This window comes from Solirubrobacter deserti, from assembly GCF_027587175.1.
GTDB lineage: Bacteria > Actinomycetota > Thermoleophilia > Solirubrobacterales > Solirubrobacteraceae > Solirubrobacter > Solirubrobacter deserti.
The window spans coordinates 108,923-157,759 of the sequence record NZ_JAPCID010000012.1; the positions used below are offsets into that span (position 1 = coordinate 108,923).

50 protein-coding genes and 1 pseudogene (1 of these 51 running past the window's edge) are annotated in these 48,837 nt (G+C 72.2%); 28 read left to right on the plus strand and 23 right to left on the minus strand.

Annotated features, from left to right (window positions below; translation table 11 throughout):
- The 4 genes in view from OJ962_RS10615 to OJ962_RS10630 are tightly spaced (at most 46 nt apart) and all read right to left on the minus strand, a layout consistent with a single transcriptional unit that may run on beyond the window.
- A protein-coding gene (locus tag OJ962_RS10615) for a xanthine dehydrogenase family protein molybdopterin-binding subunit (RefSeq protein ID WP_202952855.1) crosses the window boundary here: on the minus strand, positions 1–1,363 show its 5' portion. 977 nt of this gene lie to the left of the window's left edge; 1,363 of the gene's 2,340 nt are visible here — the first part of the coding sequence; its start codon is at positions 1,361–1,363; its stop codon lies beyond the left edge, outside the window.
- Entirely contained in the window at positions 1,360–1,830 is a 471-nt protein-coding gene (locus OJ962_RS10620; protein ID WP_202952856.1) for a (2Fe-2S)-binding protein, read from the minus strand. The genes OJ962_RS10615 and OJ962_RS10620 overlap by 4 nt, the downstream gene beginning before the upstream one ends.
- Positions 1,831–1,873: 43 nt before the next feature.
- On the minus strand, positions 1,874–2,476 hold the full coding sequence (locus OJ962_RS10625) for a PilZ domain-containing protein (RefSeq protein ID WP_202952857.1): 603 nt from the start codon (positions 2,474–2,476) through the stop codon (positions 1,874–1,876).
- A 46-nt stretch (positions 2,477–2,522) separates the two neighbouring features.
- On the minus strand, positions 2,523–3,542 hold the full coding sequence (locus OJ962_RS10630; RefSeq protein ID WP_202952858.1) for a DNA glycosylase AlkZ-like family protein: 1,020 nt from the start codon (positions 3,540–3,542) through the stop codon (positions 2,523–2,525).
- Between the two features lie 24 nt (positions 3,543–3,566).
- On the opposite strand from OJ962_RS10630, the pseudogene OJ962_RS34380 reads away from it, so the two are divergent.
- The 4 genes and pseudogenes from OJ962_RS34380 to OJ962_RS10645 all read left to right on the plus strand — a co-directional run.
- Positions 3,567–3,758, plus strand: a pseudogene (locus tag OJ962_RS34380) (redoxin domain-containing protein); the annotation flags it as partial.
- A 134-nt stretch (positions 3,759–3,892) separates the two neighbouring features.
- The gene (locus OJ962_RS10635; protein WP_270006323.1) at positions 3,893–4,066 is read left to right on the plus strand and encodes a thioredoxin domain-containing protein; all 174 of its coding nucleotides are present in this window, start codon (positions 3,893–3,895) and stop codon (positions 4,064–4,066) included.
- A gap of 47 nt (positions 4,067–4,113) precedes the next feature.
- On the plus strand, positions 4,114–4,356 hold the full coding sequence (locus tag OJ962_RS10640; protein ID WP_270006324.1) for a hypothetical protein: 243 nt from the start codon (positions 4,114–4,116) through the stop codon (positions 4,354–4,356).
- Between the two features lie 66 nt (positions 4,357–4,422).
- Positions 4,423–4,932: a hypothetical protein gene (locus OJ962_RS10645; protein ID WP_202952860.1), complete on the plus strand. Its 510-nt coding sequence runs from the start codon at positions 4,423–4,425 to the stop codon at positions 4,930–4,932.
- 1 nt (position 4,933) lies between these two features.
- Here OJ962_RS10645 and OJ962_RS10650 read toward each other — a convergent pair whose 3' ends face one another.
- The 3 genes from OJ962_RS10650 to OJ962_RS10660 all read right to left on the minus strand — a co-directional run bounded on the left by OJ962_RS10650 (position 4,934) and on the right by OJ962_RS10660 (position 6,930).
- On the minus strand, positions 4,934–5,176 hold the full coding sequence (locus OJ962_RS10650) for a hypothetical protein (protein ID WP_270006325.1): 243 nt from the start codon (positions 5,174–5,176) through the stop codon (positions 4,934–4,936).
- Between the two features lie 299 nt (positions 5,177–5,475).
- Positions 5,476–6,786, minus strand: coding sequence for a hypothetical protein (locus tag OJ962_RS10655; RefSeq protein WP_270006326.1), 1,311 nt, complete (start codon positions 6,784–6,786; stop codon positions 5,476–5,478).
- Between the two features lie 15 nt (positions 6,787–6,801).
- Complete coding sequence (locus OJ962_RS10660) at positions 6,802–6,930, minus strand: hypothetical protein (RefSeq protein WP_255525657.1); 129 nt, start codon at positions 6,928–6,930, stop codon at positions 6,802–6,804.
- A gap of 83 nt (positions 6,931–7,013) precedes the next feature.
- Between OJ962_RS10660 and OJ962_RS10665 the strand changes: the two genes are divergently transcribed.
- Genes OJ962_RS10665 through OJ962_RS10675 form a run of 3 tightly spaced genes read left to right on the plus strand, consistent with a single transcriptional unit; the run spans position 7,014 to position 10,472 of the window.
- Positions 7,014–7,763: an MBL fold metallo-hydrolase gene (locus OJ962_RS10665; RefSeq protein WP_202952863.1), complete on the plus strand. Its 750-nt coding sequence runs from the start codon at positions 7,014–7,016 to the stop codon at positions 7,761–7,763.
- Between the two features lie 45 nt (positions 7,764–7,808).
- A complete protein-coding gene (locus tag OJ962_RS10670) occupies positions 7,809–8,825 on the plus strand; it encodes a lysylphosphatidylglycerol synthase transmembrane domain-containing protein (protein WP_202952864.1) in 1,017 nt (338 codons plus the stop codon).
- 9 nt (positions 8,826–8,834) lie between these two features.
- Positions 8,835–10,472 (plus strand): flippase activity-associated protein Agl23, encoded by a 1,638-nt coding sequence (locus OJ962_RS10675; RefSeq protein ID WP_202952865.1) that lies wholly within the window; start codon positions 8,835–8,837, stop codon positions 10,470–10,472.
- Here the strand turns inward: OJ962_RS10675 and OJ962_RS10680 are convergent.
- Complete coding sequence (locus OJ962_RS10680) at positions 10,462–12,660, minus strand: DUF2298 domain-containing protein (RefSeq protein ID WP_238931216.1); 2,199 nt, start codon at positions 12,658–12,660, stop codon at positions 10,462–10,464. The two genes, OJ962_RS10675 and OJ962_RS10680, sit on opposite strands and share 11 nt — an antisense overlap.
- A 105-nt stretch (positions 12,661–12,765) precedes the next feature.
- Here OJ962_RS10680 and OJ962_RS10685 point away from each other — a divergent pair, with 105 nt between their 5' ends.
- The 4 genes from OJ962_RS10685 to OJ962_RS10700 all read left to right on the plus strand — a co-directional run bounded on the left by OJ962_RS10685 (position 12,766) and on the right by OJ962_RS10700 (position 15,515).
- Positions 12,766–13,827 carry an enolase-like domain-containing protein gene (locus OJ962_RS10685; protein ID WP_270006327.1) on the plus strand — a complete coding sequence of 354 codons (1,062 nt, stop codon included), beginning with the start codon at positions 12,766–12,768 and terminating at the stop codon, positions 13,825–13,827.
- A gap of 61 nt (positions 13,828–13,888) precedes the next feature.
- Positions 13,889–14,470, plus strand: coding sequence for a hypothetical protein (locus OJ962_RS10690; protein WP_270006328.1), 582 nt, complete (start codon positions 13,889–13,891; stop codon positions 14,468–14,470).
- A 35-nt stretch (positions 14,471–14,505) separates the two neighbouring features.
- A complete protein-coding gene (locus OJ962_RS10695) occupies positions 14,506–14,952 on the plus strand; it encodes an RNA polymerase sigma factor (RefSeq protein ID WP_202952869.1) in 447 nt (148 codons plus the stop codon).
- Complete coding sequence (locus tag OJ962_RS10700) at positions 14,949–15,515, plus strand: methylated-DNA--[protein]-cysteine S-methyltransferase (RefSeq protein WP_202952870.1); 567 nt, start codon at positions 14,949–14,951, stop codon at positions 15,513–15,515. The genes OJ962_RS10695 and OJ962_RS10700 overlap by 4 nt, the downstream gene beginning before the upstream one ends.
- On the opposite strand, the gene OJ962_RS10705 is transcribed toward OJ962_RS10700, so the two are convergent.
- Positions 15,502–16,218 carry a peptidylprolyl isomerase gene (locus tag OJ962_RS10705; protein ID WP_202952871.1) on the minus strand — a complete coding sequence of 239 codons (717 nt, stop codon included), beginning with the start codon at positions 16,216–16,218 and terminating at the stop codon, positions 15,502–15,504. The genes OJ962_RS10700 and OJ962_RS10705 overlap by 14 nt on opposite strands.
- Before the next feature lie 23 nt (positions 16,219–16,241).
- Between OJ962_RS10705 and OJ962_RS10710 the strand changes: the two genes are divergently transcribed.
- The gene (locus tag OJ962_RS10710) at positions 16,242–17,039 is read left to right on the plus strand and encodes an HAD-IIA family hydrolase (protein WP_202952872.1); all 798 of its coding nucleotides are present in this window, start codon (positions 16,242–16,244) and stop codon (positions 17,037–17,039) included.
- A 48-nt stretch (positions 17,040–17,087) separates the two neighbouring features.
- Here OJ962_RS10710 and OJ962_RS10715 read toward each other — a convergent pair whose 3' ends face one another.
- Positions 17,088–18,047: an aldo/keto reductase gene (locus OJ962_RS10715; RefSeq protein ID WP_238930974.1), complete on the minus strand. Its 960-nt coding sequence runs from the start codon at positions 18,045–18,047 to the stop codon at positions 17,088–17,090.
- A gap of 70 nt (positions 18,048–18,117) precedes the next feature.
- Here OJ962_RS10715 and OJ962_RS10720 point away from each other — a divergent pair, with 70 nt between their 5' ends.
- The 9 genes from OJ962_RS10720 to OJ962_RS10760 are packed head-to-tail and all read left to right on the plus strand — an operon-like array spanning position 18,118 to position 26,157.
- On the plus strand, positions 18,118–18,987 hold the full coding sequence (locus OJ962_RS10720; RefSeq protein WP_202952873.1) for a LysR family transcriptional regulator: 870 nt from the start codon (positions 18,118–18,120) through the stop codon (positions 18,985–18,987).
- 13 nt (positions 18,988–19,000) lie between these two features.
- On the plus strand, positions 19,001–19,879 hold the full coding sequence (locus tag OJ962_RS10725; protein WP_270006329.1) for a diacylglycerol/lipid kinase family protein: 879 nt from the start codon (positions 19,001–19,003) through the stop codon (positions 19,877–19,879).
- Complete coding sequence (locus OJ962_RS10730; RefSeq protein ID WP_202952874.1) at positions 19,876–21,228, plus strand: MurT ligase domain-containing protein; 1,353 nt, start codon at positions 19,876–19,878, stop codon at positions 21,226–21,228. The genes OJ962_RS10725 and OJ962_RS10730 overlap by 4 nt, the downstream gene beginning before the upstream one ends.
- Positions 21,225–21,941, plus strand: a complete 717-nt coding sequence (locus OJ962_RS10735; protein WP_202952875.1) for a class I SAM-dependent methyltransferase — start codon at positions 21,225–21,227, stop codon at positions 21,939–21,941. The genes OJ962_RS10730 and OJ962_RS10735 overlap by 4 nt, the downstream gene beginning before the upstream one ends.
- A complete protein-coding gene (locus OJ962_RS10740; protein ID WP_202952876.1) occupies positions 21,934–22,674 on the plus strand; it encodes a type 1 glutamine amidotransferase in 741 nt (246 codons plus the stop codon). Before OJ962_RS10735 ends, OJ962_RS10740 begins: the two co-directional genes overlap by 8 nt.
- 42 nt (positions 22,675–22,716) lie before the next feature.
- Positions 22,717–23,709 (plus strand): ABC transporter ATP-binding protein, encoded by a 993-nt coding sequence (locus tag OJ962_RS10745; RefSeq protein WP_202952877.1) that lies wholly within the window; start codon positions 22,717–22,719, stop codon positions 23,707–23,709.
- The gene (locus OJ962_RS10750; protein ID WP_202952878.1) at positions 23,706–24,407 is read left to right on the plus strand and encodes an ABC transporter permease; all 702 of its coding nucleotides are present in this window, start codon (positions 23,706–23,708) and stop codon (positions 24,405–24,407) included. The genes OJ962_RS10745 and OJ962_RS10750 overlap by 4 nt, the downstream gene beginning before the upstream one ends.
- Entirely contained in the window at positions 24,404–25,174 is a 771-nt protein-coding gene (locus tag OJ962_RS10755; protein WP_270006330.1) for an ABC transporter permease, read from the plus strand. The genes OJ962_RS10750 and OJ962_RS10755 overlap by 4 nt, the downstream gene beginning before the upstream one ends.
- Positions 25,171–26,157: an ABC transporter substrate-binding protein gene (locus tag OJ962_RS10760; RefSeq protein ID WP_202952880.1), complete on the plus strand. Its 987-nt coding sequence runs from the start codon at positions 25,171–25,173 to the stop codon at positions 26,155–26,157. Before OJ962_RS10755 ends, OJ962_RS10760 begins: the two co-directional genes overlap by 4 nt.
- On the opposite strand, the gene OJ962_RS10765 is transcribed toward OJ962_RS10760, so the two are convergent.
- The gene (locus OJ962_RS10765) at positions 26,150–28,105 is read right to left on the minus strand and encodes a putative bifunctional diguanylate cyclase/phosphodiesterase (RefSeq protein WP_202952881.1); all 1,956 of its coding nucleotides are present in this window, start codon (positions 28,103–28,105) and stop codon (positions 26,150–26,152) included. The genes OJ962_RS10760 and OJ962_RS10765 overlap by 8 nt on opposite strands.
- A 146-nt stretch (positions 28,106–28,251) precedes the next feature.
- On the opposite strand from OJ962_RS10765, the gene trhA reads away from it, so the two are divergent.
- The 3 genes from trhA to OJ962_RS10780 are packed head-to-tail and all read left to right on the plus strand — an operon-like array spanning position 28,252 to position 30,103.
- The gene (gene trhA, locus OJ962_RS10770; protein WP_202952882.1) at positions 28,252–28,905 is read left to right on the plus strand and encodes a PAQR family membrane homeostasis protein TrhA; all 654 of its coding nucleotides are present in this window, start codon (positions 28,252–28,254) and stop codon (positions 28,903–28,905) included.
- Positions 28,906–28,914: 9 nt separating this feature from the next.
- Positions 28,915–29,337, plus strand: a complete 423-nt coding sequence (dut, locus tag OJ962_RS10775; protein ID WP_202953370.1) for a dUTP diphosphatase — start codon at positions 28,915–28,917, stop codon at positions 29,335–29,337.
- Positions 29,338–29,350: 13 nt separating this feature from the next.
- Positions 29,351–30,103, plus strand: coding sequence for a hypothetical protein (locus OJ962_RS10780; RefSeq protein WP_202952883.1), 753 nt, complete (start codon positions 29,351–29,353; stop codon positions 30,101–30,103).
- On the opposite strand, the gene hflX is transcribed toward OJ962_RS10780, so the two are convergent.
- Complete coding sequence (hflX, locus tag OJ962_RS10785; protein ID WP_238930976.1) at positions 30,075–31,403, minus strand: GTPase HflX; 1,329 nt, start codon at positions 31,401–31,403, stop codon at positions 30,075–30,077. The genes OJ962_RS10780 and hflX overlap by 29 nt on opposite strands.
- Positions 31,404–31,431: 28 nt before the next feature.
- On the opposite strand from hflX, the gene dapE reads away from it, so the two are divergent.
- Positions 31,432–32,490 (plus strand): succinyl-diaminopimelate desuccinylase, encoded by a 1,059-nt coding sequence (gene dapE / locus OJ962_RS10790; RefSeq protein WP_202952885.1) that lies wholly within the window; start codon positions 31,432–31,434, stop codon positions 32,488–32,490.
- A complete protein-coding gene (locus OJ962_RS10795; RefSeq protein WP_202952886.1) occupies positions 32,487–33,599 on the plus strand; it encodes a pyridoxal phosphate-dependent aminotransferase in 1,113 nt (370 codons plus the stop codon). The genes dapE and OJ962_RS10795 overlap by 4 nt, the downstream gene beginning before the upstream one ends.
- Here OJ962_RS10795 and OJ962_RS10800 read toward each other — a convergent pair.
- From OJ962_RS10800 to miaA, 5 genes are all read right to left on the minus strand, one after another.
- Positions 33,583–35,379, minus strand: coding sequence for a methyl-accepting chemotaxis protein (locus OJ962_RS10800; protein WP_202952887.1), 1,797 nt, complete (start codon positions 35,377–35,379; stop codon positions 33,583–33,585). The genes OJ962_RS10795 and OJ962_RS10800 overlap by 17 nt on opposite strands.
- 76 nt (positions 35,380–35,455) lie before the next feature.
- Complete coding sequence (gene dapD, locus OJ962_RS10805) at positions 35,456–36,412, minus strand: 2,3,4,5-tetrahydropyridine-2,6-dicarboxylate N-succinyltransferase (RefSeq protein WP_202952888.1); 957 nt, start codon at positions 36,410–36,412, stop codon at positions 35,456–35,458.
- Positions 36,409–37,269, minus strand: coding sequence for an SDR family oxidoreductase (locus tag OJ962_RS10810; RefSeq protein WP_202952889.1), 861 nt, complete (start codon positions 37,267–37,269; stop codon positions 36,409–36,411). Before OJ962_RS10810 ends, dapD begins: the two co-directional genes overlap by 4 nt.
- Positions 37,270–38,124 carry a diaminopimelate epimerase gene (gene dapF / locus OJ962_RS10815; RefSeq protein WP_202952890.1) on the minus strand — a complete coding sequence of 285 codons (855 nt, stop codon included), beginning with the start codon at positions 38,122–38,124 and terminating at the stop codon, positions 37,270–37,272. It lies immediately after the preceding gene.
- Between the two features lie 4 nt (positions 38,125–38,128).
- Entirely contained in the window at positions 38,129–38,989 is an 861-nt protein-coding gene (miaA, locus tag OJ962_RS10820) for a tRNA (adenosine(37)-N6)-dimethylallyltransferase MiaA (protein ID WP_202952891.1), read from the minus strand.
- 25 nt (positions 38,990–39,014) lie between these two features.
- Between miaA and OJ962_RS10825 the strand changes: the two genes are divergently transcribed.
- Positions 39,015–40,178: an FIST signal transduction protein gene (locus OJ962_RS10825; RefSeq protein WP_202952892.1), complete on the plus strand. Its 1,164-nt coding sequence runs from the start codon at positions 39,015–39,017 to the stop codon at positions 40,176–40,178.
- Positions 40,175–40,966, plus strand: coding sequence for an SDR family NAD(P)-dependent oxidoreductase (locus OJ962_RS10830; RefSeq protein WP_202952893.1), 792 nt, complete (start codon positions 40,175–40,177; stop codon positions 40,964–40,966). Before OJ962_RS10825 ends, OJ962_RS10830 begins: the two co-directional genes overlap by 4 nt.
- A 71-nt stretch (positions 40,967–41,037) precedes the next feature.
- On the opposite strand, the gene OJ962_RS10835 is transcribed toward OJ962_RS10830, so the two are convergent.
- The 6 genes from OJ962_RS10835 to OJ962_RS10860 all read right to left on the minus strand — a co-directional run.
- Positions 41,038–41,568, minus strand: a complete 531-nt coding sequence (locus OJ962_RS10835) for a mechanosensitive ion channel domain-containing protein (RefSeq protein ID WP_407697506.1) — start codon at positions 41,566–41,568, stop codon at positions 41,038–41,040.
- A 539-nt stretch (positions 41,569–42,107) separates the two neighbouring features.
- Positions 42,108–44,195, minus strand: coding sequence for a hypothetical protein (locus OJ962_RS10840; RefSeq protein ID WP_270006332.1), 2,088 nt, complete (start codon positions 44,193–44,195; stop codon positions 42,108–42,110).
- Between the two features lie 30 nt (positions 44,196–44,225).
- Positions 44,226–44,759: a GNAT family N-acetyltransferase gene (locus OJ962_RS10845; protein ID WP_202952896.1), complete on the minus strand. Its 534-nt coding sequence runs from the start codon at positions 44,757–44,759 to the stop codon at positions 44,226–44,228.
- A gap of 2 nt (positions 44,760–44,761) precedes the next feature.
- A complete protein-coding gene (gene miaB, locus OJ962_RS10850) occupies positions 44,762–46,081 on the minus strand; it encodes a tRNA (N6-isopentenyl adenosine(37)-C2)-methylthiotransferase MiaB (RefSeq protein ID WP_202952897.1) in 1,320 nt (439 codons plus the stop codon).
- Between the two features lie 130 nt (positions 46,082–46,211).
- A complete protein-coding gene (rny, locus tag OJ962_RS10855) occupies positions 46,212–47,681 on the minus strand; it encodes a ribonuclease Y (protein ID WP_202952898.1) in 1,470 nt (489 codons plus the stop codon).
- Positions 47,682–48,138: 457 nt separating this feature from the next.
- Positions 48,139–48,837, minus strand: a 699-nt coding sequence (locus OJ962_RS10860) for a regulatory protein RecX (protein WP_270006333.1), incomplete at its 5' end; no start/stop codon positions are given.

Consider the following 48,837-nt stretch of genomic DNA (forward strand, 5'->3'; position numbering starts at 1 on the left):
TCTCCGTGTAGGTCGAGTACCCGACGCCGCGCAGCTTGCCCGCGGGCGCCTGCGCCTTGATCGCGTCCAGGTCGGCCATCTCGAGCAGCGTGTCCAGCGCCTTCGGGTAGTCGCCGGAGTCATAGACCACGCCGAGCGCCGTCTCGTGCGGGAACGACTCCGGCGTCATGAAGTTCTTGCGCCGCAGCTCGAGCCGGTCCATGCCCAGCTCGTCCGCGAGCTGGTCGATCATCATCTCGATCTGGTGCGTGGCCTCCGGCCGTCCCGCCCCGCGGATGGCGTCGGTCGGCATCTTGTTGGTGAAGACGCCGACGATGTCGGTCTGCACCGCCGGGATGTCGTAGACGCCGCTCATCACGAACGCGCCGAGCGACGGGATCGTCGGGGTGAGCAGCATCAGGTACGCGCCGAGGTCCTGCAGGATCTTGGTGTGGTAGGCGGTGATCTTGCCGTCGCGCGTCGCGCCGATCTTGGCGTAGGCGATCTGGTCGCGCCCGTGATGGGTGGCGAGCATGCCCTCGGTGCGCGACTCGACCCACTTGACCGGCCGCTCGAGCTTGCGCGATGCCCACGCGAGCGCGATCTCCTCACCGTAGATCTGCAGCTTGGAACCGAAGCCGCCGCCGACCTCGGGCGCGATCGCCCGCACCCGGTCCTCGGAGATGCCCAGTTGCAGCGCGAGGAAGAGCCGCAGGAAGTGCGGGACCTGCGTGCTCGACGTGAGCGTGAGCGAGCCCGCGCGGTAGTCCGCGAGCACGCCGCGCGGCTCGATCGCCGCGCCGGCCGTGCGGTGGTTGACGATCCGCCGCTCCACCACGACCTCGGCGGCGTTGAAGCCCGCCTCCAGGTCTCCTCCGCCGAGTGACCACTCGTGGCACTGGTTGGTGCCGAGGTCGGCGTGCACGAGGTCGCCGCCCTCGTAGGCCTTCTCCAGGTCGACGACGACCGGGAGCGGCTCGTACTCGACGCTCACCAGCTGCGCCGCGTCGACCACCGCATAGCGGTCCGAGCCGATCACCAGCGCGACCGGGTCGCCCACGTGGTGGACCTCGTCCTTGGCCAGCGCCCAGTGCGGCGGGTTCTTGACCTCGACCCCCGGCGGGACCCAGGCCATCGGCAGCGGCGCCTCGAGGTCGAGGTCATTGCCGACGTACACGGCGTGCACGCCGGGCTGGGCCGCTGCCTCCGCGGTGTCGATCGAGACGATCCTGGCGTGGGCCTCGGGGGAGCGCACGAACGACGCCCACAGCTGACCGGTGACGTTGATGTCGTCGATGTAGCGGGCGCGGCCCATGATCAGCCGCGGGTCCTCCTTGCGCTTGAGCGGCTTGCCCACCCAAGGCTCTGCGGCCGTGGCGCTCATGACGCCTCGCTGGCCGCGAGAACCGCCTTGACGATGTTGTGGTAGCCGGTACAGCGGCAGAGGTTGCCGGCGAGCGCCTCGCGGACCTCTTCCTCGTTCGGCTTCGGGTTGCGTTCGAGCAGGTCGGCCGAGGCCATGATCATGCCCGGCGTGCAGTAGCCGCACTGGAGCCCGTGGTGCTCCCAGAACGCCTCCTGCAGCGGATGCAGCGCGCCTTCCTGGCCCATTCCTTCGATCGTCGTGATCTCCGCGCCGTCCGCCTGGGCGGCCAGCAGCGTGCACGACTTGATCGCCTCGCCGTTCAGATGAACCGTGCACGCGCCGCAGTTGGACGTGTCGCAGCCGACATGCGTACCGGTCAGACCCAGCGTCTCACGCAGGAAGTGGACCAGGAGCAGGCGAGGTTCCACCTCGGCGCTCTGTTGAGCGCCGTTCACGGTCATCGTGACCCGCACCGAACCAGCCATGCGTCTCCTCCCAGTCGGAAAACTGGGCGGAGCGTATCGATTGCTACTTCGCGGCGCGACGGCGGTGGAAGGCGAATGTCAGCTGGGCGAGCAGCAGACGATCGCTGGGCCCGATGTCGACGAACGACAACGAGACGTCCTGGTTGGTGACGCGCACGGTCTCGGCCGTGGCGCGGATCTCGGCGTTGGCCTGGACGAGGCCGATCACGATCTCGTGCAGGTCGGCCTCGAGGTAGCTCGACTGCTTGGCGACGCGCAGGCCGCCGGCGCTGATGTCGCGCGTGAAGGTGGTGTTCGGCGGGTTCTCGGTGCCGGCCGGGCGCAGGTGCGCGGGCAGCACGAGGGGTGCCCGCGAGAACGTCCGGCGTTGGCCGAGACGGAAGGGATCGAGCAGCGTGGCGATCAGCTCACCATCGGCGTAGCCCGGCCTCACGCTCGCCTTGAGCGCCTGCAGGCTGCCGCCCGCCTCGATCAGCAGATAGGTCGTGAGACCTGGCGCGAGCGCGTCCTCGGGCAACGGCGCTTGCGGCGCGAGCATCACGTCGGCGCCGGTGAACCCGACCACGAGGCAGGGCACGGCGTCGTCACCCAGGTCAAGCTGGGCGGGCTGTCCTTCACTCAGCGCGCTCGCGAATCCGGTGGCCATGGGTCTCTAGTCCGGGTATCGGCCGGGGCCGACCTTCGGTTGAGGGTCATTTCATGACCAACTCGAACGCGCGTGCGTGCGGGGCGCAGAACCGGGCCGTGCGCCGGGCCTCCGCCTCGATCCCGTCGGTCGGGAAGTCCGTGTGGGCCGCGATCGTCATGGTCTCGTCGTCGACGCGCCAGCTCGCCACGACCCGGCCGCCGACCGTGAGCGTCTGGTCGCCCGAGAGCGTGAGCTTGAGCGGCAGCACCTCGGGCGGCAGGATCCGGTCGCGGTCCTTGTACGCGAGCAGCGGCTGGTCCCAGTTGCCGAGAAAGCGCGGCGGGAGCGGCGTGTCGCCGGGCAGGATCTCGGCGCCGGCCAGGTCGAGCAGCTCGCGGCCGGCCTCGTCGCGGTAGCGGACGGTCTCGAGCGCGTCGAAGTCGAAGTCACGCTGGGCCGCGCCCGCCCAGGCGGCCACGTCGCGCTTCTGCGCCGGCCCGAACGCGCCGAGATACCGGGTGAGGACGAGCTTCGCCGCGTCCTCGGGGGTCGGAAGCGGGCGCGGGTCCTTGACGAACAGCGTGTCGCGGCCGCGGTCGTCGTAGTGGCCGGCGGGCGGAAGCTGCACGAGCGGCACGAGCGTGCGGGCGCGCAGGATCGGCGTCCACAGGTCCGGCGCCTCGATCTTGGCGCGGATGTCCTGGTTGGTGCGCGGGGTGGTCAACCACGCCGCGAGCTCGGCCGCCTCGTCGTCGACGCCGGGGTCGGTCGCGCGCCACTTGCGCATCCGGGAGTGCCGCAGCAGTGCGGCGTAGGCCGGGAAGTCCTCGCCGCTGGCCAGGTGCAGCGTGAGCCGCATCAGCGTGGACTTGACGACGTGGCGTTCGGTGAGGGCCCGTTCCAGCGCCGCGCGCGTGAAGCCCTCCACCCGCGCGGCGAGCGCGACGAACGGCGCTCGCGCCTCCTGGCCCTGGAGCGGCGTGAGACGCGTGATGGCCGCGGCCGGCGTCGTGTTCCAGCGGGTGATCAGGCCCTGCCGGTGGGCGAGCGTGGCGGTCAGTTCGGCGCGTGTGAGGACCCGCATCGGGCGCAGCGTAAGGTGCAGCGCATGGCCCTCGCGTTCACGCTGCCCGACACGTTCGGCTCGATGGTTTCCCTGCACGAGGACGGCGCGCGAGTGGCCGTCGTGGTCTTCACCTGCAACCACTGTCCCTACGCGCTCGCGTGGCACGAGCGGCTGCAGGACGTCGCGCGCGACTACGCGGCGCAGGGCGTGCGGTTCCTCCAGATCAACGCCAACGACGCCGACAAGTACCCGCGCGACCGCGTGGACGCGATGCGCGCGCGGGTCGACGCGGCGAGTTCGCCGGGCCGTACCTGGTCGACGAGACGCAGGAGGTCGCGCGGGCGTGGGGCGCGCGGGTCACGCCGGACGTGTTCGTCACGGACGCCACGGGGGTCGTGTACCGGGGCGCGCCCGACGCGGACCACGGCGATCCGTCCCTGCGCGCTTCGTGGCTGCGCGAGGCGCTCGACGACGTGCTCGCGGGCCGGCCGGTCGCTCGCGCCGAAACCGAGCCGAAGGGCTGCTCGATCAAGTGGAAGTAGAGCTGCTGTGGTGGGCCGGGTGCCCGTCGCATCCGGCCGTTCGGAGCATGCTGGAGGGGCTCGGCGTGCGCGTCGTGGAGCGTGAGATCGTCAGCGAGCAGGACGCCGAGCGCGCGGGGTTCGTGGGCTCGCCGACGCTGCGCGTGGACGGAGAGGACCTGTTCCCGACCGACGAGCCGCCCGGCCTGACGTGCCGCATCTACCGCCTGGCCGACGGGCGCATCTCCCCCACGCCTGATCCCGACGCGCTGCGCACCGCGCTCGCGGAACGGCGCCACGGGAGGGCGTGACAACCGCACCGCGGGCCACCGGCAGCCTCGACCGCGGGCGCTTTCAGTGGCCCGTACGGTCACGGCATGACCGCGACCTTTGAACCCGCCCCGTCCTTCCCGCCCGCTCCGGCGCCCGCTCCCAAGCGCCGCTGGGGCCGCATCGCCCTGATCGTCGGCGGGGTGATGATCGCGACGCTGGCCGCGATCGTCGTCGCGCTCGTCCTGTTCGTGAACGCGTCGACCAAGGACGCGCAGAAGGTCTCCGACCAGCTCGTGACCGCCGTGCAGACCGGCGACGCCGCCAAGGCCTACGCCCTCGGCGGCGCGGACTTCCGCACGGTGGCGACCGAGGCCGACGTCAAGGCGATCGTCGAGCAGATCTCGCCGCTGGTGACGCGCGAGCCGGTCTCGCCGAACGGCAAGTCCATCAACGCGAGCACCGACCGCGGCAAGGTGGCCGTGTTCACCTACAAGCTCGACGGCAACGGCCGTGCGCCGGTCTACTTCCAGACGCAGATCCAGGAGACCGACGGCGCCTGGCGGGTCCTGAGCTTCCGCAGCGCGGACAACCCGTTCAGCACCGAGCTCGAGTAGCTCAGCCGACGAGCAGGGCCGGCCCGCAGGCCTCGAGGTCCTCGCGCAGCCGCGAGGCGCTGGTCTCGCTCCAGCGCTCCGTCGCGACGAGGTGCGCGCTGAGCGCGCGGATCGCCTCGAGCGCCTCGGCCGTCGCCGGTTCGTGCGCGTCCTCGGAGAAGAGCAGGACGTCGGCGGCCGCGCGCACGCGCTCCTGCTCCGCCGGCAGGAGCTTGCTCGGGCCAAGGTCCGCGAGCGTGCGCATCACGCGGCCGTACGCCTGAGAACGTTCCGATGTCATGCGACCATAATTGCTTACTTTCCGTACGTTGCCTGTGCGACGCCACACACAGCCCTCGGCCCGGCCGGGACATGGGGCCGGGCCGAGGGCGTCGCCAAGTGGTTCGTGCCGTTCGCCCCGGCCCGGCGGGGAGCGGACCGGGCCGGGGCGTCGTCAAATTCGGATGTCGCCCGCCCCGGCCCGGTGGGGGAACACCGGGCCGGGGCGCCGTCCTGGGGAGGGAAGCTCGCCCCGCCGGGCGCGCACGCCCGGCGGGTGGTCTGTCAGAGGCGATCGCGCCAGCCGACCGCGGCCGAGGCCACGTCGCCCAGCGCGTCCGTCAGGCCGCGACGGTCGCCGGCCGCACGGGCGCGATGCAGCGTCTTGAGCGCGTTGGCCATGACCGCGGGACCGGTCGGCCCCGAGTCACGCAGGTCCGCCAGCTCCGCACGCGTCAGCTGACGCGGCTCACCGCAGACGAGCGTGGCCAGCTCGCGCGCACGCCGCTCGGCCACGGCCGCACGGTCCTCGGCCGCCCGCGCGGCCGCCATGGCCGCCGCGACCGCGCCGCCGGACTCGGCCTGCGCCTGCGCCACGGCCGCCGCGATCCGCGCGTCGACCTCGGCCTCGGACAGGCCGCGCGCGACATCTGTCGCGTGAAGGGGACTGTCCCCTTCACGCGACGCCTGTCGCGTTTCCGCGCCGCCGGTCACCGCGGACGAGCCGCGAGCGTCGTCGCCGCGCGTCACCGCGCCGCCACCGTTGGCCGTCGAGCCGCGCGTCGCCGCGCCGCCGTTCGCCTCGTTCCGCCCACCTGCGTGGGCGTATGTCGTGGTGCCGGTGGTCACCGAGGTGGCGGCCTCGAGCAGGCGCTCGGCCGCGTCGGCACGGGCCTCGGCCTCGGCCGCACGGGCCTCGGCCGCCGTCGCCGCACGGCGGGCGTCACGGGACCCCCCGACGGCCCCCGCCCCCTGGGCGTAGGCCGCGCGGGCGCCAGCGCCCGCGTCGGCCACGGCCGAGTCGGCCTCGACCGAGACGAGCTCGTTCGCCTCACGTACGCGGTCACGGGCCAGACGCGCGCGGCGCTCGCGGTCGCCGGCCCGACGCGCCCGCGCACGGGCGTCGTCGAGCAGGTCCTCCGCGCGCGACGCACGGCGCTCGGCCGCCGACACGGCACGCTCCAGCTCGGCCACGCGGCGCTCCAGAGCCTGCTCGCGCTCGTCGGCCTCCACCAGGGCGTCGTTGACGCTCCGGGGGACGGCCTCAGGCGCGCGCTGCTCGACCGCTGGGCGAGCCGTACGAGCCGGCCGGCGACGCGGGCCGGAGCGGTGAGGCTCCAGGCCGGCGGCACGCACGGCGGCGTCGAACGACCCGTCGAACGGGCGCTTGGCGGCGTTGGTGGAGGGCCAGATCCCGTCGCGGTACCGCTCGGCACGCCACTCCTGGGCGCGCCAACGGGCCAGCGAAGGGTTCCAGTCGGCCGAGCACGGCGGTTCGCCGTAGAGCTCGTTCCACTCTTGGATCTTCTCGATGATGCTTTCGCGGGTCCAGCGCGTCACTCGACGCCCGCCCGCGGTCTTCGCGGACGGGTGCATGTCAGGACCCTTCCGCTAGGTGCCGCGCGGCGTATCGATGTGCAGCTGCGCCTCGACACGCATGCCGGCCGCGCTCGCCCACGTCGACGTACCCGAGTTCACGGGCCGCTTGAAAGCGTGGTTGTAGGCGGTGCAAGTACGCATCGGTACGAAGCAAAGTACAGGTCGGACCCGCATTCGTCCACCCCTTCGAACCCAAAAGGTTCGAACCCTGCGAAGCTGCGCCCATGTCCGCCGAAGCCCCCACCCAGGTGGCCCCCGGGGTCCACCGGCTCGGGAACGAGCTCATCAACTGCTACCTGCTCGAGGAGGGCAACGACCTGACGCTGGTGGACGGCGGTCTCCCCGGCTTCCGCCCCCAACTGGACGCCTACCTGCAGTCCCGCGGCCGCAGCATCAAGGACATCGTGGCCGTGATCCTCACCCACGCGCACGGGGACCACGTCGGCATGGTGGAGCACGTGCGTGCCGACTCGGGCGCCCCCGTCCACGCGCACCACAAGGAAGAGCACATGGCGCGAACGGGCAAGGTCCACCCGCGCGACGGCTCGATCCTCCCCTACCTGCGCTACCCCGCGCTCTACAAGCTGTTCTTCGTCGCCGGCCGGCTCGGCGTGGCGCGCACGCCGAACATCGAGGCCGTCACGACCTTCGACGACCACGCCGACCTGGACGTCCCGGGCCGCCCGCGCGCGGTCCCGACGCCCGGCCACTCCCCCGGCCACGTCGTCTTCCACCTGCCCGAGCAGGGCGTGCTCATCACCGGCGACGCCATCTGCAACTACAACCCGCTCACCGGCAGGCGCGGGCCGCAGCTGATGCCGCGCGCGTTCGCGTACGACACCAAGACGATGCTGCAGAGCCTCGACAACGTCGCGGGCATCGACGCGACGCTGACGCTGTTCGGTCACGGTGAGCCCTGGACGGACCCGCCCGCTGAGGCCGTCGCGCGAGCCCGCGAGCGAGGCATCACCTAGTCCGCCTATCCTGGACACCCGGCGCGAGGTCGCGCCCGCTGACCCGTGAGCACGGACACGCCCACCTCAGAGCACCCCCTCGCGGCCGTCGCCCCACCGACCGCCCCACCGAGCCGGCGCCGCCGGTCCCTGCTGCCGATCCTCGGCATCCTCGTCTCGGTCGTGGCCCTGGCCGGCGTCGTGTGGTGGGCGACCAAGCAGGAGGCGCCGACCTTCCCGAGCACCGCGGGCCAGATCAGCGCGCTGATCGGCGCGATCGGGCTCTACGCGCTCGCCACGGTGGTGCGCGCGGAGCGCTGGGAGCGGCTGCTCAAGGACGAAGGCGCGACACCCAAGCGCGTCGACATGTACATGCTGACCGTGATCGGCTACATGGGCAACAACGTGCTGCCCGCGCGCGCCGGGGACGCGATCCGCGTCTTCCTCGCCGCGCCGCGCGCGAACGCGTCCAAGCGCACCGTCGTCGGGACGCTCGTGGCCGAGCGGCTGCTGGACGTCGCCGTCCTGCTCGTGCTCTTCGTCGCCGTCGGCTACGGCCTGCTGGGCGAGGTCGGCGGCAACTCGGTCGAGCTGATCGCGGTGCTCGCGGTGGGCGGCGCGGTAGCGGCCGCGGTGGGCTGGCGGCTGATCAGCAACAACGAGAAGGTGCACGGCGCGCTCGCGCCGATCGCGTCGGCCACGCTCGGCCTGCGCAAGGCGCACCACGGCGCCCGCCTGCTGGTCATGACGCTGCTGATCTGGGCGATCGAGACCGGCGTGTGGATGGCCACCGGCGCCGCCGTCGGCTTCAACATGGGCGTCATCGAGGGCCTCTACATGGTCGCGCTTGCCAGCGTGTTCTCGATGATCCCGAGCGGGCCCGGTTACGCGGGCACCCAGGACGCCGCGGTCGCGACCGGCGTCAAGGCGCTCGGCGGCACCGGCGGCACCGCGGTCTCCTACATGCTCATGCTGCGCTTCGTGATCGTCGTCCCGATCACGATCCTGGGTCTGATCCTGTTGGTCGCCCGCTACGGCGGGATCAAGAACCTGCGCGCCGCGCGCGCCGAAGCCCGGAGCTAGAGAACGAACGTGACCGAGATCGCCGCCACCCCCGCAACCCCGGTGACGACGGAAAAGGCGCGACGGCGCAGCCCGGCGCAGTGGTTCGCGGACCAGGACAAGCGCGAGCTCGCCGTCTGGGGCGCGCTGCTCGCGCTCGGGCTCGTGGTCCGCTTCATCGCCCTCGGCGAGCGCGCGTTCCACCACGACGAGAGCCAAGACGCGTACTTCTCCTACCTGTTCCGGCAGACGGGCGACTACGAGTACAACCCGCTGCTGCACGGCCCGCTGCGCTTCTACCTGACGGCGCTGATGTACGTGACGTTCGGCGACAGCGACTTCACCGCCCGCCTCGCCCCGGCGCTGATGGGCGCGGCGATGATCCCGCTGTGCTGGGGCCTGCGCAGCGTCATCGGGCGCGTCGCCGCGTGCGCCGCGGCGGTGTTCTTCGCCTTCGGCCCGAGCTTTCTGTACTTCAGTCGCTTCGCGCGCGAGGACATCTACTTCGCGTCGCTCACGCTCGCGTTGATCGTCGTGATCTGGCGCGGGATCGACCGTCCGCGCAAGTACCACCCGGCGCTGATCGGCGTCCTGTTCGCGCTGCTGTTCGGGACCAAGGAGACGATGTTCATCTCCCTGTTCGCGATGGGCTTGTTCTTCATCGTCGCGTTGCTGCTGTCCATCTTCGTGCAGTCGTGGCGTGCCCAGCTGATCCCGGCGCTGGTCCGGCCCGGCGTGGACGGGTGGGGCTACTTCCTGGCCGCGTTCGCGGGCGTGTTCACGCTGCTGTTCACGACCTTCCTGACGCATCCGTCAGGGCTCTACGACGGCGTCGTCACCGGCCTGGACTACTGGCTCGGCCAGCACGAAGTCGGCCGCGGCGGCGAGCACCCGACGTTCTACTGGTGGATCATCGCCACGGTCGAGTGGCCGATCCTGATCCTGGCCGGGATCGGCGCCGTGTCGCTGTGGTCGCGCAACGGCATGCTGTCGGCGTTCCTGGTCTTCTACTTCGTCGTCAACCTGATCGTCTACGCCGTCGCGGGCGAGAAGTTCGCCTGGCTCGTGCTGCACCAGCTGCTGCCGCTGATCCTGCTGGCGGGCGTCGGCGTCCAGGCCATCTGGGAGGCGCGCGGCGTGCTGCGCGCCGCGGGGCTCGCGTTCGCGGCCCTGGCCGCCGTGTACCTGGCGCTGAGCTCATGGTGGGTCAACCACGACCGGGGCACCGACCCGCGCGAGTTCCTGGTCTCCACGCAGTCCTCCGAGCAGGTCAAGCAGGTCGCCGACCAGGTGCTCGCGCTCGCCGAGAGCCGTGGGCCGACGCAGCCGCCGCTGACGGTGACGGTGGACTCGGCCGAAGGCGCCACGTTCCCGTACGCCTGGTACTTCCGCCACCTGCAGTCGGGGTACATCGACTACCACCAGGAGAACGCCGCGCCGCCGACGAGCGACGTCCTGATCCTCACGGACACGAGCAAGGCGCGCATGGAGGCCGCGGGCCAACTGGCACCCTACGACGGTCGCCAGTTCGACTTCCGCATCTGGTGGGTGCGCGAGTACGACAAGATCAACACGCCCAACCCGACCAACTGGTTCAACTACGTCACCAAGCGTGAGGTCTGGAACCCCACGGGCGGGATGAAGGAGTGGCTCTACATCAAGCGGTGAGGCGCCAGACGGTGGTGCCTTCCGCGCTGAAGACGCGCTCGCCGAGCTGGTCCCACTTGGCCGTGCCGGCGTCGCCGTAGGTGGTCTGCTCGATCGGGCCGACGACGACGTAATCGATCCCGTACTTGTCGATCAGCGACTGTGCGGCCGTGGTGTCGGTGGTCGTGTAGAGCACCTGGATCTCGGCGCTGCGCTGGCCCGGGTCGTGCTGCCACTGCACCTCGTGCCCGGCCCAGCCCATCACGGTCGGACGGCCGGTGAAGGTCGAGATGCGCGCGTGCCCGAACGCGCTGTAGTCCTCGCCGAACGCCTCCAGGATCACGGCGTCGCCGTCCGTGTTGGCCCGGATCCACTCCATCGCCGCCGGGTCGCCGGGCGAGTTGGTCTTCAGCCACTTCAGGCCGTCGAGCGTCGGCGCGTTGGCGTAGCCGTTCGTGCGCGCGTAGCCGGCCGCGTAGGGGTACACGAGCCCCAGCACGAGCAGCACGGCCATGCCGGCCGCCCACGGCGGCCACAGCCAGCGCGGCAGCCACACGGCGGCCCACGGCAGCGCGGCGCCCGCGGCCAGGCCGAGCACGAGGTACGCCTGGTAGCCGGCCTTGAAGACCGTGTTCATGCGCTCGAGCGGGCTGTTGTCGAACGCGTCGCGCAGGAACAGCAGCTCCGGGATCAGCAGCAGCGCGGCGCCGCCCGCGACCAGCACCCACAGGAAGCGCGCGGGCGGTGAGACGTCGTCGTCGACGGCCGCCGCGACGCCGATGATCATCGCCACCGCGACGAGCGCCGCGCCGGTCATGTCGCTGGACGCCAGCAGCGAGCCGGCGACGACGGACGCCGCGAGCCCCCAGGCGGTCCAGCGGACGGCGTGCTGGGCGTCCAGCAGGCGGCGCAGGTACAGCGCCAGCAGCGGCCACAGCAGGATGCCGTAGATCAGCGCCATGTCGCCCAGCCAGTGCCCGAAGTCACGCCGCGTCCCGACGCGCCCGATTCCGCGCGACTCGGGCTCGAACTGGAGCACGAACGGCAGGATCAGCGCGAAGCTCGCGACCACGACGAGCACGAACCACACGAGCGCGTAGCCTGTCCGCCCCCGCGCCTCGGGCGAGCGCAGCCAGACGATCAGCGCAGCGGCGAGCAGGCCCGCCGCCACCGGATACGACCACGTGTTGATGGCGTACAGCGCCCCGATGGCGATCGCGGCGGCGAGGACTTCGGCCGCGGACCGCCACAGCGCATCTCCGCGCGGGCCGTGCAGGGCCACCTGGAGCGCGAACGCGATCGCCAGCACCGTGAACGGGAGCGCGATCACGTGCGCGTGCAGGTCGCCGAGGATGAACGAGAACGCCGGGAACTCGTTGATCGTGTCCGGGATCACGCGCGACGGGTCAAACCACGCGTAGTCGCTCGGCGGATCCTCGGCGTTCATCCACGCGCGGACGCCGGCGAGGTTGCCCAGGACGGCGACGAGCGCCGCCCCCACCAGTCCGGCCAGCACCGGCCCGCCGCGCGGCGCCATCTCCCCCAGGTGCTCACGCGCCGAGGCCCACAGCGTCCCACAGAACGCGTACACGGCGGTGGCCGTGAGCGCGAGCAGCAGGCCCCAGGACAGCAGGTAGCCCGCGTCCGGCCGCAGCCCGAGCAGCTGGAGCGGCCAGGCGAAGACGACGTGGCCGAAGTAGTAGTAGTTGAGCGTCTCCCCGCTCATCCACGGGTCGTGCGGCGGGAACGAGTCGGACGCGTTGATGGCCGTGATGAACGCCATGTCCATCGGCTTCTCGGTGTTCCAGACGTCCGGCGCCGACGCGGCGAACAGCACGCCGAGCGCGTACACCGCGACGAACACGAGCTCCGCGCCCCAGAACAGCCGCCGGCGCACCGGGTCCTCGGGGAGGGCGAGCCGGCGCAGGCGCCTGGAGCGCGACTCGGGGTCCAGCGAGCGCAGCCGCAGCCCGACCAGCAGGCCGGCGAGCGCGACCAGCACGATCACGCCGATGATCAGCCCTCTGCCGTAGGGCGCGATCCCGAGCGACGCGGCGAGCCAGATCAGCCACGTGACGAGCAGCAGGCCGAGGACCTTGCCGAACGCGAGGCCGGCGCCCGGCAGCCGGCCGAGCACGAGCGCGGCGAGCGGCGTGGCCGCCAGGCCCACCACCTCGATCAGCACGAAGAGCCCGACGGCGTCCAGCATCAGCGGCCGGGGATCGTAGGAGATCCGCGAAGCGATCTCCAAGCCGAGGTGAGCACGCACCGCGCAGCGGCCGCGCGCACGAACCGCCGTGTACGTTGGACGGCCATGGCGCTCTACGACGCAATCGCCGAACTGCCGCTGAAGATCGACGGCTACTCCCTGCAACGGCTGTCCCGCATGGTGTCCTCCGGCTTCGAGCGGGTCTCGACCGTGTTCGTCCTCGAGGGCGGCGGCGAGACCGGCAAGGGCGAGGACGTCACCTACGACGCCGAGGACCAGGAGGCGCAGATCGCGGCCGGCCCGGTGCTCGAGCTGGCCGGCGAGTGGACCTTCGACGCGTTCTCCGAGCACCTCGGCACGCTCGACCTGTTCGAAGGCCGCACGCTCGCGCAGGAGGCCTACCGCGGCTACCGCCGCTGGGGCCTGGAGTCCGCGGCGCTCGACCTCGCGCTGCGCCAGGCCGGCACGTCGCTGCACGCGCTGCTCGGCCGCGAGCCGCAGCCCGTCACGTTCGTCGTCTCCTCCCGGATGGGCGACCCGCCGACGCTCGACCCCGTCACGCGCCGGCTCGCCCGCTACCCGAGCATCCGCTTCAAGCTCGACGGCACGCCCGACTGGAGCGACGAGCTGATCGACGGACTCGTGAAGACCGGCGCCGTCGACTCGATCGACTTCAAGGGCGCCTACAAGGGCACCGTCGTGGACGTCGACACCGACCCGGCGTTCTATCGCCGGATCGCCGAGACGTTCCCGGACGCATGGCTGGAGGACCCGGACCTCGACGACGAGGAGGCGTTCAAGGCGCTGGCCCCGTTCCAGGACCGGATCACGTGGGACGCGCCGATCCACAGCGTCGACGACATCCTCGCCCGCAAGGTGATCCCGCGCACGGTCAACCTCAAGCCGTCGCGCTTCGGGTCGGTCAAGGCGCTGTTCGCCGCCTACGAGTTCTGCGAGCAGCGCGGTATGGGTGCCTACGGCGGCGGCCAGTACGAGCTCGGCGTCGGCCGCGGGCAGGTGCAGATGCTGGCCGCGATCTTCCACCCGAACGCGCCCAACGACATCGCCCCGGGCGGCTACGACGACCTCGATCCCGAGCCGGGGTTGCCCGAGTCACCGCTGGACGTCGATCCGGCTCCCGTCGGGTTCCGGCGGAACGTAGACTGATAGGCCCATGCCGCCGAAGCCCCGCCAAGTCCGCATCGAATCCAAGTCTGCGATGGCTGCCATGCAGCAGCTCGAGCAGCGCTCCGACGAAGAGTTGGAGAAGGAGACCCGCTTCAAGTCCGCCGCGCAGGCCATCCTCGGCACCCGCGCGGCCGAGCGGATGGACGCGCAGAAGGCCCGCGTGCACTTCCGCGCCGCGATCGCGGCCGCCCGGCCGCAGGAGCGCCTGCAGCTGCGGCGAATGGCGGAGGCCTCGCTGGCGCTGGCCGAGCGCCGCGCGGGCGACCTGAAGGTGGCGACGGAGAAGCTCGGCGGCACGCCGCCGACGAACCGCCAGCTGCTGATGCTGCGCGTGATGGGCGTCATCGCGCCGCCCAAGAGCGCCGGGCTGCCGCGCCGGATCGGCGGCATCCTGCTCGTGCTGCTGTTCGTCGCGCTCGTGATCACCGTCGGCATGCTGCTCGTCAGGCTGGTCGCGTGGCCGCTCGGCTGGGACCCGGGCAGCGCGGCGTGGTTCTACGGCTTCCTGCTCGTGCTCGTCGTGCTCGGCGTGCTGGCCGTGCTCGGCAGGCGCCGGCAGCGGACGGCGCGGGCCAAGATGGCCGAGCAACGCGCCTCCATGTACGGCGGCGGGAAGCGGTAGCTCACAAATCCGGCAGGGCGTCCGTTGGAACGGGTGTGCTGCCACCGTTCTGGTCCCTGGTTGAAGCCCACGGCGATGAGCTGCTCGTCCACGCTCGTCGCCTGAGCGGGGAAGCGGCCGAGGACGTCCTGCAGGACGCGCTGCTGCGCGCGCTGCGGGCGTACCCGAAGCTGCGCCACGCCGAGCACCTGCGCGCGTGGCTGTACCGCGTGACGACGACGACCGCGATCGACCATCACCGCCGCGCCAAGCGCGAGGTCGTGATGGACGAGCTGCCCGTCGTCGCCACCTACGACACCGACCACGACGACTTCGAGGGCCTGATCGCGCCCCTGAACGAGACGGCGCAGACCGCGTTGCGGCTGCGCTTCGTCGACGACCTCGACTACGACGGGATCGCGGCGCGGCTCGGCTGCAGCTCCGCCGCGGCGCGCCAGCGCGTCTCGACCGCCGTCCGCACCCTCCGGGAGAGCTACGCATGACCGGCCTGCCTGCTTCGCTGCTGGAGTCCGTCGCCGCCGCCGCGGTGCGCGAAGGGCTCGCCGACGCGCTGTTCACGCGCCTGAAGACCCCGATCGGACGGCTGCTCGTCGTCTCCGGGCCGCAGGGCGTCGTGCGGGTCGCGTTCGAGACCGAGGACGAGGACGCCGCGCTGGCCGAGGTCGCCGCGGCGCTGGGGCCGCGGGTGATCGGCTCCGACCGCGAGATGGCCGCGCCGCGGGACGCGCTCGCGGGCTACTTCGAGGGCGAGCCGCTGGACCTCCCGGTCGACCTGCGGCTCGCGCGCGCCCCGTTCCGGCACGCGGTGCTGGAGCGGCTGCGGGAGGTCCCGCGCGGCAAGACCGTGTCCTACGGCGAGCTCGCGGCGCGGGCCGGGAACCCGAAGGCGGCGCGGGCCGTGGGCACGGCGTGCGCGCGCAACCCCGTGCCGATCATCGTTCCCTGCCACCGCGTGCTGCCCGGCACCGGGCGGCTCGGGAGCTACCGCGGCGGGCCGGAGCGCAAGGCCGCGCTCCTGGACCTCGAGGGAATCAGGACTCGCTGACGGTCACGGAGTTGATCACGACGGCGGCCGCGGGCGCGCCGTCCGGGCCGGCCGGGATGCTGCCGATCTTCTCCGCGACCTCCATGCCCTTGGTCACCTCGCCCACGAGCGCGTACTCGGGCGGCAGCTGCTCGGCGCCCGCGCCGGTCACCACGAAGAACTGCGAGCCGGACGTGCCCGGCGCCTCGTCGGCCGTCTTGGCCATGGCGACGATGCCCTTCGTGTACTTGAGGTCGCTCGGCGGCTCCTCCACGACCGAGTAGCCCGAGCCGCCCGTCCCGGCGCCGAGCGGGTCCCCGCCCTGGATCACGAAGTCGGCGACGATCCGGTGGAACGTCAGGCCGTCGAAGAACTTCTCGTCGGCGAGGTACTTGAACGAGCCGCCGGTGATCGGGGCGCGCTCGGCGTCCAGCGTGATCTCGAAGTCGCCGCAGGTGGTAGACACGGTCGCCACGTACGTCTTGGCCTTGTCGAGCTCTTCCTTGGGCTCCTCGAGCGTCCCGTCCTCCTTGGGCGCGGGCTTCTCGACGTTCTCGCAGCCCTCCGGCAGGAACTCGTCCGCGCCGGCCGGCGTCTCCTCCGCCGTGGCCTCCGCCGTGGGCGTCGCGGTCGCAGCGGTTTCGTCGCCGCCGTCGTCACCACCGCACGAGGCGAGCACGAGGGCCAACAGGCAGGCGGTGAGGAGGGCGATCAGTCGGGACACGGCGGGCAAGGATAATGCGGCGCTTGTCCGTTTCCGCCGCGGTTCGTCCGTATGACCACATTCTCCTCGACCTCGACGGCTGCCTCTGGGTGGGCGACGAGGCCCTGCCCGGCGCCGTCGGCGCCGTCGCCGCCCTGCGTGAAGCGGGCAAATCGGTCCTCTTCCTCACCAACGACGTGCGCCACGCACCCGAGGGGTTCGTGCGCAAGCTCTGGCGTCTGGGCTTCCAGGCCTCGCTGCCGGAGATCCTGAGCGTCGGCGCGGCCGTCCAGTTCGCGCTGGCCGAGCGCGTGAGGGGCGGCACGGCGTACGTCGTGGGCTCGCAGGCCCTGGTCGACCACGTCGCCGAGGCCGGTCTGCGCGTCGTCAACAACACGCCGTTCGCGACCCGCGCGGACGTCGTCGTCGTCGGCGGCCACGACGAGTTCGTGTTCGAGGAGCTCAAGGTCGCCACCCAGGCCGTCCTGCGCGGCGCCGACCTGATCGGCGCGACCCGCGACGCCGTCTTCCCCATGCCCGACGGGCCGTGGCCGGGCACGGGCGCGATCCTGGCCGCGGTCGAGACGGCGACGGGCCGCACGGCGTCGACGGTGATCGGCAAGCCGGAGTCGACGATGTACGCCGCCGCGCGAGATCGGCTGGGCGAGGGTCGCATCCTCGGCGTCGGCGACCGGCTGGAGATCGACGTCCTCGGCGCCCGCCGCGCCGGCCTCGACCAGGCGCTCGTGCTCACCGGCGGCGCCTCCCGCGAAGCGGCCGAGGCCGCCGACCCCGCCCCGACCTTCGTCGCCGACTCGCTCGCCACCCTCGTCCTTTCCTAAAGAGGGACTGTCCCTCTTTATGTGCGCTCACACCGACATGAACCCCAGCTAAAGCAGCGCGGCGCCGGAGGCGGCGCCCGCCGGAGCGATCTCGTCGATGCGGGCCAGGACGTCGGCGGAGAGCGGCACGTCGGCGGCGGCCAGGTTCTCGTCGAGGTGGGACGGGGTGCGGGTGCTCGGGATCGGGACGATGTCCTCGCGCTGGTGCAGGATCCAGGCCAGCGCGAGCTGGGCGGGCGTGATGTCCAGCTCGTCGGCGATGCCGCGCAGTGGGGCGAAGCGGTCGGTGTTGGCGGCCAGGTTGTCGCGGCTGAAGCGCGGGTGGTTGGCGCGGAAGTCCTTGTCGGTGTCCTTGACCGCGCCCGCGAAGAAGCCGGCGCCCAGCGGCGACCACGGGACGAAGCCGATGCCGAGCTCGGCCAGCACGGGCAGCAGCTCGCGCTCGGGGTCGCGGGTCCACAGCGAGTACTCGGACTGGACGGCGTCGATCTTCGCCACCTGATGCGCCGCGAGCACCTGCTCGGTCGTGACGTTGCACAGGCCGAGTTGGCGGACCTTGCCCTCGGCGACGAGCTCGGCCATGGCGCCCACCGTCTCCTCCACCGGGACGCCCGGGTCCGGGAAGTGCAGGTACCAGAGGTCGACGTGGTCGGTGCCGAGCCGCCGCAGGCTCGCCTCCAGCGCCTCGCGAGCGCGCTCGGGACGCGCGTCGACGCGGATCTCCTGGGCGTGACAGTGCTGCAGGACGCGGCCGCCCTCGAACACGATCCCCCACTTGGTCGCGAGCTGGACCGCGTCGCGGCGGCCCGCGAGCGCTCGGGCGACGAGCTGCTCGTTGCCGCCCGCGGCATAGGCGTCGGCGGTGTCGATGAAGGTCGCGCTCGCCTCGATCGCGTGCGTGAGCGTGGCGACCGCCTGCTCGTCGTCAGAGTCACCGTACATGCCGGGCACGAGCGCCATGGCGCCGTACCCGATGGTCGAGGTCGCGAGCGTTCCGAGGGTGCGCATGCCGGTCATGCTCTCCGCGGGCAGTCGGTCGCTCCACACGAGTTGCCGCAGCGTGGTATCGGTTGCGCCGATGGCCGAGATCCGCCAGCTGCGCTACGTGCTCGCCGTCGCCGAGCACGGCAGCGTCTCGCGCGCCGCAACCGAGCTGCACCTGAGCCAGTCCGCGCTGTCGGAGACGCTGCGCAAGCTCGAGGTGGAGCTCGGCGTGCAGCTGTTCACGCGCGGCGGGCGCGGCGTGACACCCACGGCGGCGGGCGAGGCGCTCGTGAGCGCGGGCGCCGAGGCGGTGCGGGCGTTCGACGCGGCGCTCGACGCCGCGCGGGGGCAGACGGGCCGGCTGCGGGTCGGGTTCGAGGCCACCGGCGCCGGCCGGCTCTCGACCCAGGCCCGCGCGCGCTTCCTGGCCCGCTTCCCGCACGTGCGCGTGGAGCCGCGCCGCTACGACTGGGGCGGCGAGGTGGCGGCCCTGCGCGAGGGCGAGACCGACGTCGCGTTCGTGTGGCTGCCGGCGGATCTCACGGGCCTGAAGTCCGAGATCGTGGCCAGCGAGCCGCGCTTCGCCGGCCTCGCATGCGACCACCCGCTGGCGCGCCGCGCCGAGCTGGCGGTCGACGAGCTCAACGACGAGCCGATCATGTGGACGCGCCGCGCACCCCGCTACTGGGTCGACTGGTGGGCCGTGAACCCGCGCCCGAGCGGCGCGCAGCCGCGCTGGGGCCCCGAGAACGACAACGTCGAAGAGATGCTCGAGCAGGTCGCCGATGGCTCCGCCTACTGCATCGTCGGCGCCTCGATGACGACCTTCTACGCCCGCCCGGACCTCGCATGGGTGCCGATCGCCGACATCGACCCACTGCGCGTCGCGCTCGCCTGGCGCCAACGCGACGCCAACCCGCTCGTCGCGGCCTTCGCGGCGATCGTGCGCGAGCTGACCGTCTAGCCTCCCGGACCTCGTGATCGACGGCCCTGTCTGCCTGATCGTCAACCCCCACGCCGGCGGCGGCCGGGCGCTGCGCCTGCTGCCCGGCGTGGAGGCCGCGCTGCGCAGCCAGGGACGGCGGTTCCGGATGACCGAGACGACGTCCATGCAGCACGCGCGCGAGCTTGCGCGGGAGGCGTGCGACGCGGGCGAGATCATCGCGGCGATGGGCGGCGACGGCATCACCGGCGCCGTCGCCGGCGAGCTGCGCGACCGCCAGGGACTGCTCGCGGTCCTCCCCGGCGGCCGCGGCAACGACTTCGCACGCAAGCTGAAGATCCCGTTCGACCCCGTCGAGGCCGTCAAGCTGCTGGAGACCGGGCGGGAGCGCCACATCGACCTCGCGGTCGCCAACGGCACGGTCTACCTCGGGATCCTGAGCGCGGGGATCGACTCCGACGTGTCCCGGATCGCGCTGGAGACCCGGCTCAAGCTCGGCACGTTCGTCTACACCTATGGCGTGCTGCGCGCGATCGCCCGCTGGAAGCCCGCCGACTGGCGGGTGACGATCGACGGCACCGCGCACGACTACCCCGGCTACTCGGTGGCGGTCGCGAACTCCGGCGTCTTCGGCGGCGGGATGTTCCTCGCGCCCGACGCGTCCATGGAGGACGGCCAGCTGGACGTGGTGATGATCCGCCAGCAGTCCCGCCTGCGCTACCTGCGCGGCCTCCCGCGCGTGTTCAACGGCAGCCACCTCAAGGACCCGGCGATCACGCTGCTGCAGGGCAGCGAGATCACGTTCGAGGCCGACCGCCCGTTCACGGCCTACGCCGACGGCGACCCGATCGGCGACCTGCCGCTCACGGTCACGGTCCAGCCGGGCGCGCTGCGGGTGGTGACGCCCGCATGATCCGGCTGGCCGCAGGGGTGGCCGCCGCGAAGGCGGTCGGCACACTCGCGCGCACGGCCGGCCGCGGCGGCGGCACGAGCCTGCCCGGCAAGGTGCTCACGCGCGTCGAGCCGGACGCGATCCGGCACCTGTCGGCCCGCCTCACCCGCGGCAGCGTCGTGATCTCGGCCACCAACGGCAAGACGACGACCGCGGCGATGGTCGCCTCGATCCTCGAGCGCACAGGCGCGCACCTCGTCCACAACCGCGCCGGGGCGAACATGGCGGGCGGTATCGCCTCAACGCTGGCCGGCGCGGCGCGCAACGGCGGACGGCGGCTCACCGGCGACTTCGGCCTGTTCGAGGTGGACGAGTTCTGGCTCGGGCAGGTCGCCGAGCAGGTGGAGCCGCGCGCCATGCTGCTCGGCAACCTGTTCCGGGACCAGCTGGATCGCTACGGCGAGCTGGAGACGATCGCCGACCGCTGGGCGGCGATCGTCCGAAACCGCGCCGGGCTCGTGCTCAACGCCGACGACCCGCTGGTCGCCGACCTCGGCCGCAACGCACCGGAGCCTGTGTACTTCGGCGTCGACGACGACCGCCTCGCGCTGCCCGAGCTCCAGCACGCGAGCGACTCCAAGCACTGCCGCCGCTGCGGGCACGCGTACACCTACAGCGCCGTGTACCTCGCCCATCTCGGGCACTACAAGTGCCCGAACTGCGGCCAGGAGCGCCCCACGCCGACCGTCGTGGCCACCAACGTGCAGCTCAACGGCATCCGCAACGCGGCCTTCGACCTCGACGGCCGCCGCGTCGAGCTCCCGCTCCCGGGCCTCTACAACGTCTACAACGCGCTCGGCGCCGCCGCGCTGACACTCAAGCTCGGCGTCGGGCTCGACGACGTGATCGCGGGCCTGCAGGCCGTCGCGCCCGCGTTCGGCCGCGCCGAGACGCTCGACCTCGGCCGCCCGACGAGCCTGCTCCTCGTCAAGAACCCGGCGGGCGCGAACGAGGTGCTCAGAACCCTCGCGCTGGAGGGCACCGAGCTCGACCTGCTCGGCGTGCTCAACGACCGCGTCGCCGACGGCCGCGACGTCAGCTGGGTCTGGGACGCCGACTGGGAGCTGCTGGTCGGCAGCGTGCGCTCGTTCACGGCTTCGGGCACGCGCGCCGCCGAGCTCGCGCTGCGCATGAAGTACGCCGGCCTGGACCCCACGAAGATCACCGTGATCGACAACCTCGAGCACGGGCTCGACCACGCCCTGAGGTCCGGCGACGGCCCGCTGTACGTGATCCCCACCTACACGGCCCTGCTCGAGCTGCGCGAGCTGCTCACCCGCCGCGGCCAGGCGGAGGCCTACTGGCGATGACGATCTCCGAGCTCGCCGCCTGGCACGACGTTGAATGCGGCCGCTACGAGGCCGACCTCCCGCTGTGGAAGGAGCTCGCCAAGGAGTCCCAGCACGGCGTGCTCGACATCGGGGCGGGAACGGGCCGTGTCGCGCTGCGGCTGGCCTACGCGGGCGTCGACGTCACCGCGCTCGACCTCGAGCCCGAGCTGCTCGACGTGCTGACCGAGCGGGCGCACGAAGCCGGCGTGACCGTGCCCACGGTCGCCGCCGACGCCCGCTCGTTCACGTTCGAGCGCCAGTTCGACCTGATCCTCGTCCCCATGCAGACGCTCCAGCTGCTGCCCACGCGCTTCGGATTCTTCGACTCGGTCCGCCGCGCACTGCACCCCGGCGGCCGCCTGGCCGTGGCCATCGTCACCCAGCTGGAGACCTACGACGGCCAGCCGCCGCTGCCCGCGCCCGACATCGGCCACTTCGGCGAGTACACCTATATCTCGCAGCCCGTCTCGGTCCAGGTCGGCCCGCACAGCGCCACGATCGACCGCCTGCGCCAGCGCGTCGCGCCCGACGGCGAGCGCGAGACCACCGAGGACCGGATCGAGCTCGCGGTCGTCTCCCCCGGCACCCTGGCCGAGGAGGCCGCCCAGCACGGCCTGGAGGCGGACGAGCTGCGCCACATCGAGGAGACGCCCGAGCACGTCGCGTCCGAGGTGGTGCTCTTCCGTGGCTGACGTGCTGCGCGTGTGCGCGTTCTATCCCGACCTGATGAACATCTACGCCGACCGCGGCAATCTGCAGCTGCTGCAGCGGCGCGCGCAGTGGCGCGGCCTCGGCTTCGAGCTCAGCGGCGTCGGCCTCGGCGACGAGCTGGACCCCGACGCGCACGACCTGCTCTACATCGGCGGCGGCCAGGACCGCGACCAGGCGCTGTGCGCGGAGGACATGGCGACGAACAAGCGCGCGGCGCTGCACCACGCGGCCGAGGACGGCAAGGTGATCTTCGCCGTCTGCGGCGGCTACCAGCTGCTCGGCCACGCCTACGAGCTCGACGGCACCAAGCTCCCGGGCGTCGGCCTCGTCGACTTGGAGACGGTCCGCGAGGACGGGCCGCGCCTGATCGGCAACGTCGCGATCGAGCTCGAGCTCGACGGCACCCGGCACGTCCTCGCCGGCTTCGAGAACCACGGCGGTCGCACCCGGCTGGGAGCGCACACGCGCCCGCTCGGCCGCGTGCTCAAGGGCCACGGGAACGACGGCCGCTCCGGCTTCGAGGGCGTCCGCGGCGGGCCCCGGGACACCGTCGTCGGGACCTACCTGCACGGCCCGCTGCTGCCCAAGAACGCGTGGTTCGCGGACTGGTTGACCGCAACCGCCCTGCACCGGGCGGTAAGTGAGCTCAAACCACTCGACGACCGGCTCGAAGACGCCGCACACGCCGCCGCACGGCGTGCCGCCGGTATCTGACCCAGTAGCATCCGGGCACCCTTCCCCCGAGGGACCCTCCTCTTGCCTCCGACCCACACCGCCCAATCAGAGGGGCCGTCCGGCTACCGCGAAGCGGTCGAGCTCGAGTTCGCCGAGGCCACGAAGCGCTATCCCGGGGCCGACTCCCCCGCGGTCGACGGCCTGAGCCTGACCGTCCCGGCGGGCGAGATCTGCGTGTTCGTGGGCCCGTCCGGCTGCGGCAAGACCACCGCGATGCGGATGGTCAACCGGATGATCGACATCTCCTCCGGCGACATCCTCGTCGGCGGGCGCAGCGTCAAGGACCGTGACGTGGACGAGCTGCGGCGCGAGATCGGCTACGTGATCCAGCAGATCGGCCTGTTCCCGCACCGCACGATCGCCGACAACATCGCCACCGTCCCGAGGCTGCTCGGCTGGGACCGGCCGAAGATCAACGCCCGCGTCGAGGAGCTGCTGGACCTGATCGGCCTGCCGCAGGACATGTCCAAGCGCTATCCGGCGCAGCTGTCCGGCGGCCAGCGCCAGCGCGTGGGCGTGGCCCGCGCACTCGCCGCCGACCCGCCGCTGATGCTGATGGACGAGCCGTTCGGCGCGATCGACCCGATTAACCGCGAGCGCCTCCAGAACGAGTTCCTGCGCCTGCAGGCCGAGATCCGCAAGACGATCGTCTTCGTCACCCACGACATCGACGAGGCGATCAAGATGGGCGACCGGATCGCGATCCTGCAGGTCGGCGGCAAGCTCGCGCAGTACGCGACGCCGTCCGAGATCCTGCTGCACCCCGCGAACGAGTTCGTCGAGGACTTCGTCGGCGCCGACCGCGCACTCAAGCGGCTCGCGCTGCTGCGGGTGTCCGACATCGAGCTCGGCCCGTCCAACGGCGGCCCGTCGATCCGGGACACGGCGCTCGTCCGCGACGCCCTGAGCGACCTGCTCCAGCACGGCGCGCTGCACGGCAACGTCGTCGACTCAGGCGGCCGCACCGTCGGCGGGATCAGCATGGAGGCCCTCGCGAGGTTGGCGAAGGCATGATCCTCGCCCAGCTGCAGATCCGCGGGGAGGACGACGCCGGTGACTCCTGCGTCGCCGACAACGGCTTCTGCCCGAGCTGGATCGCCGACAACTGGGAGCGCTACCAGGATCCGTTCCTCGAGCACCTGGCGCTGACGTTGATCAGCGTCGCAATCGGCTTCGTGATCGCGTTCGGCCTGGCGCTGGTGGCGCATCGCCGCCGCTGGCTGATCCCGCCGATCACGCAGATCACGGGCATCCTCTACACCCTGCCGAGCGTCGCGCTGTTCTTCCTGCTGCTGCCGCTCACCGGCCGCGGGAAGACGACCGCCGTCATCGCGCTGGTCGCCTACACGCTGCTGATCATCTTCCGCAACGTGATCACAGGCCTGGAGGGCGTCCCCGCCGAGGCGCGTGACGCCGGGCGCGGCATGGGCCTCACGCCCCGTCAGCTGCTGTGGCGGGTCGAGCTCCCGCTCGCGCTGCCGGCGATCATGGCCGGGCTGCGGATCGCGGTCACGACGACGGTCGGCCTGACCGCGCTCGTGTTCCTGGCCGGCGCCGGCGGGCTGGGCGAGGAGATCTTCAACGACATGCAGTTCCGCTCGAACGTCGTGGTCGCGGGCGGGCTGTGCGTGCTGCTGGCGGTCGTGCTCGACCTGCTCGTGCTGGCCGCGCAGAAGCTGATCACGCCGTGGACGCGGAAGGTGGCGACGTGAGCGCGACCTTCGCCGCCCTGGGCGAGTTCGGCGACGCGATCTCGTTCATCTTCAGCGAGCGCGAGAACCAGCGCGGGTCACCCGTCGGCGGCAGCCACAACCTGGCGCTGCTGTGGGAGCACCTGAAGCTGTCCGCGGCCGCCATGGGGCTCGCGATGGCCGTCGCGCTCCCGCTGGGCCTGATCCTCGGCCACACGGGCCGCTTCTCGTTCCTGACGATCAGCACGTCCAACGTCGGCCGTGCCGTGCCGAGCGTCGCCCTGATCGCGCTGTTCGTCGCGTTCTTCCCGCGCAGCCCCGAGTTCCTGAACGTGACGCTGGCGCTCGCCCTGCTGGCGATCCCGCCGATCCTGACCAACGCCTACGTCGGCGTGCGCCAGACGGACCGCGACGCCGTCGACGCGGCGCGCGGCATGGGGCTGTCGGGCGCGCAGGTGATTCGCCAGGTCGAGCTCCCGCTCGCGCTGCCGCTGATCTTCGGCGGCATCAAGACGTCGACCGTCAACGTCATCGCCACCGCGACGATCGCGCCGCTGGTCGGCGTCGTCACGCTCGGCGACCCGCTGGTGGCGTTCTCGGTCTACGGGCGCGAAGGGCAGATCGGCGCGTCGATCATCGTCGCCGTGCTGGCGATCGCCGCCGAGATCGGCCTGTCGGCCGTCCAGCGCGCCGTCACCCCGGAAGGCATCAAGCTTGAGCGCGGTCCCGAGGGCCGCGCGCGTTCCCGCTTCGGTCTCACCAAGAGGAGGATCCAGACCGCGCCATGAGACGAACCCCGTATCTACTCGCGACCGTGCTGACCACGCTGGCAGTCGGTGTCGCCGCCTGCGGGGGTGACGACGAGGAGCCGACCACGACCGGCTCGGAGTCGACGCCCACCGCGACGGCCGAGGCCTCCGGCCAGATCGTCGACAACCCCGACAACGCCAAGGTCTCGCTCACGATCGGCTCCAAGAGCTTCACCGAGCAGCGCGTGCTCGGCGAGATCTACGCCCAGGGCCTCGCGGCCGCGGGCTACACCACCAAGACGGACCTCAACCTCGCGGACGAGCAGTCCGCGATGCAGGCGCTCGAGGGCGGTCAGATCAGCGCCTACCCCGAGTACACGGGCAGCGCGCTGCTGATCTTCTTCGACAAGGACGCGGCGGACCTGCCCAAGGACCCACAGGCGGCCTACGACGAGGTCAAGACCTCGTTCGAGGGGGACGGCATCACCGCGTTCCCGCCCGCGCCGTTCACCTCGTCCAACGAGGTCGCGGTGACCAAGGAGACGGCCGACAAGTACGGCCTCAAGAACATCTCCGACCTCTCGAAGGTGGCCAAGGACCTGACGCTCTACGGCACGCCGGAGTGCCGCCAGCGCATGGACTGCCTGCTCGGCCTGCAGGAGATCTACGGCCTGGACTTCAAGCGCTTCGTGCCCGTCTCGGGCGACCAGCGCCACGAGGTCCTGGACTCCGGCCGCGCCGACGTCTCGATCGTCTACACGACCGACCCGCAGATCAAGCGCAACGGCGAGATCCTGCTCGAGGACGACAAGGGCATGTTCCCGCCGTACAACCCGACGCTGCTGATGAAGAAGGAGACCGCGGACGCCGCCGGCCCGGATCTGGCGAAGACGATCGACCTGATCCAGAAGCCGCTCACCGACGACGCGATGCAGGAGCTCGACGCGCGCGTGGACCTCGACAAGAAGGAGCCGGCCGAGGTCGCGAAGGAGTACCTGCAGGAGACCGGGCTGATCAAGTAGCCACCGCGGCGCCGAGCGCCGCGATCATCTGCTCGGGCGGCTGCGGGCGCCCGAGCAGGTAGCCCTGCACGAACCCGCAGCCCGCCGCGCGCAGCAGCTCGAGCTGGTCCTCGGTCTCCACGCCCTCGGCGACGACGTTGAGCTCGGCGGCGCGGCCGATGCTGACCGCCGCCTCGATGATGCGGCGGTCGCGCTCGCCGGTGTAGCGGGCGACGAAGCCGCGGTCGAGCTTGATCCCGTTCAGCGGCAACGTCGCGAGCCGGGTCAGGCTCGAGTAGCCCGTCCCGAAGTCGTCGAGCGAGATGTACAGGCCGGCGTCCGCGAGCCGCACCAGGGGGTCGATGCCGGCGTCCCCGCCCTCCATCAGCGTCGTCTCGGTGATCTCCAGCCCGATCCGCTCGGGCGGCGTGCCGGTGGCCTCGAGCGTTCCCAGGATGCGGTCCTCCAGGTCGGGATCGCTCAGCTCGCGCGCGGCGACGTTGACGCTGACGCGGATGTCGTCCGGGAACCGCCGGGCCTCGATGCACGCGCGGTGCAGCACCCAGCGGCCGATGCCCGAGATCAGCTGGGCGTCCTGCTCGGCGACGGGCAGGAACCGCGCGGGGCCGAGCAGGCCCTCCTCCGGGTGCTGCCAGCGCACGAGCGCCTCGACGGCGACCGTGCGGAACGGGTCGAGCTCCACGATCGGCTGGTAGACGAGGCGCAGCTCGTCCTTGGCGATCGCGCGCCGGATGCCGTCCTCGACCTTGAGGCGGTCGCGCAGGCGGCCCTCCATGGCGTGGTCGAAGATCTCGAACGTGTTGCCGCCGCGGGCCTTGACGCGCTGCATCGCGGCGTCGGCGCTCTGCAGCAGGTCCGCGGCGCGCTGGCCTTCCTCCTCGACGGCGATCCCGACCGAGGCGGTGATCTGGCTGCCGGTCTCCAGCGGCTTGAGCAGCGCGCCGCACAGCCGCTGGGCGAGCTCGGCGGAGCTGCGCTCGTCCTCGCACTCGGCCAGGACGGCGAACTCGTCGCCGCCGATGCGTGCGAGCGCGTGGGACGCTTCCAGCACGCCGCGCAGGCGGCCCGCGACCTCGCACAGGACGGCGTCGCCGGCGGCGTGCCCGTGCGTGTCGTTGACGGCGCGGAAGCGGTCGAGGCCGACGAGCAGCACGACCACGCGGCCGCGGTGCTCGCGCCTGAGCGCCTGCTCGAGACGTTCCTGGAAGAGCAGGCGGTTCGGAAGGCCGGTCAGCGGGTCGTGCAGCGCCTGGTGGGCGACCTGCGCCTGCAGCCGGCGCGCCTCGGTGACGTCGTCGATCGCGATCACGACGCCCTTGAGGGCGCCCTCGGGCCCGCTGCGCAGCGGCGTGTAGTTGGTGGAGACCTCGACGGTCTCGCCGTCCGGGCGCGTGATCCGTTGTGCCACGTCGCGCACGATCTCCCCGCGCGTGGCCCGCGCGCCGGGATGGTCGGGGTCATCGAGGAACAGGGGCGAGCCGTCCGCGTAGCGCAGCTGCAGCGACTCCCACCAGACGGGGTCGTCGAGCAGCTGCTCGCGCGGGATGCCGAGGATCGCGCAGGCGGCGGGATTGGCGTCCACGACGGCGCCTGCGAGGTCCACGGTCAGCAGCCCGTCCTCGACCGTCGCGATCACGGCCCGTAGGCGCTCCTCGTTCTCGCGCAGCGCGGTCACGTCCTCGGTATGGGCGAGGATGCGGTCTTCGCCGATCGGGACGAAGCTGATGGCGAGCCGGCGCTCGTGGTACTGGAGCTCGCGCTCGACGGTCTCGCCGGTGCGGGCCACGCGCGCCAGGTCGTCGGCGATCTCGGGCCGGTCGGCGAACACCTCGGTCACCGGGCGCCCGATGCGCTCGGCGAGCCGTTCACCGGTCAGGTCGAACGCGGCGCGATTGGCGTGTTCGAGCCAGAAGTTGCCCTTGGCGCGGTGCCAGACGTAGCACGGCACCGGTATCCCGTCGAGTTGTGCGTGCAAGGTTCGCCTTTCTGGACGCTCGCGGACCCTGTGGGTACCCGTCCAGCCCCGTTGTAGTCGTCCGCACACTGACCGCACGGTCGTTGTTCGACCCGCGCGGATCCGGGCATATTTGACTCATGGACGCCCTGGACATCCCCCGCCTGCGCGGTGTGTCGCACGCCTACGCGTTCTTCTTCGCCCTGGTGGCGGCGGTCTGCCTGATCGTGTTCACGCCCGGCGGCGCGCCGCGGATGGCCGCGGCGGTCTACGGCGCGGGCCTGTGCGCCGTCTTCGGCGGCAGCGGCCTCTACCACCGCTGGCGCTGGAACCCGCGCTGGCGCCCGATCCTGCGCCGCGTGGACCACTCGACCATCTACCTGTTCATCGCCGCCTCCTACACGCCGGTCGGCATGCTGGTGCTCTCGGGCACGGTGCAGTGGATCGTGCTGATCACGGTCTGGTCGGGCGCGCTCGCGGGCGTGACGCTCTCGGTCGCGTGGATCAACGCGCCGCGGGCCATCTGCGCGCTCTGTTACGTCGCCCTCGGCTGGGTCGCGGTGGTGGCGTTCCCGCAGATGCACGCCGAGCTGCCCGGCATCGCGCTCGTGCTCCTCGGCCTCGGCGGCCTCTTCTACACCGTGGGCGCGATCATCTACGCGCTCGGGCGCCCGAACCCGTGGCCGGCCGTGTTCGGCTTCCACGAGATCTTCCACGTATTCGTGATCCTCGCCGCGATCACGCACTTCATCACGATGGCCGGCTGGATCGTGCCGTCCGGGCTCGACGCTTAGCTCTAACGCATTCAAGTCCAGCTGCTGCATCCTGAGGCGCGGGTGCCCACCCGTGGGCGCGAAGGCGACGCCGCCTACGACCTCGCCTGCGTGGAGCCGTTCACGCTCGCGCCGGGCGAGCGGGCGCTGATCGCCACGGGCGTCGCGGTCGCGATCCCGCCGGGGTTGTGCGGGCTCGTGCTCCCGCGCTCGGGGCTGGCGATCAAGCACGGCATCTCGTGCGTGAACGCTCCCGGGCTGATCGACCCCAACTACCGCGGCGAGCTGCGCGTGATCTTGATCAACCACGGCTCCGAGCCGTGGAGCGCGCAGGCCGGCGACCGGATCGCCCAGCTGCTGCTGGTGGCGTTCGCCGCGCCGGCGCTGCAGGCCGTGGACGCGCTGCCGGACAGCGATCGCGGAACCGGAGGGTTCGGCTCCAGCGGTCGCTGAGTACCTTGGGCGCATGCGACCGCTGTGGCTGCGCCTGGCCGGTGGGTTCGTGGCGCTCGGCGCCGCGGCGGGCGGGCTCGTCCTGGTCTGGACGACGCTGTTCTGGCTGTACTGGTCGTTGACGCCGGTGCTGGCGGCGCTGGTCGTCGTCGCGGTCTCCCCGCTCGCCGCGTGGCCGCTGTTCGCGGGGCGCTGGGCCGACGGGTCCTGGGGCGTGCTGCAGCAGACCGCGCTGGTCGTCTCGGCCGGGGCCTACGCGCTCGTCGCGCTGGCCGCCGACGCGAAGGCGCTGCACGCGGTGACGACGCGCGAGGAGTACGCCACGCCCGCGATGGAGTGCGCGGGCTGGCTGGCGCTCGCCGCCGGCGCGGCGCTCGTGATCGCGACGCTGGCCGCCACGGCGCCGATGGAGCTGCCCGACGCCGCCCTCGCCTCGCTCATCGGAGTGCTCGGGCTCGCGGGCCTGGGGAGTGCGGGTGCGGCGGTCGCGATCGCCGCCGGGCCGAGCTCGTGCGAGCGGTTCGAGTTCAGCCGGGCGGCCTGGGAGCGCGACCCCACGCCGGTGGCCGAAGGGCTCGTGCGCTGCCGGACGCTCGTCGGTATGAGCGAACGCGAGGTCCAGCGGGTGCTCGGCGGTCGCCTCGGCCGGACGAGCTGGCACGCGGGGTCCGTCGACGACGGCTTCTTCGGCGCCGACGCACGCCTATCCGTGCGCTACGCCGGTCGCCACGTGCGGTCTACGCGCTTGGACTACGTCCACCGTTGAGCGAGAAGCGGCTGTAGCGCTCGGCGACGACCGGGTGCAGCCGGGCGGTCAGGCGCACGCCCTCGGGCGTGTCCTCGCGGCCCATCTCCCCCGCGATCTCGTGGATCTCATGCACGAGGCCGCCCTCGTCGTACGGGAGCAGCAGCTCGACGTCCTGCAGCGTCTTCTCGAACTCCTCGTGGATGCGCTCCTGGAGCTCCTCGAGGCCCTCGCCGGTCTGGGCGGACACGAGCACTGCGTCGGGATGGCGGAAGGAGAGCTCGCGGCGACGCTCGTCGTCGAGCGTGTCGGCCTTGTTGAGCACGAGCATGCGGGTCGAGCTGCCGGCGCCGATCTCCTCCAGCACGTCCTCCACGGCGCGGGTCATCGCCATCAGCTCCTCCTCGTCGGCGGAGGCGTCGACGACGTGCAGGACCAGGTCGGCGAGCTTGGTCTCCTCCAGCGTGGCCGCAAACGCGTTGACCAGTTGATGCGGGAGCTTGCGGATGAAGCCGACGGTGTCCGTCACGAGGAACGTGCGGCCGTGCAGCTTGAGCGTGCGCGTGGTCGGGTCCAGCGTGTGGAAAAGGCGGTCCCGGACGCCGACCTCGGCGCCCGTGAGCGCGTTCAGCAGCGTCGACTTGCCCGCGTTCGTGTAGCCCGCGAGGGCGACGTTGGGCAGGTGCGCGCGCTCGCGCTCGGCCCGCTGGGTCGCGCGGGTGGACTTGACGTCCTCCAGCCGGCGGCGCAGGACCGTGATGCGGTCGCGCGCGAGGCGGCGGTCCGTCTCGATCTGCGATTCGCCCGGGCCGCGGGTGCCGATGCCGCCCACGCCGCGGCCGGCGCCCAGACGCTCCAAGTGCGTCCACAGGCCGCGCATGCGGGCCATGTTGTACTCGAGCTGGGCGAGCTCGACCTGCATCTTGCCCTCGGCGGTGTGGGCGTGCGAGGCGAAGATGTCCAGGATCACCGACGTGCGGTCGAGCACCGGCAGATCCAGCGCGGCCTCCAGGTTGCGCTGCTGGCGGGGCGTGAGCTCGTCGTCGGCGACGACCACGTTCGCGTCGAAGCGCTTGAGCAGCGGCTTGATCTCGTCGACCTTGCCCGGGCCCATGTAGAGGTTGGGGTGCGGGCTGTCGCGCTTCTGGGCGAGCTCGCCGACCGTGGCGACGCCGGCGGTGCGCAGGAGCTCCTTGAGCTCCTCCAGGTCGGCCGTCTCCGGCGAGGCGGCGATGCAGAAGGCGCGTTGGCGGGCGCGGCCCTCACCGGGCTGCGCGACGGGACGGGACTGGGTTGTGCGGCCGTTACGAGAGCGTTCCAAGGCTTCCCATTCTAGAGTCCCCGGACCTATGCCCGTTGCCCCTGCGCCGAGCGAGTCCGAAGCCGCGGAGCGCCTCGCTGCGCGCACGCTCGAGCTGATCGACATCGCCTCGGAGTCCCGCCACGAGGCCGCGCTCGCCGAGCACGTGGCGAGCGTGCTGCGCGGGGGCGGCGCCGTGGTCGAGGACCTCGGCGACTCCTGTGTGCTCGCCTACCCGTCCGAGACGCGCCCCCAGGTGCTGCTCGCCGGTCACCTCGACACCGTGCCCGCGCAGGACAACCTCCCCGGTCGGATCGAGGACGGCCGCGTGTTCGGGCTCGGCGCTTCGGACATGAAGGGCGCCCTGGCCGTGATGATCGAGCTCGTGCTGGCGCGGGTGCCGTACGCGGCGGTGTTCTTCCCCCGTGAGGAGCTGCCGGCGACCGAGAGCGCGCTCGCGCCGCTGCTGGAGCGGCACACGCTCCAGCAGGAGTTCGTGGTGGTGATGGAGCCCACCGACGGCGAGCTGCACGCGGGCTGCCTGGGCAACATCAACGCCACGTGGACGTTCACCGGGCGCAGCGCGCACTCCGCGCGGCCGTGGCAGGGCGTCAACGCCATCCACCAGGCGGCGCTGGGGATCGCGGCGCTCGCGGCCGCGCCCTCGCTGCCCGTCGACTTCCACGGACTCACCTTCCACGAGGTGGCGTCGGTGACGAAGGTCAGCGGTGGGATCGCCATGAACGTGGTCCCGGAGACGGCGACGGCACACGTCAACTTCCGCTACGCGCCCGGCCGCACGCCGGCCGAGGCCGAGGCGCGGCTGCTCGCGCTCACGCAGGGCCTCGGGGCGCTGACGGTGGACGGGAACGCGCCTTCGGGCGCCGTCGCCGTCGATCACCCGCTCGCACAGAAGCTGATCACCGCGGGCGACCTGCACGTCGCGCCCAAGCAGGCGTGGACGCCCGTGGCCGAGTTCGCCGCGGCCGGCTACCCCGCGGTGAACTTCGGACCGGGCGAGACCGCGCAGGCGCACCAGCGCGGCGAGGGCATCGGCGTCGACCGGCTGCTGCACGCCCACCGCGTCCTGGAGGCGTTCGGCGCATGATCAGGCTCTCCCCCGTCCTCGACGGGCTCGGCACCTACCCGTTCGTGAAGCTCGAGGCCGCGCGGGCGCGGCTGCGCTCCCAGGGCGTGGAGCTCATCGACTTCGGCATGGGCGAGCCGCGTGAGGAGACCCCGGCGTTCATCCGCGAGGCGCTCGCGGCGGCGATCCAGCCGCTCGCGCCCTATCCCAGCGCGGTCGGGCTGCCGGAGCTGCGGGCGGCGATCGCGGGCTGGGCGCAGCGCCGCTTCGGCACTTCGCTGGACCCCGACACGCAGATCGTCCCGACGCTGGGCTCCAAGGAGGCGGTGTTCGGGCTCGCGCACGTGTTCGGCGGCGACCAGGTCGTGATCCCGCAGCCCGCCTATCCCGTCTACGACCGCGGCGCGCGCTTCGCGGGCAAGGAGGTCGTCGAGCTGCCGCTGCGCGAGGCCGACGGCTGGCTGCCGGACCTCGGCGCCGTCGACTGGTCGCGCGTCGCGATCCTCTGGCTCAACTACCCGAACAACCCGACGGGCGCGACCGCGCCGCTCGACTTCTACGTCGAGGCCGCGGCGCTGGCCCGCAAGCACGGGTTCGTGCTGGCGTCCGACGAGGCGTACTCGGAGCTGTACTTCGGCGACCGCGCCCCCGAGTCCGCCCTCCAGCTCACCGACCTGCGCCACGTCGCGGTGTTCAACACGCTGTCCAAGCGCTCGTCGATGCCCGGCTACCGTTCCGGCTTCGTCGCGGGCGACCCGGAGATCGTCGCCGCGCTCAAGAAGTACCGGCCGAACGTCGGCGTCGCACCTCCGGACGTGCTCCAGCACGCGGCGATCGCCGCCTGGAACGAGGAAGCGCACGTCACCGAGGTCCGCACCCGTTATCAGGCCAAGCGTGATCTGTTGCTGCCGGCGCTCGAGGCGCTGGGGCTGCGCTCCGCGGGCGGCGACGCGTCGTTCTTCCTGTGGATGGAAGGGTCCGACGAGCTCGCCGCCCGCTGGCTCGAGCGGGGCGTCATCGTCGCGCCCGGCTCGTTCTTCGGCCCTGCGGGCGAGGGCTACCTGCGGCTCGCGCTCGTCCCGCCGCTGGACGCGATCGAGCGTGCGGTCGAGCTCATGCGAGCACCTTGAAGCGCCGCACGAGCTCGTTGAGCTGCTCGGCGGTGCCGGCGAGGGTCTGAGCCGACGCGGCGATCTCCTGGGTCGCCGCGCTCGTCTGCTGCGTGGACGCCGACACCTGCTCGGCGGACGCCGAGGACTGCTCGGCCACGGCCGCGACCTCGGTGATGTCCTGCTCGGCGCGCGTGATGTCGCCCGCGATGCCCTGGGCCGACGCGGCGATCTCGCCGACGCGGGCGCCCATCTCGTCGATGCTCGCGCCGATCTGCTCGAACGCCGCGCGCGTGCGCCGCACGGTCTCGACGCCCTCCTCGGTCTGCTGCGCGCCGGCGCGGACGATTTCGACCGCCCGGCCGGTCTCGGCCTGGATCTCGGAGATCAGCGCGGCGATCTGGCCCGACGCGGTCTGGGACTCCTCGGCGAGCTTGCGCACTTCGTCGGCGACGACGGCGAACCCCTTGCCCTGCTCGCCGGCGCGGGCGGCCTCGATCGCGGCGTTGAGCGCGAGCAGATTGGTCTGCTCGGCGATGCCGGTGATCGTGTCCACGATCCCGCCGATGCGCTCGGAGCGCTGCGACAGGTCCTGGATGGTGACGCTGACCTGCTCGCTGGAGGTCGCGACCTGCTGGATCGCGGCCGTGGCGTGCTCGGCGGCCTCGGCGCCGCTGCGGGCCGCGGCCCGGGCGCTGTCGGCGGCCTCGGCGGTGGCCTGCGCCGTCTCGGCGCTCGCGTCCGCGGCGCGCGCCGCCTGCTGGACGGCCTCGCGCGTGGACTCGACCATCCGCACCTGGCGCTCGGCGCCCTGCGCGACGTCGCCCACCGCGGCGGCGATCTCGCCGACCGCGCGGCCCGTCTCGTCCGACGTGGACGCCATCTCGCGCGACGCCTCGTTGAGCGTGCCGGCGCTGTCGGTGACGTCGCCGACGAGCCGGCGCAGGTTGCCGACCATCGCCGCGAGGGCGTTGCCGAGAACGTCGTGCTCCGAGCGCGGCTCGACGTCGACCGTGAGGTCGCCGGCGGCGATGCGCTCGGCCACGCGCGCGGACTCGCTGAGGTAGGTCGAGAGGTCCTCGAGCGCCTCGCGGGTCTCCGCCAGGCCGCCGTCGGCCGCGGCCGGCTCACCCGTCGCGAGCTTGCGCATGCGCGCGGCGTCGGCGGCCACCGGACGCGAGATCGTCCGGCTGATCAGGAAGGTGAGCAGCGCGATGATCGCCAGCACCAGCCCGGTCTCCCAGGCGACGGTGATCGTGGCCGAGCGCACCGCGGCGTCCACGTCGTCGACGTAGATGCCGGTGCCGACGATCCAGCCCCACGGCTCGAAGCCGGCGACGTAGGAGAGCTTCGGCACGGGCTGCTCGGCGTTCGGCCGGTCCCACATGTAGTCGACGAAGCCGGCCTTGTCGGCCTTGACGACGTTGACCATCTCCACGAACAGGCGCTTGCCGTTCGGGTCCTGGTTGGCGCTGAGGTCCTTGCCCTCGAGCTCGGGTTTCATCGGATGCGCGACCATCACGGGGCGCATGTCGTTGATCCAGAAGTAGTCGTTGTCCCCGTAGCGCATCGACTTGACGGCGGCGATCGCGCCGGCCTGGGCCTGCGCGCGCGTCAGCTCGCCGGCCTGCTCGCGGGCCTGGAAGCCCGCGATGGTCGTCAGCGCCGTGTTCGTGAGGTCGCGCACCTTGTCCTGGCGCGCCTCCGTCTCAGTGGGACGCACCTCGGCGAGGCGCGTCCAACCCGTCGCAACCACCCCGAGGGCGGCGATCACGACGATCACCCACAGTTTCACCGGCACCCGTGTGCCTCGGAATCGGTCAAGCATGCCCCGATCGGTCGGCCGCTCGGGGCAGAACTTGCCGCTACGTGAGCTTTCAGTTGTTGGCGTGAAGTGCCGCGTTCAGGCCCTGCCAGCTGCCTGACCGCGGAAGCGCCTCGACCGTGCCGGTCTTCGAGTTGCGCCGGAACAGCAGGCCGTTCGCGCCGCTCAGGTCCCGTCCCTTGACGGTCTCACCGTCCGGCAACGTGACGACCGTGCCGGCCGTGACGTAGAGCCCGGCCTCGACCGTGCACTCGTCCCCGAGCGAGATGCCGATCCCGGCGTTCGCGCCCAGCAGGCAGCGCTCGCCGATCGAGATGACCTCGGAGCCGCCGCCGCTGAGCGTGCCCATGATCGACGCGCCGCCGCCGACGTCCGAGCCATCACCCACGACCACGCCGGCGCTGATCCGGCCCTCGACCATGCTCGTGCCGAGCGTGCCGGCGTTGAAGTTCACGAAGCCCTCGTGCATGACGGTCGTGCCCTCGGCCAGGTGCGCGCCCAGCCGCACGCGGTCGGCGTCCGCGACGCGCACGCCGGAGGGCGCGACGTAGTCGGTCATACGCGGGAACTTGTCGACGCTGAAGACCTGCAGCGCGATGCCCTCCCCACGCGCCTTGAGCTGCACCGCGGTGAGGTGGGCAGGGTCGACCGGGCCGGCGCTCGTCCACGCGACGTTCGGCAGTACGCCGAAGATGCCGTCGAGGCTGATCGAGTGCGGCTTGACGAGCCGGTGGCTGAGCAGGTGCAGGCGCAGGTAGGCGTCGGCGGTGTTGCGGGGCGGCGTGTTGAGGTCGGCGATCCGGGTCAGCACCGCGGCCTGGCGGACGTCGCGCAGCTCGTCGGTACGCAGGGCCGTCGGCAGGCCGTACTCGGACGCCTTCTCCGTGCTCAGCTGCGTGAGCGCCGACTCACCCTTGGAGCCGAGCTGCGGGTCGGGATAGAAGACCTCGAGGATGCGGTCGCCCGCGTACGTCGCCAGCCCGGCACCCCAGGCCCCACCTTCTGTCATGCCTGCTCCTTGAATGCGTCCACGTGATCCTTCGCGAACTCGTCGATCGTGCGCGGGTCACGGCCGAGCGCGTCCTTGACGCCCGAGGTCACCATCTGCAGCCCGCCGCCGGCGTACTGCTCGAACTGCTCGGTCAGCCCTTCGGCGTTCCACGGCGGGACCCCCGCGCGGACGAGTTCGCGCTTGAGCGCCTCGACCGGGATCTCCTGCACCGTGACCTGACGGCCCGCGGCCGCGAACACCCGCTTGGCCTGGTCACGGTAGGACACCGGCTCGGGCCCGGAGAGCCCGTAGGCCTTGCCCTCGTGGCCCTCCTCGGTGAGCGCGACCGCGGCCACCTCGGCGACGTCGCGCGCGTCCACGATGCTGAACGCCGCGTCCGGCACGGGTGAGTAGAACGTCCCGTCCAGCACGCGCGCGCCCCAGCTGAGCGTGTTCTGCATGAAGCTCGTCGGGCGCAGCAGCGTCCACGCCATGCCCGAGTCCTTGAGCGCCTGCTCGACCTTCGCGTGCGTGCGGGCGAAGCGCAGCGGCGCCTCGGGGCTCGCGCCGATCACCGACAACTTGACGATGTGCTTGACGCCGGCCTCGCGCGCGGTCTCCAGGAACGCCTGCTCGAACTCGGACTGCATCGGGCCCATCGGCGAGACCAGGTACGCGCGCTCGACGGCCTCCAGCGCCGGCCCGAGCGTGCGCGGGTCGCCCAGGTCGCCCGTGACCGGCTCGAAGCCCAGGTCGCGCAGGTGGTGGGCCTTGGTCTCGTCGCGCACCAGGGCGCGGGCCTCGGCGCCGCGGGCCTTGAGCGCCTTGAGGACCTCCATGCCGGTCGTCCCGGTCGCTCCGGTCACCAGCAGCATCTATTCGGCCTCCATGTGTTGTTTGAGATCCTCTGGGGGGCTGCCGCCCCCCAGGCCCCCCGCTAGGAACTCCTCGCTCAGTTGCGCGGCGTAGATGGGCTCGGCCCACCCGGTCAGGTCCACGTGCAGGGACTCGTCGACGTCGACGACCAGCTCGCCCCCGTCCAGCTGGACGGTCACGGGCGAGTCGCCGCCGCGGACCACGTGTGCCACCGCCGCGCCGCTCGCGCCGGTGCCGGAGGACAGCGTCTCCCCCACGCCGCGCTCGAAGATGCGCGCCCGGATCGTGTCCGGGGCCACTTCTTTCCAGAACGAGACGTTCGTGCGGTTCGGGAACAGGGCGCTGCGCTCGATCTGCGGGCCGATCGCCTGCAGATCGAGCGCGTCCGGGTCCTGGACGCGGATCGCGCACTGCGGGTTGCCGATGGCGACGTGCTGGAAGCGGTAGCCCGCGACCTCGCCGGTGCCGTCGGGCGGCCCGTCGGGATAGTTCGGGCTGGTGAGGCTGGCCCGGCCCATGTCCACCCGGCACGTGGTCGGGCTCAGGATCGTCGGCCGGATCTCCCCGGCGAGCGTCTGGATGGAGAACGTGTCCGCGTCCGTCCAGTGCCGGCGCAGGTACAGGATCGCCTCGCGCGCGCCGTTGCCGCTCAGCTCGGCCTCGCTGCCGTCCGGGTTGAAGATCCGCAGCCGCGCGACGTAGCCCGGCTCGTCCGGTTTGGTCAGCACGAGCACGCCGTCGGCGCCCGGCCCGAAGTGCGGATCGCACAGCCGCTGGACGGTGTTCGGGGACAGCTCGACCTCCTCGAAGATGAGGTAGTCGTTGCCCAGCGCCTGCCACTTCTCGAAGCGCACGGTGTTAGATCATGGCGATCAGTTCGGCGGCGACGTCCTGCGGGGTGCGATCGGTCACGTCGATGCGGTGCGCGCCGGGCAGCTTGCGCAGCCACGTGAGCTGGCGTTTGGCGTACCGGCGGGTGCTCGTCTTCATCGCCTCGACGTCCCCGTCCAGCAGCTCCTGGAAGCCCACGGCGCGGCGGGCGGTGGCGCTCGCGCGGTCGGCGACGGCGCGCACCTCGTCGGCCGCCCCGGCCGCGATCATCGCGTCGATCCGGGCCTCGATCCGCGCGTACAGCCGTTCGCGGTCCATCACCAGCGCGGCGAGCAGCGTCGGGTGGCGCGTGTGCTCGGTCCACAGCTGGTCGCTCGTCGTGTGCGGGTGCTGGCCCGTCGCGAGCAGCTCGTGCGCGCGGATGATGCGGTGCGTGTCCGTCGGCCGGATGTTGAGCTCCGGGGGCAGCTCGGCGTAGAGCTCGGCGAGGTCGCGGGCGGCGAGCGCTTCCCGGATCGCGGGGTCCACCGGCGGCCGCAGGTCCAGCTCGGCGAGCGCGGCCCGCAGATAGAGGCCGGTGCCGCCGACCACGATCGGCCGGCGCCCCTGCTCGATGAGCCCGTCGATCTCCGCGTGGGCGCGCTGGGCGAAGGCGCCGGCCGAGTAGGTCTGGTCGATCGGCACGAAGCCGAGCAGCCGGTGCTCGAGCCGGCCCTGCTCCTGCGCGTCGGCCGCGCCGGTGAGGATCGGCAGCCCCGCGTAGATCTGCATCGAGTCCGCGGACACCGCCACCGGGTCCTCCCCGCGCTCGCGCAGCGCGTCGGCGAGGGCGATGGCGACGGCGGTCTTGCCGACGCCCGTCGGCCCGAACACAGCGAAGACTTGCACGGCCCCGCAGTATCGTCACCATGGCATGTCCGTCCGCATCGGAACCGGTCTGTCGAGGTTGGGGCAGCCGCGCGCAGCGGCGCTCGACGCCGCCTCCGCCGCGGCCGCCGAGCTCGGCGTCGCGCGCTGCGACCTGGCCGTCGTGTTCGCGTCCGGCACCGTGCTCGGAGCGCCCGAGCTGGTGCTCGAGGCGGTGCACGAGATCCTGCAGCCCGACGGCGTGATCGGGTGCGGCGCGGGCGGCGTGATCGGGCACGGGCAGGAGGTCGAGGACGGCACCGCGGTGTCCGTCTGGGCGGCCACGCTCGGCGACGGGACGGCGACGACGTTCCACGCCGCGGTCGAGGAGCTCGAGGCCGGCACGGGCGCGCTGACCGGCATGGCCGACTTGACCGGCGCCGACGGCGCGATCCTGATCGCCGAGCCGGAGACGTTCCCGACCGACGCGGTGCTGCGCTTCCTGAGCGAGTCGACGCCGATGCTCCCGCTGATCGGCGGGCTCGCGTCCGGGCGCTCGCTGGACGACGAGGCGGTGCTGTTCATCGACGAGCGCGTCGTCACCGACGGCGCGGTGGGCGTCCGGCTCGACGGCGTGGAGATGCTCCCGGCCGTCTCGCAGGGCGCGGCGCCGATCGGCCCCGAGCTGACCATCACCGCCGGCGAGGGCCGCGTGATCGGCGAGCTCGCGGGCAAGCCGGCGCTCGAGAAGCTGCGCGACACGATCGAGGAGCTGCCGCCGGAGGAGCTCCAGCTCGTCCAGGGCGGGCTGCTGATGGGGATCGTCGTGGACGCCAACAAGCCCGATTACCTGCAGGGCGACTTCCTCGTGCGCGGGCTGCTCGGCGCGGACCCCGACACCGGGCAGGTCGCGCTCGCCGCCGACATCCACCCTGGGCAGGTCGTGCGGCTGCATGCGCGGGACGCCGAGAGCGCGGGGCGCGACCTGCGCGAGGCGCTGTCGATCCGCATGACCGCGTTGGGCGGCCGGACGCCCGCGGGGGCGCTGCTGTTCGCGTGCAACGGCCGCGGGCGCGGCATGTTCGGGCGCGAGGGCCATGATGTCGAGGCCGTGTCGGAGTCGCTCGCCGGCGCCCCGGCCGCCGGGTTCTTCGCCGCGGGCGAGATCGGCCCGGTCGGCGGCGGCTACTTCCTGCATTCCTTTACGGCCACGGTGGCGGTGTTCGCATGAACCTCGATGGTGCGCGGGTGTTGTTGACGGGCGCGACGGGCGGGCTCGGCCAGGCCATCGCGCGCGCGCTGCACGCGCGCGGCGCGACGCTGCTGCTGACGGGCCGCCGCGCGGACGTGCTGGAGCCGCTGGCGGCCGAAGTGGGCGGTGTCGCGTTCGCGTCCGATCTCGCGGACCGGGAGGCGGTTGCGGAACTGCTGGCGCAGACCGGCCGCGTGGACGTGCTGGTCGCGAACGCCGGGCTGCCGGCCAGCGGCGGGCTGCACTCGTTCTCGGTCGAGGAGATCGACCGCGCGCTGACGGTGAACCTGCGCGCGCCGATGCTGCTCGCGCACGCGCTCACTCCCGCGATGGTGCAGCGCGGCAGCGGGCACCTGGTGTTCATGTCGTCGCTTTCGGGCCGTGCGGCCGCGCCCGGCTCGTCCGTGTACGCGGCGACGAAGTTCGGCCTGCGCGGCTTTGGGCTCGCGCTGCGGGAGGATTTGGCCGGGAAGGGCGTCGGCGTGTCCGTCGTCCTGCCCGGGTTCATCCGCGAGGCGGGCATGTTCGCCGACTCCGGCGCCAAGCTGCCCGGCTACGTCGGGACCAAGCGGCCCGAGGACGTCGCGCGGGCCACGGTGAAGGCGATCGAGCAGAACCGTGCGGAGCTCGACGTCGCGCCCCTGCCGCTGCGGGCGGGCGCGCTGCTCGCGTCCGTGGCGCCCGGCCCGATCGGCGCCGTCCAGCGCAAGCTCGGGGCGGTCAAGACGTCCGAGGCGATCGGGCGCGGGCAGACCGGCAAGCGCTGACTCGCGCCGCGCGCCGCGCGCGCCTGCGCTCGCGCCCGCCCTCACGCCGCGCGCTCGCGCCGCACAGGGGCTCAGCCGCCGTCACTTCTGCGTCCGTCGTCGGTCACGCCGTTCCCGCTGCCGGCGGGGTGCTCGGTGGCGCTGCCGACCGCGGCGAGGACCTCGTCGGCGAGGCGCGGGCCGTCGGCGTCTGACAGCGGCGTGGCCTGGATGCGGACGACGACCTCGTCGGCGTCGACCTCCTCGAGCGAGATGTTCGGCTCGCCGCGCGTGGGCGTGGAGATCGCCTCCTCGAGCATCGTCTGGATGTCGCTGGGACGGACATCGGGGCGCAGCCGGGCGCGCAGGTCGACGGCGGCGGGCTCGCGCAGCGGCACGATCGCGGCCGACAGGACGACGTTGTTCGGGACCATGATCGAGTCCTGGCCCTGGGCGAGCGTCGTGTACAGCAGGCCGAGACTGGAGATCACGCCCTCGACCTGGCCGGCGAGGCCGCCCGCCTGCAGGCGGACGCGGTCGCCGACCTTGAACGGGCGCACGGAGATCAGCACGAGGCCGGCGATCAGGTTCCCGAGCGTCTGCTGGGCGGCGAGGCCGAGCACGACGGCGGTGATGGCGCTCGGGCCGCTCCACGTCTTTGCCTCGCGGCTCCTTGTCGCGCCGCTTGAGCGCCAACGCGCCAACAAGGCAAATCGCGCTAAAGGTTCGTCCGCGAGCGGCCGATAACCGAGTTAGACCGCCCGCCGAGGCGGTTTTCGCGTTTCTGGGGCGCGCCCGCTTGGGTCTCCGTGCCGTCGCGTGGCGGCTGCGGTTCGGCTCGGGATTGGCCGTGTGGGTCGGGTCCTGTCCTCGTGGGACCTCCAAACGCCCACGAGGCCACCCGCGCAAGGGGCGGTGCTGTCCGCTCCGTGTGGGGGCGCGGGGATCGCGGCCGCGCTGTCCGCTCCATGTGGCCGCGCGGCGATCGTGCCCCGCCGCGGCCGCCGTCGGCCTCCGTGCGGTCGCCTGCGGCGTCCGTGTGCGGGCGACCCGCCCTGGGCGTGCGAGCGCCAACGCGCCAATACGGCGGAGACCGCTAAAGGTTCGGGCGGCGGCTGCCGATGAACCGGATAGACCGCCCGCCGAGGCGGTTGTTGCGTTTCTAGAACAAGGTGCCCTGCTTCACGCGGGGGATCGGTGTCGGCATCAGAGGTGGTGGGGTCGGGCCGCCTCGGTGACGGCGGAAGGGGTCCATCTCGCGGTCTGGGCGCAGCCAGGGTGCGCCCGCGGCGGCTTCGATCTTGTGGCGTTCGGCCGGTGTGAGGCGGGAACTCTTCGCGTAGAGGCGTTCGTAGCGCGGGACGAGGTCCGGGCGGTAGTCGCGCAGCCAGTCCATGAAGATCTTGCGGACCGGGCCAGCCAGGAACAGGGTCTGGCCGCCGATGTAGGAGGCGTTCGCCTCGGTGGCAAGCTCGACGATCTGCTCGACCTGATCTGGTGAGTCGTTGATGCCCGGGATCAGCGGGGCGATGAGGACGCCGGTCGGGATGCCGTTGCGGTTGAGCTCGGCGACGGCCTCGAGGCGGGCGCGCGGGTGCGGCGTGTGCGGTTCGGTGGCGCGCCAGGCCTTCTCGTCGAGGGTCGGGACCGAGAGGCAGGCGCTGATGTCCGTGACCTCGGCGATCTGCTTCAGGAGGTCCACGTCGCGCAGGATGAGCGGCGACTTGGTGAGCACGGAGCACGGGTTGTGGTGGTCGCGGAACGCCTCCCAGATGCCGCGCATGAGCTTGTAGCGACCCTCGACCCACTGGTACGGGTCCGTGTTCGTGCCCAGGGCGACGCTCTCGCCCTTCCAGGACGGCCGGCGCAGCTCCGCGCGCAGGACCTCGGGCACGTTGACCTTGACGACGATCTCACGCTCGAAGTCGCGGCCGGCGTCGAGTTCCAGGTACTCGTGCGTGGGACGGGCGAAGCAGTTGTGGCTGACCACGCCGTTGGCGATGAAGTCGCCGGTGCCGGTCGTGATGTCGTACATCGGGATCTCGAGCCCGAGCGGCTCCACCGACGTCACCCGCAGCGAACCCGGGAACTTGACGGCGCGGCCCGCGATCGTGCACTTGCGCCGGACCGCCGGCCAGACGGTGTGGAAGAAGCGCAGGTGGTTGGCGCTGCCGCCGAGCAGGCGCAGCGTCTGCGCGTTCTCGGACACGAAGTGGAAGCCGAGCACCCGCAGGCTGTCCGCCGCTCGGCGCAGCACAGCCGGGTCCGAGTTCTCGAGCCGGACGGCTTCGCCGCTCGAGCCGTCCGCGTCGAACACACCCGCCAAGAACCCCTTGCCCCATTGCTCCGACGCGTCCCACGGCCAGGTGAGCACCTGGCGCAGGGACTCGGCGCTCGGCCGCGCCGCGCGTACCTCGCGGTAACCCGCCACCGCCGCCGCGGTCATGGTCAAGCCGAGCTCGGCCAGGTAGAGGTCGACACGCTCGAGCGCCTCGCGCCCGGCCGGCGTGAGCCGGAACAGATGATCGTCGCCGTGGATGGCGCCGCACAGGTAGCCGCGCCGGTAGTCGACGTCCTCCACGGGACCCTCGGCGAACTGGCCCACACCGGCCAGCCGGTCGCCCACCGCGAGGACGCGGCGCCCGCCCGCGGCGCTCGACCGGCCGCGCCGGCGGGTGCCGACGGCCACCGGCGGCGCGAGGAGCGCGGCGCCCGCCCTGTGCCCCGACGAGCGCGCAGACGGCCCGACGAGCCGCTCGGCCACAGGACGGCCGGCGCACGCGCCGTCGGCCGCGGCGACGAAGCTCCAGCCGCCGCGCGAGGGGAAGCGGTGGGCGCCGCTCGCGCGCAGCTCCGTGCCGGCCTCGAGCGTCACGCCGTACGCCGACCTGCGCGGGGGCCAGTGGGCAAGGACCTCCGTCTCCACGAAGCGGCGCTTGCGGGTCCCGTAGATGCGGTCCCCCACCCGCAGGTCCGCGAGCTCGCGGACGCCGCCGTCCGCGAGCAGGATCTGCGTGTCTCCCGCCAGGCAGTACACGCAGGCGTGGGAACAGCCGCGGTACGGGTTGACCGTCCAGTTGAACGGCACGCGGGAAGCGGCGGGCACGCGGTTGAGCGCCGATTTGGTCCGGACCTCGTGGAAGCGCATGTCCAGCGCCTCCGGCGCGTCGAACCGGCGTACCACCGTGTCCCCCAGGCCGGGCAGCCGCCCGGCGTCGTCCCGCTCGATGACTTGTGATGACCAGCGCACGAACACATGTTCGCACGAGCTTCGGACGGATTACAAACGTGTGTTCTGCAGGCCGTAGACGACGCTGTCGCGCATCCCGCCCTTGAACGGCTGATGTGCGCGTAGCAGCGCCTCGCGCCGGAACCCGCAGCGCTCGGCCACACAATGTGAAGCGACGTTGTCGGGCCCGCACGTGAGCTCCAGCCGCGTCAATCCCACGGCGTCGAAGGCCCAGCGCACGAGCAGCCGCACGGCACGGGTCGCGACGCCGCGGCCGCGCGCGTCGGGGGCGAGCCAGTACCCGATCCTCCCCCGCTCGCCCGCCACGCCGTGCAGCGATACGCCGCCCAGCACCGCCGGGTCGACGATCGCGAGGTCGAGCACCTCGCCGCGCAGCCGGGCTCGCTCGAGGTCCGAGAAGTGCTCGCGTGCGGCCGCGTCGGTCAGCGGCGCCCAGTCCGAGAAGCGCTGGAAGACCGGGTCGTGGAAGGCGACGAGCATCGCCGGGATGTCGTCCGGTTGCCACGGCCGCAACGTGACGACCCCGTCGCTCAGCGGCGGGGACGGCCACGGCAGCGCGCACACGGCTAGGCGACGCGCGAGAGCAGCGACTCGGTGCCCGAGAGCGACTGCGACGTGGCCGAGAGGATCTCGACCGGCACGATCTCGCCCGCGGCGCCGAGGCCGTCGAAGTTGACGACCTTGTTGTGCGTCGTGCGCCCGCGCAGGCGCGTGGGGTCGTACCGCGACGGCCCTTCGACGAGCACGTCCAGAGTCCGCCCGACGAAGCGCTGGGCCCGCTCACGAGCACGCCGCTGGACGGCCTCGACGAGCCGCTCCATGCGCTCGACCTGCACCTCGTGCGGGACGAACTCGTCCACGAACTCCGCCGCCTCGGTGTCCCGCCGCGGCGAGTAGATGAACGTGAAGGCGCCGTCGAAGCCGACCTCCTCGACCACCTCGAGCGTCTCGACGAAGTCCGCCTCGGTCTCCCCCGGGAAGCCGACGATGATGTCGGTCGTGATGGCGCAGTCCGGCACGTGCTCGCGGATCAACGCGACACGGTCCAGAAAGCGGTCGCGCCCGTAGGTGCGCCGCATGCGCTTGAGCACCCGCGAGGAGCCGGCCTGCAGCGGCAGATGGATGTGCTGGCAGACCGACGGCAGCTCAGCGTGCGCGCGGATGACGTCCTCGGTCATGTGCGCCGGATGCGGCGACGTGTAGCGCACGCGCTCGATCCCGTCGATCGCGTCCACCGCGTGCAGCAGCTCGCTGAACTTGCGCGGCTGCGGCCGCAGGCGGGTGCCGTAGGAGTTCACGTTCTGGCCGAGCAGCGTGACCTCGCGCACGCCCTCGGACGCGAGCTGGCGCACCTCGGCGACGAGCTCCTCGAACGGCCGCGACACCTCGCGACCGCGCGTGGACGGCACGATGCAGTACGAGCACTTCATGTTGCAGCCGGCGCTGATCTGCACCCACGCGTGCACGTCCCGCGCGCGCTTGCCCGGCAGGTGGCCGGTGAAGCCCTCGAACTCGAAGAAGCCCTGGGCGGTGAGGCTGTCGCTTGTGAGGAACTCCGCCAGCTTGTGCACCTGGCCGGGCCCGAACGCGACGTCCACGAACGGGTAGTCGCGGAAGACCTGGTCCTTGACGGACTGCGCCCAGCAGCCGCCGACGCCGATCACGCGCTCCGGGTCGCGGCGCTTGAGCGCCCGCGCCTCGTACAGGTGCGAGACGAAGCGCTCGTCGGCCTTCTCACGGATCGAGCACGTGTTGAACAGGATCAGGTCGGCTTCCTCGCGCGCGTCCGCTTCGGCGTATCCCAGCGACTCGAGCATGCCCTTCATGCGCTCGGAGTCGTGCTCGTTCATCTGGCAGCCGAAGGTGGTGACGTGGAAGCGCTTCATGACCGCCGAACAGCGTACTCGGCGAGTCCGGCGACCAGGCCGTCGAGCGGATCTCGCTCGGCGGCCTGGCGTGGGAGGCGGTCGATGCCGTCGTGCGCAACGAGATCCTCGCGACGCTCGAGGAGCTCGCTCAGCGCGCGTAGTCGGTGGCGCGTGACTCGCGGATGACCGTGACCTTGATCTGACCCGGGTACTCGAGCTCCTGCTCGATCTCGCGCGCGATCTCGTGCGAGAGCAGGACGGCGCCGTCGTCGTCGAGCGTGCCCGGCATGACCATGACGCGGATCTCGCGGCCGGCCTGCATGGCGTAGACCTTGTCGACGCCGTCGTGGCGCGTGGCGATCTGCTCAAGATCGCGCAGGCGCTTGACGTACTGCTCGAGCGATTCGCCGCGGGCCCCCGGCCGGGCGCCGGAGAGCGCGTCGGCGGCCTGGACGATCACGGCCTCGACGGTCTGCGGCTCGACCTCGTTGTGATGGGCCTCCATCGCGTGGGCGACGGCCTCCGACTCGCCGTGGCGGCGGGCCAGGTCGCCGCCGACGAGCGCGTGCGGGCCTTCGACCTCGTGGCTGACGGCCTTGCCGATGTCGTGCAGGAGGGCGGCTCTTCTGGCCGTCTTGGGGGACGCGCCGAGCTCCTCGGCCATCATCGCCGCCAGGTGAGCGCATTCGATCGAGTGCGCGAGGACGTTCTGGCCGTAGCTCGTGCGGTACTTGAGGCGGCCGAGGATGCGGATGAGCTCGGCGTCCAGGCCCTGGACGTTGGACTCCAGCGCGGCCTGCTCGCCGGACTCGATGATGTGGGACTCGAGCTCGGACTTGGCCTGGTAGTAGGTCTCCTCGATCCGGGCCGGGTGGATGCGGCCGTCCTGCAGGAGCTTTTCGAGCGTCATGCGGGCGATCTCGCGGCGGACGCCGTCGAAGCCGGACAGGATCACGGCGTTGGGCGTGTCGTCGATGATGAAGTCGACGCCGGTGAGGTGCTCGAGGGCGCGGATGTTGCGGCCCTCGCGGCCGATGATGCGGCCCTTCATGTCGTCGGCGGGCAGCTGGACGACGGAGACCGTGGTCTCGGCCGCGTGGCCGGCGGCGAGGCGCTGCATGACGACGGCGAGGATGTTGCGGACGCGGCGGTCGGCGTCGCGCTTGGTCTCGTCCTCGATCTGGCGGACGAGGCGGGCGGAATCGTGGCGGATCTGGTCCTCGAGCTCCTTGAGCAGGAGCTGCTTGGCCTGGGAGGCGGAGTAGCCGGAGGTGCGCTCGAGCGCCTTGACGTGGCGGACGTGCGCCTCGTTGGCCTGCTCCTGCAGACGGGTGAGCTCCTCCGCGCGGCGCTCGAGCTCGGCGGCGCGGGCTTCCAGCGCCTCCTCGCGGGCGAGCAGGCGCTCCTCGAGGCGGCCCATCTCCTGCCGGCGCGCGAGCGCGGCGTCGTCGGCGGCGGGTTCACGCGCGGCGGGCGCGTCTTGGGGCGGTGCGGCCACGCGGGACGCCGTGCGCGAGGCGCCGCCCGCGGCGGCGAGCCCGGGAGCTCGCTTCACCAACAGCAGCGCCGCGACCACCAGGCCGGCCGCGAGCACGGCCGCCGCGATCACGATTTCCATTGTCCAGTGTCCTCTCTCCGTACGCCGCCCTGCAGGGCGCGGCGAGATCCGATGCTTCGATTTCCAGAGGCGGCAGATCGGGTCGGCCCGGGGCCCGGGAACGAGGATCAGCATGAGAGGCGGCGTAGCGCCGCCGCGTCAGATGGCGGCTTCGTGCGTGTTTGTTCGAAGGAGCCGTAGCGAGCGTTCAAGCCCACACGGTGGGCGTTCTCGCCCTAAGTGATGTGTCGTGGCCGTCAAGACTGAAGCTGCTGAATCGCTGGTGAAATTATCTGGATTTGCTGCTGGTTTCAGGTGGGTCCGTGCCGGACCCGGTCTGTCGCTGCGGCGGATCGTAGTACCGCGCGTGGTCGCACGCAACGCGCCACCGGCGCCTACGAGGGCTCGCCCGGCGGGAACCTCGCCGGCAGGCACGACACGTGTCAGCGGGGTGGCACCGAGCGGTGCTGCGGAACGGTCAGCGCTCGACGGCGGAAGCCGCGTGGCGGCGGAGCGCGTCGTGCGCCAGCTCGAGGTCGAACCCCTTGCGCACCAGGAACCCGAGCGCCTTCTCGAGGTCGCGCGGCTGCTCCGGCGGGATCGGGTAGCGGCGCGCGAGCAGCGCGGTGGCCGCGGCGAGCTCGTCATGGTCGCCGGCCGCGAGCGCGGCGGCGATGTGCCGACGGTCGACGCCGAGCTCGCGCAGGCGCCGCTCGATCCGCTCGGCGCCCCACCCGTCCAGGTTGCGCCGGTCCTCGGCGAAGCGGGTCGCGTACCCGGCGTCGTCGACGTAGCCGCCGGCGCGCAGTTCGTCGAGCACCTCGTCGATCAGCGGCGGCTCGACATCGTTGCGCTCGAGCCGCGTCCGCACCTCGGCCTCGGTGCGCTCGCGCCGCGCGATGAACCGCCACGCCGCGTTGAACGCCTCCTCGCGCAGCCGCGCCTCGTCGGCGGCGGCCGGCCCGGCGGCGAGGGCGCCGAGCGAGTCGGGCGCGAGCTCCGCGGCGAGCCCGTCGAGCGCGAGCTGCGAGTCGTCGGGTGACGAGGCCGTGGCGGGGTCGGGTGACGAGGCCGCGGCGGGGTCGGGCGACAAGGCCGCGGCGGGGCCGGCCGGCGCGACGTCGGGCGCGGCGGGCGAAGGGGTGGGCGGGCCGCCGCCGCGGGACAAGTCGGATCG

Excerpts from the sequence above, each read along its gene's own strand:
- OJ962_RS10620 (WP_202952856.1), bottom strand. The coding sequence starts at position 1,830 with ATGGCTGGTTCGGTGCGGGTCACGATGACCGTGAACGGCGCTCAACAG.
- OJ962_RS10625 (WP_202952857.1), bottom strand. The coding sequence starts at position 2,476 with ATGGCCACCGGATTCGCGAGCGCGCTGAGTGAAGGACAGCCCGCCCAG.
- OJ962_RS10630 (WP_202952858.1), bottom strand. The coding sequence starts at position 3,542 with ATGCGGGTCCTCACACGCGCCGAACTGACCGCCACGCTCGCCCACCGG.
- OJ962_RS10640 (WP_270006324.1), top strand. The coding sequence starts at position 4,114 with ATGCTGGAGGGGCTCGGCGTGCGCGTCGTGGAGCGTGAGATCGTCAGC.
- OJ962_RS10645 (WP_202952860.1), top strand. The coding sequence starts at position 4,423 with ATGACCGCGACCTTTGAACCCGCCCCGTCCTTCCCGCCCGCTCCGGCG.
- OJ962_RS10650 (WP_270006325.1), bottom strand. The coding sequence starts at position 5,176 with ATGCGCACGCTCGCGGACCTTGGCCCGAGCAAGCTCCTGCCGGCGGAG.
- OJ962_RS10655 (WP_270006326.1), bottom strand. The coding sequence starts at position 6,786 with ATGCACCCGTCCGCGAAGACCGCGGGCGGGCGTCGAGTGACGCGCTGG.
- OJ962_RS10660 (WP_255525657.1), bottom strand. The coding sequence starts at position 6,930 with ATGCGTACTTGCACCGCCTACAACCACGCTTTCAAGCGGCCCGTGAAC.
- OJ962_RS10665 (WP_202952863.1), top strand. The coding sequence starts at position 7,014 with ATGTCCGCCGAAGCCCCCACCCAGGTGGCCCCCGGGGTCCACCGGCTC.
- OJ962_RS10680 (WP_238931216.1), bottom strand. The coding sequence starts at position 12,660 with ATGCTGGACGCCGTCGGGCTCTTCGTGCTGATCGAGGTGGTGGGCCTG.
- OJ962_RS10685 (WP_270006327.1), top strand. The coding sequence starts at position 12,766 with ATGGCGCTCTACGACGCAATCGCCGAACTGCCGCTGAAGATCGACGGC.
- OJ962_RS10690 (WP_270006328.1), top strand. The coding sequence starts at position 13,889 with ATGCAGCAGCTCGAGCAGCGCTCCGACGAAGAGTTGGAGAAGGAGACC.
- OJ962_RS10700 (WP_202952870.1), top strand. The coding sequence starts at position 14,949 with ATGACCGGCCTGCCTGCTTCGCTGCTGGAGTCCGTCGCCGCCGCCGCG.
- OJ962_RS10715 (WP_238930974.1), bottom strand. The coding sequence starts at position 18,047 with ATGCGCACCCTCGGAACGCTCGCGACCTCGACCATCGGGTACGGCGCC.
- OJ962_RS10720 (WP_202952873.1), top strand. The coding sequence starts at position 18,118 with ATGGCCGAGATCCGCCAGCTGCGCTACGTGCTCGCCGTCGCCGAGCAC.
- OJ962_RS10730 (WP_202952874.1), top strand. The coding sequence starts at position 19,876 with ATGATCCGGCTGGCCGCAGGGGTGGCCGCCGCGAAGGCGGTCGGCACA.
- OJ962_RS10735 (WP_202952875.1), top strand. The coding sequence starts at position 21,225 with ATGACGATCTCCGAGCTCGCCGCCTGGCACGACGTTGAATGCGGCCGC.
- OJ962_RS10750 (WP_202952878.1), top strand. The coding sequence starts at position 23,706 with ATGATCCTCGCCCAGCTGCAGATCCGCGGGGAGGACGACGCCGGTGAC.
- OJ962_RS10760 (WP_202952880.1), top strand. The coding sequence starts at position 25,171 with ATGAGACGAACCCCGTATCTACTCGCGACCGTGCTGACCACGCTGGCA.
- trhA (WP_202952882.1), top strand. The coding sequence starts at position 28,252 with ATGGACGCCCTGGACATCCCCCGCCTGCGCGGTGTGTCGCACGCCTAC.
- OJ962_RS10780 (WP_202952883.1), top strand. The coding sequence starts at position 29,351 with ATGCGACCGCTGTGGCTGCGCCTGGCCGGTGGGTTCGTGGCGCTCGGC.
- dapE (WP_202952885.1), top strand. The coding sequence starts at position 31,432 with ATGCCCGTTGCCCCTGCGCCGAGCGAGTCCGAAGCCGCGGAGCGCCTC.
- OJ962_RS10795 (WP_202952886.1), top strand. The coding sequence starts at position 32,487 with ATGATCAGGCTCTCCCCCGTCCTCGACGGGCTCGGCACCTACCCGTTC.
- dapD (WP_202952888.1), bottom strand. The coding sequence starts at position 36,412 with ATGACAGAAGGTGGGGCCTGGGGTGCCGGGCTGGCGACGTACGCGGGC.
- OJ962_RS10810 (WP_202952889.1), bottom strand. The coding sequence starts at position 37,269 with ATGCTGCTGGTGACCGGAGCGACCGGGACGACCGGCATGGAGGTCCTC.
- OJ962_RS10825 (WP_202952892.1), top strand. The coding sequence starts at position 39,015 with ATGTCCGTCCGCATCGGAACCGGTCTGTCGAGGTTGGGGCAGCCGCGC.
- OJ962_RS10830 (WP_202952893.1), top strand. The coding sequence starts at position 40,175 with ATGAACCTCGATGGTGCGCGGGTGTTGTTGACGGGCGCGACGGGCGGG.
- miaB (WP_202952897.1), bottom strand. The coding sequence starts at position 46,081 with ATGAAGCGCTTCCACGTCACCACCTTCGGCTGCCAGATGAACGAGCAC.
- rny (WP_202952898.1), bottom strand. The coding sequence starts at position 47,681 with ATGGAAATCGTGATCGCGGCGGCCGTGCTCGCGGCCGGCCTGGTGGTC.